The sequence below is a fragment of the Pantoea sp. USMM079 genome (assembly GCF_037153115.1).
GTDB classification, from domain to species: Bacteria; Pseudomonadota; Gammaproteobacteria; order Enterobacterales; family Enterobacteriaceae; genus Pantoea; species Pantoea communis.
In genome coordinates, this window is the sequence record NZ_JBBCKX010000033.1 from 1 (window position 1) to 50,453 (window position 50,453).

At 48.3% G+C, this 50,453-nt stretch carries 45 protein-coding genes and 1 pseudogene; 11 read left to right on the forward strand and 35 right to left on the reverse strand.

Features of this window, described 5'->3' with window-relative positions; translation table 11 throughout:
- Together WFP70_RS24905 and WFP70_RS24910 are read left to right on the forward strand one after the other, a co-directional pair.
- Positions 1 to 216, forward strand: a 216-nt coding sequence (locus WFP70_RS24905) for a MipA/OmpV family protein (protein WP_337024758.1), incomplete at its 5' end; no start/stop codon positions are given.
- Positions 217 to 574: 358 nt separating this feature from the next.
- The gene (locus WFP70_RS24910) at positions 575 to 1,603 is read left to right on the forward strand and encodes a tyrosine-type recombinase/integrase (RefSeq protein WP_337024757.1); all 1,029 of its coding nucleotides are present in this window, start codon (positions 575 to 577) and stop codon (positions 1,601 to 1,603) included.
- Positions 1,604 to 1,948: 345 nt separating this feature from the next.
- Here the strand turns inward: WFP70_RS24910 and WFP70_RS24915 are convergent, their stop codons facing one another.
- The 4 genes from WFP70_RS24915 to WFP70_RS24930 all read right to left on the reverse strand — a co-directional run bounded on the left by WFP70_RS24915 (position 1,949) and on the right by WFP70_RS24930 (position 4,033).
- Positions 1,949 to 2,428: a hypothetical protein gene (locus WFP70_RS24915; RefSeq protein WP_337024756.1), complete on the reverse strand. Its 480-nt coding sequence runs from the start codon at positions 2,426 to 2,428 to the stop codon at positions 1,949 to 1,951.
- 56 nt (positions 2,429 to 2,484) lie between these two features.
- Positions 2,485 to 2,997 carry a hypothetical protein gene (locus WFP70_RS24920; RefSeq protein ID WP_337024755.1) on the reverse strand — a complete coding sequence of 171 codons (513 nt, stop codon included), beginning with the start codon at positions 2,995 to 2,997 and terminating at the stop codon, positions 2,485 to 2,487.
- Positions 2,998 to 3,087: 90 nt separating this feature from the next.
- Positions 3,088 to 3,519: a type II toxin-antitoxin system YafO family toxin gene (locus WFP70_RS24925; RefSeq protein ID WP_337024754.1), complete on the reverse strand. Its 432-nt coding sequence runs from the start codon at positions 3,517 to 3,519 to the stop codon at positions 3,088 to 3,090.
- Between the two features lie 10 nt (positions 3,520 to 3,529).
- Positions 3,530 to 4,033 carry a hypothetical protein gene (locus WFP70_RS24930; RefSeq protein WP_337024753.1) on the reverse strand — a complete coding sequence of 168 codons (504 nt, stop codon included), beginning with the start codon at positions 4,031 to 4,033 and terminating at the stop codon, positions 3,530 to 3,532.
- Between the two features lie 258 nt (positions 4,034 to 4,291).
- Between WFP70_RS24930 and WFP70_RS24935 the strand changes: the two genes are divergently transcribed.
- The 3 genes from WFP70_RS24935 (at position 4,292) to WFP70_RS24945 (ending at position 8,287) form a co-directional block, all read left to right on the forward strand.
- Positions 4,292 to 5,065 (forward strand): nucleotidyltransferase domain-containing protein, encoded by a 774-nt coding sequence (locus WFP70_RS24935; protein WP_337024752.1) that lies wholly within the window; start codon positions 4,292 to 4,294, stop codon positions 5,063 to 5,065.
- Positions 5,066 to 5,144: 79 nt separating this feature from the next.
- The gene (locus WFP70_RS24940) at positions 5,145 to 6,047 is read left to right on the forward strand and encodes an Rpn family recombination-promoting nuclease/putative transposase (RefSeq protein WP_337024751.1); all 903 of its coding nucleotides are present in this window, start codon (positions 5,145 to 5,147) and stop codon (positions 6,045 to 6,047) included.
- A gap of 1,001 nt (positions 6,048 to 7,048) precedes the next feature.
- Positions 7,049 to 8,287, forward strand: a complete 1,239-nt coding sequence (locus WFP70_RS24945) for a diguanylate cyclase domain-containing protein (protein ID WP_337024750.1) — start codon at positions 7,049 to 7,051, stop codon at positions 8,285 to 8,287.
- Positions 8,288 to 8,547: 260 nt separating this feature from the next.
- Here the strand turns inward: WFP70_RS24945 and WFP70_RS24950 are convergent, their stop codons facing one another.
- The gene (locus WFP70_RS24950) at positions 8,548 to 9,132 is read right to left on the reverse strand and encodes a DUF2913 family protein (protein ID WP_337024749.1); all 585 of its coding nucleotides are present in this window, start codon (positions 9,130 to 9,132) and stop codon (positions 8,548 to 8,550) included.
- Positions 9,133 to 9,846: 714 nt separating this feature from the next.
- Positions 9,847 to 10,056 (reverse strand): CsbD family protein, encoded by a 210-nt coding sequence (locus WFP70_RS24955; RefSeq protein ID WP_337024748.1) that lies wholly within the window; start codon positions 10,054 to 10,056, stop codon positions 9,847 to 9,849.
- Between the two features lie 422 nt (positions 10,057 to 10,478).
- Here WFP70_RS24955 and WFP70_RS24960 point away from each other — a divergent pair, with 422 nt between their 5' ends.
- Positions 10,479 to 12,473: a BCCT family transporter gene (locus tag WFP70_RS24960; RefSeq protein WP_337024747.1), complete on the forward strand. Its 1,995-nt coding sequence runs from the start codon at positions 10,479 to 10,481 to the stop codon at positions 12,471 to 12,473.
- A gap of 224 nt (positions 12,474 to 12,697) precedes the next feature.
- Here WFP70_RS24960 and WFP70_RS24965 read toward each other — a convergent pair whose 3' ends face one another.
- Complete coding sequence (locus WFP70_RS24965; protein ID WP_337024746.1) at positions 12,698 to 13,450, reverse strand: MauE/DoxX family redox-associated membrane protein; 753 nt, start codon at positions 13,448 to 13,450, stop codon at positions 12,698 to 12,700.
- 136 nt (positions 13,451 to 13,586) lie between these two features.
- On the opposite strand from WFP70_RS24965, the gene WFP70_RS24970 reads away from it, so the two are divergent.
- A complete protein-coding gene (locus tag WFP70_RS24970; RefSeq protein ID WP_337024745.1) occupies positions 13,587 to 14,570 on the forward strand; it encodes an amidohydrolase family protein in 984 nt (327 codons plus the stop codon).
- Positions 14,571 to 15,297: 727 nt separating this feature from the next.
- Here the strand turns inward: WFP70_RS24970 and WFP70_RS24975 are convergent.
- From WFP70_RS24975 to WFP70_RS24990, 4 genes are all read right to left on the reverse strand, one after another.
- Complete coding sequence (locus WFP70_RS24975) at positions 15,298 to 15,528, reverse strand: hypothetical protein (protein WP_337024744.1); 231 nt, start codon at positions 15,526 to 15,528, stop codon at positions 15,298 to 15,300.
- Between the two features lie 257 nt (positions 15,529 to 15,785).
- The gene (locus tag WFP70_RS24980; protein WP_337024743.1) at positions 15,786 to 16,157 is read right to left on the reverse strand and encodes a hypothetical protein; all 372 of its coding nucleotides are present in this window, start codon (positions 16,155 to 16,157) and stop codon (positions 15,786 to 15,788) included.
- Positions 16,158 to 16,296: 139 nt separating this feature from the next.
- A complete protein-coding gene (locus WFP70_RS24985; protein ID WP_337024742.1) occupies positions 16,297 to 16,554 on the reverse strand; it encodes a hypothetical protein in 258 nt (85 codons plus the stop codon).
- A gap of 109 nt (positions 16,555 to 16,663) precedes the next feature.
- Complete coding sequence (locus WFP70_RS24990) at positions 16,664 to 18,250, reverse strand: methyl-accepting chemotaxis protein (RefSeq protein ID WP_337024741.1); 1,587 nt, start codon at positions 18,248 to 18,250, stop codon at positions 16,664 to 16,666.
- Positions 18,251 to 18,860: 610 nt separating this feature from the next.
- On the opposite strand from WFP70_RS24990, the gene WFP70_RS24995 reads away from it, so the two are divergent.
- On the forward strand, positions 18,861 to 19,268 hold the full coding sequence (locus WFP70_RS24995) for a DUF3742 family protein (protein WP_337024740.1): 408 nt from the start codon (positions 18,861 to 18,863) through the stop codon (positions 19,266 to 19,268).
- A gap of 27 nt (positions 19,269 to 19,295) precedes the next feature.
- Here the strand turns inward: WFP70_RS24995 and WFP70_RS25000 are convergent, their stop codons facing one another.
- From WFP70_RS25000 to WFP70_RS25065, 14 genes are all read right to left on the reverse strand, one after another.
- A complete protein-coding gene (locus WFP70_RS25000; protein ID WP_337024761.1) occupies positions 19,296 to 20,810 on the reverse strand; it encodes a conjugal transfer protein TraG N-terminal domain-containing protein in 1,515 nt (504 codons plus the stop codon).
- On the reverse strand, positions 20,810 to 21,175 hold the full coding sequence (locus WFP70_RS25005; RefSeq protein WP_442956370.1) for a hypothetical protein: 366 nt from the start codon (positions 21,173 to 21,175) through the stop codon (positions 20,810 to 20,812). The genes WFP70_RS25000 and WFP70_RS25005 overlap by 1 nt, the downstream gene beginning before the upstream one ends.
- 14 nt (positions 21,176 to 21,189) lie before the next feature.
- Complete coding sequence (locus WFP70_RS25010; RefSeq protein WP_337024738.1) at positions 21,190 to 22,644, reverse strand: integrating conjugative element protein; 1,455 nt, start codon at positions 22,642 to 22,644, stop codon at positions 21,190 to 21,192.
- An 8-nt stretch (positions 22,645 to 22,652) separates the two neighbouring features.
- Positions 22,653 to 23,630, reverse strand: a complete 978-nt coding sequence (locus tag WFP70_RS25015) for a TIGR03756 family integrating conjugative element protein (RefSeq protein WP_337024737.1) — start codon at positions 23,628 to 23,630, stop codon at positions 22,653 to 22,655.
- Positions 23,631 to 24,023, reverse strand: coding sequence for a TIGR03757 family integrating conjugative element protein (locus WFP70_RS25020; RefSeq protein WP_337024736.1), 393 nt, complete (start codon positions 24,021 to 24,023; stop codon positions 23,631 to 23,633). It abuts the gene before it with no gap.
- Positions 24,024 to 24,078: 55 nt separating this feature from the next.
- Positions 24,079 to 24,360: a hypothetical protein gene (locus tag WFP70_RS25025; protein ID WP_337024735.1), complete on the reverse strand. Its 282-nt coding sequence runs from the start codon at positions 24,358 to 24,360 to the stop codon at positions 24,079 to 24,081.
- 996 nt (positions 24,361 to 25,356) lie between these two features.
- Positions 25,357 to 26,709, reverse strand: a complete 1,353-nt coding sequence (locus WFP70_RS25030; RefSeq protein WP_337024734.1) for an LLM class flavin-dependent oxidoreductase — start codon at positions 26,707 to 26,709, stop codon at positions 25,357 to 25,359.
- Between the two features lie 40 nt (positions 26,710 to 26,749).
- The gene (locus WFP70_RS25035; RefSeq protein WP_337024733.1) at positions 26,750 to 28,072 is read right to left on the reverse strand and encodes a KamA family radical SAM protein; all 1,323 of its coding nucleotides are present in this window, start codon (positions 28,070 to 28,072) and stop codon (positions 26,750 to 26,752) included.
- Between the two features lie 46 nt (positions 28,073 to 28,118).
- Positions 28,119 to 30,125, reverse strand: a complete 2,007-nt coding sequence (locus WFP70_RS25040; RefSeq protein WP_337024732.1) for a class I tRNA ligase family protein — start codon at positions 30,123 to 30,125, stop codon at positions 28,119 to 28,121.
- A complete protein-coding gene (locus WFP70_RS25045; protein ID WP_337024731.1) occupies positions 30,112 to 31,455 on the reverse strand; it encodes a SidA/IucD/PvdA family monooxygenase in 1,344 nt (447 codons plus the stop codon). The genes WFP70_RS25040 and WFP70_RS25045 overlap by 14 nt, the downstream gene beginning before the upstream one ends.
- On the reverse strand, positions 31,452 to 32,618 hold the full coding sequence (locus WFP70_RS25050; RefSeq protein WP_337024730.1) for a saccharopine dehydrogenase C-terminal domain-containing protein: 1,167 nt from the start codon (positions 32,616 to 32,618) through the stop codon (positions 31,452 to 31,454). Before WFP70_RS25050 ends, WFP70_RS25045 begins: the two co-directional genes overlap by 4 nt.
- 109 nt (positions 32,619 to 32,727) lie before the next feature.
- Entirely contained in the window at positions 32,728 to 33,975 is a 1,248-nt protein-coding gene (locus tag WFP70_RS25055; RefSeq protein WP_337024729.1) for an ATP-grasp domain-containing protein, read from the reverse strand.
- A gap of 902 nt (positions 33,976 to 34,877) precedes the next feature.
- Positions 34,878 to 36,035 (reverse strand): MFS transporter, encoded by a 1,158-nt coding sequence (locus tag WFP70_RS25060; RefSeq protein WP_337024728.1) that lies wholly within the window; start codon positions 36,033 to 36,035, stop codon positions 34,878 to 34,880.
- Complete coding sequence (locus WFP70_RS25065; RefSeq protein WP_337024727.1) at positions 36,001 to 37,134, reverse strand: ATP-grasp domain-containing protein; 1,134 nt, start codon at positions 37,132 to 37,134, stop codon at positions 36,001 to 36,003. Before WFP70_RS25065 ends, WFP70_RS25060 begins: the two co-directional genes overlap by 35 nt.
- An 859-nt stretch (positions 37,135 to 37,993) precedes the next feature.
- Here WFP70_RS25065 and WFP70_RS25075 point away from each other — a divergent pair.
- The 3 genes from WFP70_RS25075 (at position 37,994) to WFP70_RS25085 (ending at position 41,657) form a co-directional block, all read left to right on the forward strand.
- Positions 37,994 to 38,185, forward strand: coding sequence for a hypothetical protein (locus WFP70_RS25075; protein WP_337024726.1), 192 nt, complete (start codon positions 37,994 to 37,996; stop codon positions 38,183 to 38,185).
- A gap of 688 nt (positions 38,186 to 38,873) precedes the next feature.
- Complete coding sequence (locus WFP70_RS25080) at positions 38,874 to 40,340, forward strand: DUF1254 domain-containing protein (protein WP_337024759.1); 1,467 nt, start codon at positions 38,874 to 38,876, stop codon at positions 40,338 to 40,340.
- A 297-nt stretch (positions 40,341 to 40,637) separates the two neighbouring features.
- Entirely contained in the window at positions 40,638 to 41,657 is a 1,020-nt protein-coding gene (locus WFP70_RS25085; protein WP_337024725.1) for an IS110 family transposase, read from the forward strand.
- A gap of 246 nt (positions 41,658 to 41,903) precedes the next feature.
- Here WFP70_RS25085 and WFP70_RS25090 read toward each other — a convergent pair whose 3' ends face one another.
- From WFP70_RS25090 to WFP70_RS25135, 10 genes and pseudogenes are all read right to left on the reverse strand, one after another.
- Complete coding sequence (locus tag WFP70_RS25090; protein ID WP_337024724.1) at positions 41,904 to 42,677, reverse strand: TIGR03747 family integrating conjugative element membrane protein; 774 nt, start codon at positions 42,675 to 42,677, stop codon at positions 41,904 to 41,906.
- Positions 42,670 to 43,359 (reverse strand): annotated as a pseudogene (locus tag WFP70_RS25095) (TraM recognition domain-containing protein); the annotation flags it as partial. The gene WFP70_RS25090 and the pseudogene WFP70_RS25095, both read right to left, overlap by 8 nt.
- Before the next feature lie 121 nt (positions 43,360 to 43,480).
- Positions 43,481 to 44,467 carry an ArdC family protein gene (locus tag WFP70_RS25100; protein ID WP_337024723.1) on the reverse strand — a complete coding sequence of 329 codons (987 nt, stop codon included), beginning with the start codon at positions 44,465 to 44,467 and terminating at the stop codon, positions 43,481 to 43,483.
- Between the two features lie 74 nt (positions 44,468 to 44,541).
- Positions 44,542 to 45,138, reverse strand: a complete 597-nt coding sequence (locus WFP70_RS25105; RefSeq protein WP_337024722.1) for a hypothetical protein — start codon at positions 45,136 to 45,138, stop codon at positions 44,542 to 44,544.
- A gap of 71 nt (positions 45,139 to 45,209) precedes the next feature.
- Positions 45,210 to 45,821 (reverse strand): hypothetical protein, encoded by a 612-nt coding sequence (locus WFP70_RS25110; protein WP_337024721.1) that lies wholly within the window; start codon positions 45,819 to 45,821, stop codon positions 45,210 to 45,212.
- Between the two features lie 80 nt (positions 45,822 to 45,901).
- Entirely contained in the window at positions 45,902 to 46,510 is a 609-nt protein-coding gene (locus WFP70_RS25115; protein WP_337024720.1) for a hypothetical protein, read from the reverse strand.
- Between the two features lie 68 nt (positions 46,511 to 46,578).
- Complete coding sequence (locus tag WFP70_RS25120; protein WP_337024719.1) at positions 46,579 to 46,923, reverse strand: hypothetical protein; 345 nt, start codon at positions 46,921 to 46,923, stop codon at positions 46,579 to 46,581.
- A gap of 13 nt (positions 46,924 to 46,936) precedes the next feature.
- Complete coding sequence (locus WFP70_RS25125) at positions 46,937 to 47,278, reverse strand: hypothetical protein (protein ID WP_337024718.1); 342 nt, start codon at positions 47,276 to 47,278, stop codon at positions 46,937 to 46,939.
- 98 nt (positions 47,279 to 47,376) lie between these two features.
- A complete protein-coding gene (locus WFP70_RS25130) occupies positions 47,377 to 47,724 on the reverse strand; it encodes a hypothetical protein (RefSeq protein ID WP_337024717.1) in 348 nt (115 codons plus the stop codon).
- 298 nt (positions 47,725 to 48,022) lie between these two features.
- Positions 48,023 to 48,919 carry an integrase domain-containing protein gene (locus WFP70_RS25135; protein WP_337024716.1) on the reverse strand — a complete coding sequence of 299 codons (897 nt, stop codon included), beginning with the start codon at positions 48,917 to 48,919 and terminating at the stop codon, positions 48,023 to 48,025.
- Positions 48,920 to 50,453 lie beyond the last annotated feature (1,534 nt).

Consider the following 50,453-nt stretch of genomic DNA (forward strand, 5'->3'; position numbering starts at 1 on the left):
TCTTCATCTGAATCATCATCAGACCGAAATAGCTGGGATACCGGTACTACTATTTCGCCGATGGCTTCAGTCGTAACCAGTTACCGATTCAGTTCCCACTGGATTGGAATGCTTGCAGCCAATTATGAGTATTACGATAAAGGGATCGCGGACAGTCCACTGGTGCAACATAATGGAGAGTGGTTCTTTATTACCGGGATTGGTTACTCCTGGTAGTTAAAAATTCAGTATTACCCCTTATTCCTCCATAAATTTTATTGAATTCAGTCCATCCCATCTCTCATCATATAGACATCAGTCAACTTTGTAATTTCTGGCCTTATATAATAAGTGTTATATAAGGCCAGACAAACGCCAGAAACCCCTGTATCATGCGGATCCGGGCCGGATCCTGGTCTTTCCGACTATTTATACGCAACTGCGGGACCTGGACGCCGTACTGCCAACTGGATTCTGTACGAAGGCGGTTAAAACTCCGGCAGCGCTACGTAAAATCTGACGGGCATCTGCCCTGCTCTTTCTGCAGAATTCACGTAGCGATGCTGTCAGCTAAACGGGCAAATACTGAGCAAATATGAACGACATCTCCGGTTTTACCGGTGTGGCCCTCAGCGGCAGCGCCGATGACGATCTCACCGCGAAACTGGCCGCGTTCGTCCGGCACCGCGAGGCCTTCTCGCCTAACACGTGGCGCCAGCTGCTGAGCGTGATGCGGATCTGCTGGCGCTGGTCGCAGGAAAACCGGCGGTCATTTCTGCCGATGTCGCCCGAGGACATGCAGGACTATCTGTTTCACCTGCAGGCGATTGGCCGATCAACCTCGACCATCTCGGTGCACGGTGCTCTTCTGGCAATGTTACACCGTAACGCCGGCCTGGTGCCTCCGACGGTTTCACCGGACGTTATCCGTGCTAAAAAGAAAATTAACCGTACGGCCGTCGTCTCGGGCGAGCGCACCGGGCAGGCGGTACCCTTCTGCCGGCCGGACCTGAACCGTCTCGATGCCGCCTGGAAGCATTCGCTCCGGCTTCAGCACCTGCGGGACCTGGCATTCATACACGTGGCTTACGGCACCCTGCTGCGTATGAGCGAGTTGTCACGCCTCAGGGTGCGGGACATTTCACGGGCGGCCGACGGTCGCATTATCCTCGACGTGGGCTGGACAAAAACCATTCTGCAGTCGGGGGGTATCGTTAAGGCGCTCAGCGCGCGCTCATCCGAACGGCTGATGGAATGGATTAACGCGGCCGGTCTGGCGGGTGAACCTGATGCGGTACTGTTCTGCCCCATACACCGGTCAAACAAAGTTACCACAGTCTCAACCGTGCCCATGAGCGCCCCGTGTCTGGAAGATATCTGGCGCCGCGCAAGGCATCACGCTGGAGCGAAAACTCCCCTTAAAACCAACAAGGGACGCTATTCCAGCTGGAGTGGACACAGCGCGCGCGTTGGTGCCGCGCAGGATATGGCAAGAAAGGGTATATCGATCGCACAAATTATGCAGGAGGGCACCTGGACACAGACCCAGACGGTAATGCGGTATATCAGAATGGTTGAGGCACATAAAGGGGCCATGATTGGGCTGATGGAAGAGGATAGCTGATACCCCCGATCCTGCTTAATCAGTATCGGGATGAGTGCGAGTGTTTTCGAAGAAGTTAAACATGCCGTCTGTATTCGTAGCTCCGGTGACGGGATCTTCCGAACATTTCAACCAACACCCCTGCCTCTACGAGGCTTTTCACTGCGGTGTTCGCTGTCGGGTAAGTCACATCCAGCAACTCAACGGCACGGTCAACGTTCAGCTTTGGTATTGTTGGTAAAAACTCGAACAGATGAATACTGTGCACAGATGTCGACTTCAGAGACACCATCCGACAAGGAGGGGCGCTAAGCTGATAACGGCCTTTTGCGCTTCCTCGACTGAATAACAGACTGTTTCCTAAAATCATTTTTCTCTGGTTACAGGTACGCCAACAAAGGTATGAGTGCAGCAGCGGCAGGCCACGTTTACGTCTTTCTCTGTGACTGCAGTATTCACTTGCTGCAGCAGACCCTCTTCATCGATAAACAATCCAGGGTAATAGCTGCTTTCTCCAATGCGGACTAAATCCTGTTGCTGGTATTCATGAAGCGCAACCAGCCAGAATATAGGTTCGGTAGTATCCAATCGACCACAGGCTTCGCTGAACGTGGTATCCCAAGGCTGGCCAATCCGGTTTATCAAAAAGTGAAATAAAGGCGTGTAGTCCCGGCCTCGTTTCTGCCTGCTATGCATTGAACCAAGCTTTGGTAGCAGGTTGTCCTCCATTTTTTTGCGATTACGTTCCCATCGGTATTCAGCGCCTGGGTTATTAGAATCATGACGTGTTGTAGTATTGACTCTGCGATAGAGTTTACGGGGCCTGGTCTGTTGATGATTGCGCATAGCCTGATCCTCTTTATCCTCTTCCTTAATAGCCGGGAAGCTTTATAAGCTCTGATTCAGTATTCAGTGGTCGCATAAACGACAGTCATTCCCAGCACATTGCTCCGTTTAGTCACACGGATATTACCGCGATAGTAATAATTACCTGCAGGTTCGCACACTTTTATCTGCCTTTTCAGGTCGGGATCATCAACGTCCACCCCGGAACAACTGTTACGTGAACGAGCCGAATACTCATAGCTGGAAGTGTAAGTGCTCATTTTGCCAGGAAGCATCCATGTGAGGGTGATCAGTAATGCATAGATAATGAAGTAAGCAACCAGAACAGTACCTGCAACTAGCTTAATATTGTCAGTAACCCCATGAATCTGTTTTCCTTTACCCCACTTTTTTATACTTCCTGAAAGACATAAACCGAGGACCAGACTGGCTACAAACAGCGCCCGCACAGTTTGTTTTGCCAGAAATGTAGTCTGATGTACTTCGTCCCGCCATATGAAAAAGGCAAAAACGCAGCCCAGCAACACCGTGGTCGCTAAAAGTAATGTGGTGTATGAACATGACTTCATCTGACGCTCTCTCCATGAGCCAAGGTTATAAGGGAGGGACCACCGTAAATCGTTCAGACTGATGATGGCTGGGCGTGTGCAAAACAGATATCAGTTCTGATTGCGGAAGGTGTCAGCATAGTGCTGAAAAGTGCGCATGAGTGCATTGTTGCCTGCTGAAGCCATGGTGTGCGCGGGCTCCAGGACGGCCAGGATGCTGTAAGCGTCTTCATTAAAAAATCCCCGGGTGTAGACCAGTGCAGTATCACTCACCTGCCGGAACTGCACCCGCTGCCCGTTGAAGGGAACTGTTGAAACAAGGTCCAAATGGATGTGGTAGATCTCAGAACTGATAATGGATTCAGGGCGATCGTAGCGGCAGTCACGGCCAAAATAGTCTGGCTTACGTCCGTAACGTTTATACAGCTCAAAATCACGCAGTAAATCATCTGCGAGTTGTGGAGACACATCCGGATGAGACGCAAAAAACGCGCGAAAATAACGGTCGCAGGAGTCCGGATTAAGACTGACGCTGAAGCTCACCAGCCGTTACTCAGTGACGCGTGCCTGCGATACGGGTTCCGTGCTCTGCAAGCCTGCGAAGGTGCATCAGGTTGATATTGCTTTCCTGGCGCTCAGCTTCACCGGTCATCTGCTGCAGTAAATCCTGTAGATCGCGCGCGGCTTCCCTTGCAAGTGAAACGGGTCGCAGATAGGCCTGTTGTGTAGTATCCGTCCTACCCGCCTTCTTTACGATAGACTCGAGTGCGCGCAACTCGAGAAGCAGGATTGAGACTGACTCATGGATACTGTCACCAATCCGGGTCGCTTCATCAAAATCTGACATGCTGACGAGGACATGGTAGGTGGTGCGAAGATCTTCGCGGACGCGCGCCAGATCTTCCAGAGCCTGTGACAGCGGATAGGCCTGACCAATTACATCACTTATGCCTGCTGAACGTGTTCCCTGAGGCCATGCGCTTGATTTGCGGAAGTGCGCGTTGAACGCGGCCGCAATGTAAGGCATGTCACAGGCAAAGTTATTCAGGTTAATCATATCAGCTCCGGCTCCTCGGCGAGGTTTGTCATCATTTTACACCAACTGCACCGGACTGTCTCAGGGTTAAATAGACCGGAAGGTCTGACAGGCTCATTGAGTGGAACACTCTCCTGTGAGTGTGTCTTCAAATATCGTGTGGGGTATGAGTGCTGATCATCTGAACTGAAGTCTGTCCAGGCTGCTGGTAATATAGATTTTATGTACTGGCGCCTGGCATTATCCGGCGGCCTCACGTATGAAATGAAGGAAAACGTAATGGCAGTAGATAAAAACGGATTCATCACCCAGCCCGGATTCGGGGGATTTCAGTCTGCCTTCTCGCAGCTTGTCACTGACAGCGTGCATCAGCTTACCGCAGCGGTGCCAGGCCTGATCCACAGCATCTACGTTTATGGCAGCCTGGCTGAAGGCAGGGCTATTGAAATGTTCTCTGATGCCGATCTTACCGTGATTTTCTTTCAGCAGCCGGACGCGGACGCCTTTGAAAAAATAGCCGCGGCTAAATCTGTTCTTGAGAGTCATTATCCGGTGATCAGTAAAATCGATATCGACCCGGGCGTACTCGATGACGTTCTGCTGCCTGAGAACAGAGAGCGATGGGGATACTGGCTCAGACATCACTGCGTCTGCGTTTATGGCGAGGACTTGCGTGAACGCTTTGAGCCTTTCAGACCCTCCAGAAAAATTGCGATTGCCGTCAACGGGGATTTTTTTACTGTACTGAATGATTACATATCCCGGATGAAACCCACATTAGAGCCTTTACAACGGCATGCGCTGCAGCGGGCGGCAGCACGTAAGGCCATTCGTTCAACGAGTATTCTGAGAGACGATAATGACCCGGACTGGCCGGCAACGCTAGAAGAGCATTGCGCAAAATTTAATGACCGGTATCCAGCTCTTGCGGAAGAAATGGACTACCTGCTGAGTATCAGCCAGCGGCCGCGAGGCGATATCATGACTTTTGCCAGCAGGATTTCGACATTCGCTTACTGGCTGAATGCTGAGTACAGCACGCGATGTCAGTAATCATCAGTCGCTGGCTCCCTTTTTAGCGCACACTTTCCTTCCAACGCGGAAGAACGTCTGGCTGACGGACTACAGGAACATGAGTAAAAAAGTAACACCGACACCGCACGATGCAACATTTAAGGCATTTCTTACGCACCCGGATACCGCGCGCGACTTTATTGAACTACACGTACCTGAAGAATTTCGCGCCATCTGCGACCTCAACACGCTACGGCTTGAATCCGGCAGTTTTGTGGAAGAAAACCTTCGCGCTTATTACAGCGACGTGCTTTACAGCGTTAAAACCACCCGTGGTGACGGCTATATACACGTGCTGATCGAGCATCAGTCTACGCCCGATCGGCATATGGCGTTTCGTCTTATGCGTTACGCTATAGCGGCAATGCAGCGGCACCTTGATGCGGGGCATAAGCAGCTTCCACTGGTGATCCCTGTTCTGTTTTATACCGGTCAACGTAGCCCTTACCCCTATTCGACAGACTGGCTTCAGGAGTTCAGCGATCCCGATATGGCTGCCAGTTTATACGGCACGGCATTTCCACTTGTAGACGTTACTGCTATACCCGATGATGAGATTATGAATCACCGCAGCATGGCAGCGCTGACATTGCTCCAGAAGCACATCCATCGCCGGGATCTGGCGGAACTTCTTGATCGACTGACGACAACGCTCCTGACCGGACATCTGACGGGACAGCAACTCGTATCACTGATAAACTATCTTGTACAGGCAGGCGAAACTGAAGACGCTGAAGCCTTTGTACGTAATCTGGCACAAAGAGTGCCGCAGCATGAGGAGGCTCTGATGACCATCGCACAGCAGCTGGAGCAAAAAGGTATCGAGAAAGGCATGCAACTGGGAGAGCATAAAAGCAGAGTCGATATAGCTGAAAAACTCCTCAAAAGTGGCATGACTTTGAAATCCGTTAAAGAAATGACGGGTCTGTCAGAAGAAGAGCTTTCTAAAATCCGTCACTAAGGCGTTTTTTTCCCTTTCAGGATGTTATGTCTTTGAACATTGAGCAACCCTCTGACGGGCCATAATAATAGCCTGATATTGGCTGAAGTGAACCCCAGCTAATCTCAGGGCTGTACTTTGATTATCTATCTTATAAACTTAATACGGCTTTGCCGGCTTCATTGAATTTCAGTAACCAGAAGATGTAATAAGGGATACCCTTCATCTGCAGTGCGTTTCCAGCCGGCACGTCACAGCATCACATCCACCGCAAAGAGTGAGGCGGAAATACGGGGGCCCAGCTGTTTTATCAGACTTCCGTTTTCATCAGAACCCGTTTCCAGATCGCTTTTTCGGAAAAACCGCCGGGATTCTCGGTTTATTTTTATTGTCTGGCGCCCTTCCCAGTTGGATTCCATGAGAATGCCATAATTTATACCCTTCAGCGTGACAGCGTGCAAAACGTGCTGAAAACGAAACAGGTCATTCTGCGCCAGTAAATCGCGGATGCTTGACCGCCAGAACCGCCCTGACTCCCTATTCCCTTCTTTGTTCAGAAGTCGGCGTATATCAGTAGCCAACCCACGTCTGAACAGCCGTTTCACTTCAGCCGACGCCAACCATCTGCATAATAAGAGGTTTTACTGCCCAGCGGAACTGACGGTTACAGCCTGACGCTCCCTGTTCAGCGCGATAAGCCCGCACACGAGACACCATACATTTAGTGATAACAGCCGTCATTTAGGCTGTGTATGACACTTAAGTTAGCAGGCTGATCAGCCGATAATATTGACATCGAAATTGCCGATAGTGTCTGACTGGCCCCACTGCTCCAGAAATAATCCGCAGGTTGATTTCTGCAGGTTTATCTTCAACGCTAAACATGGTTTCCATACCCATATTGAAACGCTTTGATCTCTTAAATGATGAACTCCTGGCACGGCAGTGACAGATAAAAGGTATCTGTCACGATCATTATTGAGGTTAATCAGTATCGACAGTTTAAAACGGAGTTCAAAGTAATGAGCAATGCGGTCAAACCTACCCTTTCCGCCGTTTGGTCCACTGACGCCCGCGGCATCTGTATTGCCAGTCAGGAAAGCCCTCAGGGCCTGCTCCCCGCACTGAAAGGCGTCACGCTGAGTGCATGGCTGAAGTTCGCACAGGCTGATGATGACGCAACGATTGCGCAACAACTTACTGCAGCGCTGGAAATGCTGACCCCATTCAACATAGAAGTGCCTATCAACTGCCTTGACGGGACCAGACGCCGGGTGATTTTGTATGGTTTACCGGAATGCACCATCAGTAACTCTCTCAGCCATTTCAATGGATTTATCCTTGATATAACCGGTCAGCGTAAAGCACTTGAAGATGCTCTGCGCACGGCGGCCGAATACAGGCTGTTGATTGAAAACAGCACCGACTTAATCGCGCATTGTGACAAGGACGGCAGGTATGTATCGATTTCGCCGTCATACAGCGAAATGATTGGATGGTCGGTGGACGAGATAGTCGGCCAGCGCGTGGTGGATTTCCTCCACCCTGACGATCGCATATCCGCCGGGGAGGCATTAGCACATATATTTGAGGGGGGTGTGCTGCCAGACGTTGTAGAGGTTCGCAAAAGGCACCGGGACGGGCATTACATTACGCTTGGTACAAAGGCCTGTGGCGTTAGCGATCCCTCTTCCGGCGATAACATCGGAGCTGTGCTTGTCTCACGCGACATCACCCGTGATAAGGAAAAAATGAGAAGGCTTGAGAAACTTGCTACCCGGGACATGTTGACCGGATTGCCCAACCGGGCCTGGGTTTACGATAAAGTCAAAGGGATGCTGTCTCAGGGAGAAGATCTCACTTTCACAACCGTTCTTTTTATCGATCTTAATGGATTCAAACCCGTTAACGATACCTTGGGGCACGCGGCGGGTGACGTATTGCTGCAGCAGGTGAGTGAGCGATTAAAAAACTGCATGCGCCCGGGGGACTCAGTGGCGCGCCTTGGGGGAGATGAGTTCGTCATAGCCGCTAAATGCCACAATCGCGAGGCGGCTTCTGCCATCGCACAGCGTCTTATTGACAGCCTCCAGGAGCCATTCGTTATTCATAAAATGGAAGTGCGTATCGGGGCCTCCATAGGAATCAGCCTTGCAGGCTTTGGATCAGTATCCGTCGATCAGTTATTTGATAACGCTGACAGAGCGATGTATCAGGCGAAAGCAAAACGAACGGGTTCTTATCAGTTTTATGGTGGCTGAACAAAGGATTCTGAAGAGAGTAAAAAAACCCGACAGATTGAGTGTCGGGTAAAAATTCAAGTTTCCAAGAGATTGGGTTAAACCCGGCGATAACTATAGACTATCCCAGAAAAAAATCCCTATTTTGAGTTTAAAGTGGCTTCTGGCAGGGCAGTTTTCAGATTCGCCCTTTGAAGTTACAGTCTTTAAGGTGAAGTAGATTTACGGCACGAAGGCAATTTTCAATAAAATTCGTCTCTAATCACTGTGCTAACCTCTCTTTAGCATGCACTTAGCTGATGAAGAAAGGGAATAGTAGCGTCTGATTCGCGTCGCCAGCCAGCCCGGATGAGCAGCGCATCAACTGCTGAGGTATCAGCGGTAATACGAACGGCAAGCGTTTTAACCTGTCGCCCGTCATCACCAAACCCCGTATCCAGATCGCTTTTTCTGATAAACAGCCCGGGTACATTGGGTCTGAGTTTTACCGCATGACGCCCTTCCCACTCGCTTTCAGTGAGCACGCCATAGCTAATACCTGTCAGGGTAATCGCATGCATAACGTGCTGAAGGCGAAACAGGTCATTCTGTGCCAGTAAATCGCCACGGCTTGCCCGCCACAGATATTCAAGTTTGCCCGGAAGATCCGCCCTGAGCCCCTTTTCCCTGCCTTCTTTCAGAAGCCAGCGTATGTCATTGGCCAGCTCCCGCCGGAACAGTCGTTTCTTTTCCGCTGTCGCCAGCCATCTGCATAAGAAGAGGTTTTCCTGCGCAGCTGAACTGACGGTTCCAGCGTGACGTGCCATGTTCAGTGCGATAAGCCCGCACCAGGCAAGATGATCGACGTAGAGGTTTGAGGTATCCATTATTAAAATTATGCGGTTATTTGAAGTTGCCACTGAGTCATCGACGGGCGGCAGTAGAAAAGGTAATTGCTGATCGTACCCCGTACAGGATTTAATTTCACCCTGGTTATCTGTTAGTTGAAGGTATGGTGTTGCTGGCCCTGCTGATGTCAGAGACAGGTCAATTCTGACAGAAAGGGTGAATATAAAAACTGATCATTGGAAACTCATATGACCAGTAACAAAAGGTAAATATGATTTCGGGTTGAGGAATAGTAACATTGATGTGTATACACAGCTACGCTGTTGCATGCGAGATTTCCATTACTGATTTATTTGACCCGCCAGGTCTGGCGGGTATTTGTTTTCTGTAACGAATCATCAGAGGCACTTAAGTTGTAAACCTCACTAAGGCGCCTGGCTTGACGGCAATCGTATTTCCGCGCATCGCGACAGGATGAGTTCATTCACGGTTCTTTATCACGTGCAACAATGTTGGCCTCTTAATTTTTTCTGTGAGAACAGAGCCAGCAATACGCTCTAAATAAAGGCGTAGCCTGCCTGCATTAAGCCAACGCATAAGGAAATCTGAGTATCAATAGGGAGAGATGTGTCTGAACGGCCTGCCATACAGCCCATGAAAAATCAGCGGCCTGATGCTGAATAGTCCCTCTGGCAGGCTCATAAATTTATCAAAACCGGCATAATTACTGATTTAATGTTTCATCTCGGTTGTTACCAGCGAAAGTGATTAGAGTCCTCCCAGTCCTTCAGCTCTTTTTCGGCCTGTTCTTTACCGTAACCGTATCGTTCCTGTATACGGCCGACCAATTGATCGCGCTTCCCTTCCGCCACATCCATATCATCATCTGTGAGCTTGCCCCATTGTTCTTTTACTTTGCCTTTGAACTGCTTCCAGTTTCCGCTGATGCGATCTTCGTTCATATCAATCTCCTCAACTGAATTAAAACCCTCAGGCGGCACATTTCATGATGCCCCGTGCCTTAAATTATGGTTCACAGTGAGCATTCCACCCGGTTCAGGATCACACTTCCGGATTTGCGCGGAGTTCGGCCATGCAGTTTTACAGCCTCAATTTCAGCGGCGTCCGTTACGTCAGACCGGCGTGCTGACGCTAACCATCTGCAATTTTGTGCAGATGTGGAAGCACTTTTTGACTGAACTGTCCGCCGCTGTCAGGACGCAATCCCGCTTTAGTAAGCAGTTTTTTTCTGGTTGAAGTACCGGAAATATCGTCATGACACAAAGAATTAATGGTGGATCTTTCGCCAATTAATGCAGGAGTGGTTTTACTGTTCAATACTCATTGTTACATTTGGACTTCATTTAATCTGTACAGGACTGTTATGACCTCTTCCGAATCTGATGTTAAAGGGAAACGCAGCCACATCAATCCCCCCGTATTTTTCACTTCCGCGGCGCTGATTTTCGTACTGGTGGCCTTTGCGGCTATTTTTCCCGAACAGGCTGACTCACAGCTGAATGCGCTACAGAGCGCGCTCTTCGCGAATGCCAGCTGGTTTTATATTCTCGCTGTAGCCCTGATCCTCCTGACGGTGGCTTATCTGGGACTGTCCCGCTATGGAGATATTAAGCTTGGCCCCGATCATGCGGAACCGGACTTCAGCTATCACTCCTGGTTCGCCATGCTGTTTTCTGCTGGTATGGGTATCGGCCTCATGTTCTTTGGCGTGGCCGAGCCGGTGATGCACTATATGTCTCCCCCGGCGGGCGATCCGGAAACCGTACAGGCGGCAAAAGAAGCGCTGCGTATCACTTTCTTCCACTGGGGGCTGCATGCCTGGGCTATCTACGCGATAGTCGCGCTTATACTTGCCTTTTTCAGTTACCGCCATGGCTTGCCCCTGACGCTCAGGTCGGCTCTCTACCCCATTATTGGGGACAGAATTTACGGCTGGATGGGGCACGCTGTTGATATTTTTGCCGTTATCGGCACGGTTCTCGGGGTGGCAACATCCCTCGGGTATGGTGTTCTGCAGGTGAATGCCGGACTCAACTATCTTTTTGGACTGCCGGTCAATGAAACTATGCAGGTCATCCTGATTGTTGTGATCACTGCGCTTGCGACTCTTTCCGTGGTCTCCGGGCTGGATAAAGGGATCCGCATTCTTTCCGAAATAAACCTCAGCCTGGCCGTTCTGCTGCTGATCCTGGTCGGTGCGCTCGGGCCGACGGTCCTGCTGCTGAAGTCCTTCGTTGAGAATACCGGGGGATACCTGTCGGAACTGGTCACCAAAACGTTCAATCTTTACGCTTATGAGCCAAAGTCCAGCAAATGGTTGGGCGGCTGGACATTATTCTACTGGGGATGGTGGCTGGCGTGGTCTCCGTTCGTCGGTATGTTTATCGCTCGTGTGTCACGTGGGCGCACCATACGGGAATTCGTTACCGGCGTTCTGTTTGTGCCGGCCGGGTTCACACTGCTGTGGATGACGTTCTTTGGAAATAGCGCCATCTGGCTCATCATGCAGGAAGGTGCGCGCGATCTTGCCCAGACGGTGCAGTCAGACCAGACGCTGGCTCTCTTTAATTTTCTTGAGCATTTCCCGTTCAGCTCGGTGTTGTCCTTTATTGCGATGGCCATGGTGGTCGTGTTCTTTGTGACATCAGCTGACTCCGGCGCCATGGTCGTGGATACGCTTGCCTCAGGAGGTACGGATAAAACGCCGGTCTGGCAACGCATATTCTGGGCTGCGCTGATGGGCGTGGTAGCCGTGACGCTTTTACTGGCCGGCGGAATGAAAGCGCTTCAGACGGTGACCATCGCCAGCGCTTTGCCTTTCGCGGTTATACTGCTGATGTCAATTTACGGTCTGATGAAGGCGCTGCGCGTGGATGCATGGAAGCGGGACAGTAAGCAGATCGCCACTATTGCCCCCACCGCTGCCCGTAATCCTATACCCTGGCAGCGACGTCTGCGTAACATCGCCTACTTCCCCAAACGATCGCACGTGAAGCGATTTATGAGCGAAGTGATTTACCCGGCCATGCAGCTCGTTGAACAGGAACTGGCAAAACAGAACACCACATCGCACACCAGTGCGGATGCCGAAGATCGTATCCACTTTGAAGTTGATTTGGGTAACGAACTGAATTTCGTTTATCAGGTCCGGCTGCGGTCATACATGCAGCCTGCGTTTGCCCTGGCGGGCATGAGCGAAAGCGACAGGGATGAAGCTCACCGGTACTATCGTGCCGAAGTTTATCTAAAAGAAGGTGGACAGGATTATGATGTGATGGGCTGGACACAGGAACAAATCATTCATGACATTCTGGATCAGTATGAAAAACACCTTCACTTCCTGCATATCGTCCGCTGACGTTTAAGCTTTTGGGTCAGAGAGGCGATGATGCCTCTCTGACCTGGAACTCCCGGAGCGGAATTCATTCGCCCTAAAAGAGCCGAACATCTCGCACCCACATCATTCCCTTCCAGCAGGCAGTCAGCATGAACATCCCATTAAGGTAATATGGAACCGTGCCTCCTGCCATGACGGGTTATTTACATGCGTAAACGTTGCGCAAGGCCGTCAGGGGACATAAATCAGAACCACGCACCGAGCGCCGTCCATGCCCCCATCAGAATCATCATCAGATTTTCGGTCAGAGAAATAAAGCCCAGCGGGACATTGCTGTCTCCTCCCATACAGGCGCAGCGCAGTTCCCGTTTATCAATGTAAACCGCTTTGATAACAGAAATCGCGCCCACCACTCCGATAAACAATGCCACCGGCGCGGAGAACCAGGGCATTATCCCCGCAATCATCAGTAATGCCGCCAGCGCCTCGCCAAAGGGATAAAGATAGGCATAGGGGACCCATCGCCGGGCGAGTAAATCATATCCCAGAAACATCGTCGAAAAACTCTCGACGTCACGCAGTTTCAGCAATGCCAGGACGGCCATGCTGAATGCAATAAACCTTGCGACAATGTCTATCATCACTGGCTTGTCTGTCGGGGATAATGTGACGGCCAGCGACATCAGCGCCGCCATAGTAAAGACCGTAATAACGGGCCGGTATGACTTCTCATCTGAGGCATGAAGAGGTTTGCACAGATATTCGCGCAGGTCATCATATCCTCCCACTCTTACCCCATCAATAAAGGTCTGAGGCGTGGTTTTGACCCCTTGCTCTGCCCTGAACTCATCCGTTTCCTGGCGGGTAGTAAGCCAGCGGTCTTCAACGTTATAACCCTCGTGCCGTAGCAGCCAGAGAGATTTCAGGCCGTATGGGCAGACATGCTCTATCATCACCATGCGAAAGATAATTGCTGTTTTCTGTCCTGCAGAATGCATTTTGCCTCCTCTTTTTCGGGCTAAAGCACCTTTGAGCCCCGGCCCTGTCAGGAGCTAAGGCACAACGACTGTTTTGCCTGTCACTCTGAAACAGAACTAAGGTTTAACGTTAAGTCATAGCCGAAAAGGAGAAGATGTGAAAATTATTGCGATTGAAGAGCATTACATGACCACAGAGATTCAGCTCGCGTGGGAGGCCATGAACCTGGCGGCATCTGATCCGAGCGTGGCAATTCACGCCGGGGAGCTGCAGCGTCGTCTTCTGGACCTGTCGGATGAACGCCTTGGCCTGATGGACGAAACCGGCATTGATGTGCAGGTTTTATCCCTGACAACACCGGCATTACATGATTTGGGATCTGAAAGCATCGATTTGGCTTTAAGGGCCAATGATGCCGTTGCGGAAGCGATAGCTTCTCACCCCGCACGCTACCAGGGAATGGCTGCCCTTCCCGTGGCGGCCCCTGACGCAGCCGCCAGAGAACTCGAACGTTGCGTCAGCACGATGGGGTTTACGGGCACAATGCTGTGCGGTCGGGCTGATCATCATAATCTGGATCACGCGTCTTTTTATCCGATATTTGAGGCTGCAGCCAGGCTTGGCGTGCCGGTTTTGCTGCATCCCCGTACACCTGCCAGGGCTGTCAGGGATACCTATTACTCAGGCTTTACGCCCGACGTTAATGCAGCGCTCTCCATGTACGCCCTGGGCTGGCATTATGATGCGGGCATGCAATTTGTGAGGCTGGTGCTTTCCGGGATCTTTGACCGACTGCCTGATTTGCAGGTTATCCTGGGACACTGGGGAGAGGTCGTGCTTTTTTACGCCGAACGCCTGGCTGCCCTGGACCGCATATCCGGACTAAAGCATTCCTTTTCGCATTATCTTTCGCAAAACCTGTACGTCACGGCAAGTGGCATGTTCAGTAAAGAGTATCTCGCGCGCGCCAAAAATATCGTGGGCGCAGACCGCCTTCTATTTTCGTCTGACTATCCCTATCAGTATCGCCCGGGCGGCGATGCCAGACGATTTATTGAGGATAGTGACCTGACACATGAGGAAAGAATGAAGTTTTCACACAGCAACTGGACGCGGTTAACAAATAAAAAAAGCGCCTGAATTATAAATGGTCAAACTTTGTGAGCAAAGAGTGTTACCTCACTCGTGATTACTGGTTAATAAGCGAAGCCCTGAATGTATTAATGGTTTGGACTGCTAAGTATTAGTTCATGAGGTAATTATGAGTAGGCGTACTGTTTAGCTAAGTTTTTAGCAAAGAGATTAAAGCATTTATAATCAGAGAATTATGAATTAATTTTAATATGTAAGTAATGTTACTGGCGGCAGGGATGATTTAATGTTAATTTTTCATGCAGGAACAATGCTGGTTCCGTATTAATGGTGCAGTTTATACCGCCCGGCCTATAGCCGGGTTTTTTATTACTTCAATTTTTAGTGTGATGACGGTTAAGATTATAGGGTCGCTTCCGGTTGAGTAATGGCATTTTCCATTGTCGAGGAACGGCGTTACAGGTATGACAAGTGTACCTGTATTTTCTTATGTCACTGAGAAATATTGCAATTATTAAGGCTCACCAGCCGGTTAATATATGCGAGTGATTTGTTAGTTCAACATCACCTGCCGGTGACTTTCTGACTAAAAGTCAAAGGGGTTCTGACTTCACTCTTCTGGCACTGCACCGGTTACGCGGATAAGACTGACAACGGTTCATGCCTTAAGTTTTTAGTAGCCTGTTTATATATCTGCCCAGCGCTGACCGGGGGTTTCCTGCGAAATTTAAAATGTCACTTACTGCTGTGGCTTTAAAAATTTCGCAGTAATGATTTAGCTGATGTAATCAGTTTTACCGTCGGACATCAGAAAGATAGCGGAGGAATACAACGCTTTCATGCCATCAACAGCATACTGTTCAGAATGCCGAAGCTGAACGAGAATGCTTTCCCGGTCAATCGATTTTCCTGAAGCCATCAGCAAAAAACACAGCGCGGCTGCCAGCAGCAAAGCTTCAATGGGATTAAATCGGATCGTATCCCCCGATAAGGATGTGCCATACATGCGCCAGTCAGTGCCCTGCCCGGGAAAAGTGAAACCGCCGAATGGGTATCAGAACCTCTTTATATTTGAAGTGCATGTCTGATGCAACTTAATTAAAAGCGGAGCGTTTCACAGGCTTGATCGCGTCCTCAGCCGGTCGAAACGGCGATGACAGTTTTTACAGATTACGTGCACACCTGACAGGTCTATGACAGACCGAGTAATTAAGTAGGGTTGGATATCATAAAGTGTGCAGCGCACCCTTTATGAATAAAACGCTATACCGGGAGAGACCTGAGCTGCTCCACGCCGATACCCTCACTGGCTTTATGAGTTGCATCGAGACGGAATACTCTGACGCGGTCACTAATAATGGTTGCATGCTCTGCCATCAGCTGTGCTGCAGTGGAAGACTCTTCCACAAGCGCTGCATTCTGCTGGGTCGTTGTGTCAATCTGCTCCATCGCGATATTGATTTGAGCAATGCCGTCATTCTGTTCATTGGCGGCCTGCTCTTCCGTCCGGGATGACAGCTCCCGGTTATTGAGCGCAATCTCGCCGGCGGCAGAGGAGAAACTGTCAGGACCATTCCGCACTTTCATCACGGTAATCCGCAGGCTCTCCGTCATCTCACCCAGTGCCTCAATCAACTGGCCGACCTGATCCCTGGCGTTCCCCTCAACATCAATCGTCAGATTTCTGGAGGCTACCGCGCAGGAGACCGCGACCGCTGAGCGCAGAGGGATGCGGGTAACAACATTTTTTCAGAAATGCTGGCGGTGCCCCTGATCAGGCAGGCTGCATGACCTTTTTCTGACGGATGAGTCTGTTATATTTTTCAGTAGCCAGATCGAGTTCGTTCTGCAGCTGCAGGTGCTCCCTCCGGGCTGCGCTCAGCCGCTTCTCGTGCAGCAACGTTTCTCTTACCGTGGTTGTCTGTTCTTCCAGCGCACGCAGAATAATTTCTGACTCGCGCAGGTAGCACCGGAGCATTTCGATGCGCGCTTCTGAATGACTTATTGAGCTTTCTGCTTTAAGACGGGCCATAGTGCACTCCAGATATTCCCTATTCCTGAAGCAGAAAGCGTAATCACAAAAATCCAATCCCGCCACCCGCCTCAGTCCACCTGGCCCGACTCTTTTATGTCAGTAAACGCTATACCGGGAGAGGGCTGAGCTGCGGCACGTCGCCATATGCATTGACTTCGTGCGTTGCATCAAGCCGGAAAACACTGACGCGTTCACTCATAATGGCTGCATGCTCTGCCATCAGCTGTGCTGCAGTGGAAGACTCCTCCACAAGCGCCGCATTCTGCTGGGTCGTTGTGTCAATCTGCTCCATCGCGATATTGATTTGAGCAATGCCGTCATTCTGTTCACTGGCGGCCTGAGCGATTTCGTTAATGAGCTGTTCGATGCTACTGACGTTACTGACAATACCTTCCATACCTTTATGAGCCTTATCGACCAGTACGTTACCTGCATCAATTCTGGAAACGGAGTCATCAATCAGCGTTTTGATCTCGCGTGCCGCAGAGGCACTTCGCTGTGCGAGTGTGCGCACCTCACCGGCCACCACCGCAAACCCCCTGCCCGATTCACCTGCCCGGGCCGCCTCAACTGCGGCGTTGAGGGCCAGAATGTTAGTCTGGAAGGCAATGCCATCAATAACTGAAATGATGCCCGACATCCTGGATGAGGACTCTGAAATGGCTTTCATTCCGGTGGACACGTCGCTCATCAACGAGCCGTTACTCTTCACAAGCGCGGTCGTTTCCGACGCAAACTCGCGCGCGCTGGCCGTGTGGCCGGCGGTGTTATTCAGGGTGGCGGTGAGCTGCTCCAGCGTGGCGGCAGTCTGTTCCACGCTGGCGGCCTGCTCTTCCGTCCGGGATGACAGTTCCCGGTTACCGAGCGCAATCTCGCCGGCGGCAGAGGAGATACTGTCAGAGCCATTCCGCACTTTCATCACGGTATTACGCAGGCTTTCCGTCATCTCACGCAGTGCTTCCATCAACTGGCCCACCTGGTCCCTTGAGTGAACCTCAACATCAATCGTCAGATTGCCGGAGGCCACCGCGCGGGAGACCGCGACCGCTGAGCGCAGAGGGATGACAATGCTGCGGGTAATGAATAACGCCAGAATTGCACTCAGTATTAAAGCAGCCAGACCGACACCGTACAGCGTCCAGACGGCTGTGGCGCCTCCTTGCTGGATATGTAAAGCACTGTCATCGATAGCGCTCTGCTGATTTTTAACGACCGCTTGCACGGCCACAGAGTAAGCCTTCATTGACGGCAGCAGGCGGTTTCGTATTGCTGCGCTGGTTTCAGCTGCATTTCCCGCAGCGCTAATCTGAAGCACTTCTTTACGGGTTACGGTGTATGCCTCACGCGCATCCGACACCGCCTTCATCAGTCTTTCCCCTTCGCCGGAGATAACCAGGCTGACCAGCTCTTTCTGGACGACGCTGGCCCGGGCGGAATTTTTCTTCATCTCATCCGCAGCGTATTGTTTTACGCCCTCGTCTCCGGAAGTCATTACCGCCAGACCCAGCGCGGCATTGGTATCAATAATGGACAGCCATTCAGTCGAGAGCCGTTCACGCACAAGGTAATTGCTCGTGGTGGCGCGGGTATCCGCCATCATGCCGCGGAGGTGAAAAACGCCGATCACCACCATGGCCACCATAAGCAGCATAACCAGTGCAAATCCCCCACCAAGCCGGGTGCCTACGCCCATATCCTTAATTTTCATGTCAGTGTCTCGTCTCTGTAAATCCCTGGGATAAATGAACTATCAGGGTCAGCTTCTGGACAGGTTGCATAGCTTCCAGTAACGCTTAGCCCGGATATAATTAGTTAACAAATTGTTCGGATTCGTTATCGGCTTGTTTTCTGCAAAGTTTAAAGAATGTACAGGTCCCCGAAGAGGAATGTGTGTCACCGCGCAGAAACTGGCATGGGATGTGCAATTTTATCCCTGCTTGACCGCCGTTTAAGCAGCGGCCTTTCAGGCGCACTGAAGCCAGACGGTCGCAGACGAAAGAAAGAACCCGCGGTAACACGAACACCCACGAAGAACCCAGTAGTTACAGCATTCAATCCAAAGCCTTAAACGACTTACCGGCCCTGCGAGCCGGGCGGCGGCGGCTGTCCAGTGGGGGCAACCGGGGTTCAGGCACGGCGCGGGTCAGGGTTGAGAGGGGCAAGAGGTTTCAGATTCGGCTAGGTGTGGGTGTTAATAGGAGTATTTATGTGTGTTGTAACTACCAATTGGCGGTTTTACTCAATGTGCAATTCTGGTTAACTTTCGGTATCGTCAGGTTAAGGTAAATTTAATTGAGGCGCGTATGAGTTCAACCGCATATGCTCGCGGAACAAAAGCTGCGTCTGTCTGGAAGCGCTTATCTCGTGTTTACTATGATGCCGATGATCGCTTTGCAGCCTGGGCAGACAGGAAAAAGATACCTGCATCGATAGGAAAATCTGTTGTGCCCTTTTCAGTTCTTATACTCCTGACTCTGGTTTTAGTTGCGGGATTTGCACTCGGCACAGTAATCATCATTGTTGCTGCTTTCGTTTATATGGTTCGCCACATTCAGCTAAGTGCATTAGATGATTTGGATACTACGTCATCTAACAGCTCCGGTGCTGCAGGTGGGCAATTCAGAAGCGGGAATGACGGAGATGGATTCTACAGTGGTCCTGACGATATTACGGTAACTGCTTCGAGGTTAGACAGAGAAGACGACGATTAGCCGATGCTAAACTAATCGTCGGTTTGATTACATTTTCACTGCCCCTTTTGCCTTCTCAACGGCTTCTCCCCCACTCTTCTGAACCTGAGAGGTTCCACTTTTGAATGCACCGTCTAAAGTGCTACCTATTCTAATGCCCGCCCATGACAGAGCCCCCATCCAAACTGCAGGCAGCACCAGAAACATCGTCGCCATAACAAAATTCATAATCAGATCATCTGAACTGTTCTGAAAACCCACCATGTTAAAGCTACTGTGTGTGTCAGAACTGTATAGCGCTGTCATCAGCCAGCTGTCGAGCCATCGAGCCAGCTCCCACCAGAATGTCAGGAAGTTCAGTGCAAAAAGCACAAACGTGAGTGTAATGACGGTCTTAATTTCATAGGCTGAGAACGCCAGGATAAGCGGCAGAATCACCACCACCGCCATGAGTAACACAGCCTGCACCATTGGTAGCGCCTGACGCATGGCATCGAATGCCGGGTATGCCGCTAGACTGCCTAAAGCAGTGCCGCCGATCGCAGCTACGCGGGCAACGGAGTTATCAAGCGTAAAATCGGCATTGCCTCCGTAGCCGGCATAGACATGCCCACCCTGCGATACGGTCAAACTCTCAGGGCTGACCAGACGGCGGATAATGGCCTCCTTATAGTCTGCTGAGTTGCCCCCGATCATCGTCATAGCAGCGGATAATCGCGTCCATAACCCAGGGTCAGCCTGATCAACAACGCGGGCCTGCAGTCCGGTTTCCGTTTTATTCCACCACTCGCTGCAGGTTGGGTAGCCACCCCGGCCGGTATCCGGCCTTCCGCTATCGCGGCCTTCGTTCCAGGCAAATTCCGCCCGGGGCGTTTTCGATTGCAGGCTGCCGTAATAATTACTGAGGAAGGTTTTGCTGCCTATCCACTCAATATCACGCAGCGTCGCTTTGTCTTTTGTCTGCCCCTGATCCTGATCCTGACGTTTCCACATATACAGCGCGAGTGAATAGCAGTCGTTGGTAAAGTCCTGCAGCTCTTCCGCAAGAGATTTGTTGTTAATCCGCGTGTGCTGAACCTCAAAGCGGAGCTGACGCATGTCCGGACGGCACGGGATTGTGGCAACAGACGCCTGCGTAATGCCCTTTGCTAGCTTGTGAATCAAATACCACCATACCGGCGCGGCAGCCGTCTGATCGTTAATGCTCGATATGACCGGTGAATATCCCGTGTCATCGGGCGCTTTTGGCGTCCACGTACCGCAGCTCTGCGCACGCGACGTGTCATATTTTATCGTGCTCATATCGACGTTCATCAGCGGCATACAGCAGGCAATCATCACCAGAAAAGATGTGTAAATCGCATGTTCCATGCGGGGTATGGACAGAGCACCTTTATTACCCTCATCTTCACCCTCCTCGCGAACTTTCAGCCAGATGCCGATAAGCCGGAAAGCGACAGGCGCGGCAAACAGGCCGGTTGTGATGAGAATATTCCAGAGTCCGTTGTTCACAACCCAGCCAAGCAGGGTAAGGAAATATTCCAGGTAGCTGTTAGTCAGCATCATGACGCTCCCGTGCCGCCGAGCAGCACAAGTTCACAGACGACGGCAAAAATGACGCTGACAGCCGCAATGCGGATAAGAGGCTGGCGGTGTTGCGGGCCGAAGCCCGGCGCACGAAATACTTTCACAAAACCCCACGCCAGCGCACCATAAACCGCCAGGCGCCATATCAGCCAGCCATAGCGGGCATGCTCCATCCAGTCACGAAATGCAGCGGCCTGAGCAGGATCTTTGATAGCCCGGTCCGCGACGATGAGCCCGGCCAGGAGGAATGCCAGCAGAGCGCCGGCAGTAGACAGCACACGAAACAGCGCGGGGTGCCGGCGGAAAAATGAGGCGCGTTGCGCCCCGTTTTCAGTTTTCATAGGCAGCGCTCTCATCAGTTGTTTTCCGTCTCAGGAACGGCCAGACGGTTAATACGGTTGTCGGTGCTGTCATCGCTCTGAGTCTGCGGGTTACTGTTAACGCGCCCGTTTTCCCGCTCGATAATGGTGAGCACGGAGTTGCGGGACAGCTCGCGCTTGAGCTCCATTTCGTTTCTCAGGGCGGTGATCTCGCGATCAATGGCCGCAACGCGACGATCTCCTTCCTCTATGGCCGCATTCTGCGCTGCAGCGTTAGGCTCTGACATGCCGGTAACAATCATGCGGCGCATTATCAGCGCGGTTTCAACCGTATCAGCCATCGCCAGCTCGCCGGCGAGGCGGGCGGTCAGGGCCGCGTTATCGGGATCTCTCTGCAGTGCTCTGATGACACCTGCCGTGATGGGTAAACTGCCGGTTTTTAGTTTTGCCAGGTTCGTCGCGTTGGGCTGCTCGGTGCCGTTTACAAGTTTTACCAGCTGTTCGGTATTCTCTTTGGTTGTCTCTTCCAGGATCGGCGCAAAGCCGGTGCCTGCCTGAGTGGCACCCGGCTGCTGTTCGTCATCGCCACTGGTACATTGAGATGCGTCGCTGCAGGTGCGCAGGGAGCTGTCCCCTACTACCTGCACCACGGCTTTGGCCGCTTCTTCAGCGGTGGCATATTTTCCGCAGGCCCCCCCGTTGCAGCTGTTGCTGCTGACTGAGTCAGAACTCAGCACCGGCAGGCTGTTCATCATGTTGAACCCCGCAGCCGTTAAGTCATGGGTAGGCCGGATTGCCTGCTGCCCCTGCCCTCCTCGTTTCTGTCCGCCAATCCAGTTCTGTCCTGAGTTACCCTGCAGCTTGTCAGCAGAGTTGTTCACGCGGACAGCATCAGCGTCTCCGCTGTTAACAAGCGATCGGTACTCATCCATCACCGCGCCCTGCGTCCATTTGTTGTTGCCGGCAAAATCTATCATGCGTTTGGACATGTTCTGGCAGTTGAGCTGTGCTTTATCAAAAGAGACGTTAGCCTGCAGCACGCCATTTGTGAGCATGTCGTACAGACCGGGATTGGCACGCTGAATAATCATTGCCGGCAGGCTGGCGACAGCACCGGTGGCATTCTGCACCACGTTGCCCATGAGGTTTTTGAAGCCGTTAGTTACGCCGTTGAGTTGATTACCAACCGTCGTTTTCAGGTCGAAGTTGCCGCACATCAGGTCGCTGCTCCAGCCTGCGCTCATACCAATTTTACGCATGCTGCTGCGCGTTGCCGGCTGCGAAATAACAGAGCCGCCGCCGAGCGTATAGTAGAGCTTGTCAGAAACCGCGCCGCTGATGTCCTTGCCGTAGCCTATGGCGCTGTTATTCACGGAGGGCAATGAAATACCGAATGCGCCGGACTGGTTATCATCAGCCGCCTGCGCAGATGCCGCTGCGGACGCGATGCACAGCGCAAGCGCGGCCGATTTAAATTGAACTGGTGACATTGTGCCTCTCAGAAGTCAGTTGAATAGAGGAAGGTCTGGCCGCGTCGCTTGCAGCAGCTGTAAGGCTGCCAGAGCGCATAGACTTCGTTACCGTCCTGAGCAATGGGATACGCGCCGTCAGGAAAGACGGCGCAGGAAGCGGAAAGCGTGGGCGAAAGGCGCTGCCATTTATGATTCGCCGTGCCCGTGTTTTCTTTCACCTCTCCTGGTGGCCAGTAGCCGGCCTTGTGCGTGCCCTTCAGTACCTGATAAACGTGAGGCTGCCCGGAGCGGGTGATAATGTCGGCGACACGCTGCGCGACCACGGCGGAGGCTTTGTCATTGTCGGTCTGGCTGACGAAACCGGAGCGGGGATAAATGTTGCCCCACATGTTGGCGCTGACCTGGCTGCCCAGTTCGCGCTGGCCGGGAACCAGCGCCTCGGGATACAGCGATTCAGGCAGTCCCGATCGCCAGACAAGTGAATCCAGCGTGCTCAGAAAGTAGGGATTGAATGGCGTGGCGGCGGTATCGCACGAGTAACCGGCAATGCTGCCGCCAATGACGGAGGTGGCAGGGTGGCCTATCGCATCGGCGTACTTGAATTTGATGTTCGATTTGCGCTGCCCGGGAGTTTTGATATCGGCGGCGTTACCGCCACCGGCTGGCGCACCGCTGGTCAGTGCGTTATCGATCGTACCGGACGCGCCGCTCATAAACGCCATTTCTGTCCAGGGATTCCCGCCCGGGCCAGTGTAGGTGGACACCACCACTTCAGGAATGAAGTGCGTCACCTTAACGGAGGTTTTCACCGAACAGCCAAAGGGCGTACACATCAGCCAGTAACAGATGCCGCTGACGCGCCAGCTGATGCAGTCCTGGGTGATGGCGCTGGCAATGATGCCTGCAGTATTGATGGCAGAAACCGTGGACGGAGCCGCAGCTACTACCAGCACGGTGGTAAAACCGGCGGCGTTGAAGTGTGTTCGGGGGGAGATGCGTATCATTTAACCCCCCTGACTGCGAAGCATGGCAGCACGGGCAACGTCGGACGTGCCATAAACCACATCCCGATCATCGAAAACAACGGCGGGGAACTTATGTAGCCCGATTTCCCAGGCATGCACAACCTGCCGGTATGCCTGAGCAATCTGCTCCTGTTGTCCGGGCCATTGCGGCGACTGAATAATTTCGCGGGCCTGCTGAGCGGCCAGCTGAGGATCTGCAGGTAGTTTGCCGAAAATGGAGTCTTGCAGCCGGTCGGGGCCATCAAGGCAGACAACCGAGCTTTCATCAGTCAGATTCTGAGGGGGATGTTCGGCATCGGTATACACAACGGTGCCGGCCATCAACTGAAACGGTATAAATAGGAAAAGTGAGTGTAATAGCCTGAGTCGCATATCGGATCTCCATCACGGTAACAGGCCGTCAGAGTGGCAGCGCGTGGTCAGGCTTTCAGCAGTAAACTCTTTTTCCGATTTTGAAAATTTTGATGAGGAGGGATATAGGGGGTGACGACCTAATGAGCTTTAATGGTTTTTTAATTAACCTGTAAAAATTCACAGGAAGAGTGGAAACCCGCGCCCGTTCCAGCGAAGCCTGAACCTGGACGATCATTCGCTGAGCGGATGTCAGCTCGTCTTTCTCAGATGCAGACGCCGGAGAGGACGCGAGAAAGGTCAGGCCCAGCACACCGCCGCATAACAGAAGTTGTGTTGCCGGACGAAGAGATTTCATATGCACCTCCAGTGGTTGTTGAGTGCGGTAAGCATGCGAAATCTGGCAGCCGGGTTCAGCCATTAACTCTTTTTGGGAAAATAAAAATTTAGAAAACGGCGCGAATGCTGGCTGAAGTTGAGCAGAGTTAGATAATTTAGATATAACCTGACGCGCCGCTATGCGGCTTGCCGGCTGACGGAGACACCTAAAAACAAGTTTCAGGTACCTCCGTGCAGCGCATATTTAGAGAAAAGCGGTAGTTACGATAATATTGATTTCATGTATAGAAAATATTTTTCTGTTCAACTTTTAATCCCTGGCAAATCAGATTCAGACATTCTGGCAGGTGCTCGGCACGAAGAATTAGATGACGGCCCACTACAGACAAAGGTCGCACTGTGTTCAGGTGCACAGCTACTCTGTATGAGGTTGTTCTACTCGGAAACCATTGACTCAAAACCCAATGAATGAAATTTAAGCGAAGACCGTTGGCATTCTAGCCATATAACACCCTCTCACCCTACCATCGCGCAAACCCCACCTGAAATGCTCCGATGCCCCGGCCAAAAAGGCCGGAACATAGTCGCTTTATAAATGGATGTAATAATTATAGTCTGAGGTGGTGGTATGACTGAGGCCCGAGGTTCGTATCTTTAGTCTGCGGCCGTCCATTTTATGCGCTCATGAAAGCCCGCTACTTAAACAACGTCAGACGGAAAGGTGGGGGGCTTGAACGAGCATAACACTCTGTAACCAGCTCTACCGGGTTAATGGCGCCCGGTGGAATAAGATCTCCGTCCTTAACGGTTTCTTGCGCCTAAATGCCGCTGACGCGGCATTTAGGCGTAGGCTGCGCACTACTAGCCCGCCTTTATTAAGAAAAAATCTTAACCTTATAAACTTTTCAAAAGCTACATTACGGCGCGATAACTACAATCCTGACTCAGCCAGCCCTGTTCTAATAACATTCAGTGTGAACGGAACCGACGAACAGATTAACCTTAAGATGATGTATCAATCAGAGACCTTATCCATGAAAAAAACGTTTTTCGGATGTTTAATTCCTAAATTTTGTCTTAATGTATTCCCTTCATATTCTTCACGGAATAATCTGCGTCTCTGAAGTTCCGGGATCACGAATTCAATAAAGTCATTCACGGCATTAACAGTATCTGGCGGTTGGATGTTAAATCCATCGGCTGCGCCAGCATCGATCCATTCCTCCATTTTATCGACAACTTCCTTAGCGGTGCCTGCGATGGTGATATGCCAGTCATCTCCCCGGGCAATTGCTCGATACATGTCTTTGACAGTGTATTTAGCTCTTGCTGCCTTCTCAAGCAGAAGTTTGCTGAAGTGGCTGTTAATCCACTCCAGCTTAAGGGCTTCCACATCAAGCGGAAATGGTGCGTTAATATCCAGATGAGACATATCGCCAAAGAACGGTTTTATCATTGCATAGCCGACATCGGGTGTTATAAGATCTTGGACTCTATCCAATTTCGCTTGGGCTTCTTCACGGGTATGACCTACATAAACCATCATTCCAGGCATGACAATGACATCATCTTCACGGCCATATTCTCGGGCCTTGCTTTTTATTCTCTGATAAAAAACGCGCGCACCTTCCAAGTCTGGTTGACCAGCGTAAACAATGTTCGCGTATCTACCTGCCATTTCAATAGTATTTTCAGAGTCTCCGGCAGTGACAAGAACAGGCTGACCTTGAGGTGATCTTACTATGTCAAGCGGGCCTCGAACTTTGAAATGCTTACCCTCGTGAGCGAGGACATGCATTTTACTGCGATCTACATATAAACCCGCCTCTTTATCGACAGGAAACGCGTCATCGCCCCAGCTATCCCATAAACCTTTTGTGACGTCTATAAACTCCTGCGCGCGCTCATAGCGAATGGCAGGTTCAGGCCTTTTTTCAAGACCAAAATTTCGCGCTTCTTCAATATTATGTGAAGTAACAATATTCCAACCTGAACGCCCGCCACTAATTTGATCTAAAGTTGCAAAAGCGCGAGCAGTTTTATAGGGATGGCCATATGTAGTAGATACTGTTGCTACCAACCCGATATGTTGAGTATGTACAGCAATAGCAGAAAGTATTTGCAGGGGATCATTTTTATGAACCGCATGACCTTTCGTTTTCGTTCTTGAATCATTCTCTATATAGTGCGAACCGAGTACATCGGCAAGGAAAACCAAGTCAAATTTTCCTCGTTCTGCAGCTTTAGCTACCTCGATAAAACGCCATATATTCATCATACTGTCCCGTGGCACCTCAGGTAGGCGCCAGGATGCTACGTGATAACCATGACGCCAAATCGAAAGGCCTAGTTTAATTTTTTTCTTCATTACAGTTCCTAAAAAAAAATTTTAAAAAAGTGTTATAGGCTTAAATAATTTCGACCGAACGAATTCTATTATGAAAAACCTTTTTTTTCTGTAACCCATCGTCATGTGGGAGTGTCAAACATTCTAGCTGGTCAAACCAGACAGCATTTGGATCGTATATTGCTAGAAAAGGTTTTCTGCACAGTGAAGGATTTCTGGCCTGAAGATATTGAAGAGAAATGTATTTTTGATCATTAATTTCAATAATTCCATCTATGCACACTTTGCCTTCAGTTGCAGACATTATCGGACCTCTAACTGAACGAGCTAATCCAGATACTTTTGAATAAGCTTTCTGGAATATGTCATAACATTCTACGAGTGGAACTTCAAAATATTGTTTTGGTCCAGTGTCTCGCTCGACGAACATGTAATATGGAATACAACCTAATTGAACCTGTTGAGTCCATAAATCAATCCAATCTTCAGGCTTGTCATTGACATGTTTTAATAAAGGCGCCTGAGTTCGAATAACGGCACCGGTTGCTAGTATTCGTTTTATTGCGTGCCGAGTTTCTTTCGGAGCAAGTTCTCGGGGATGATTGATATGTGCCATAAATGCTAAATGTTTACCACTAGCAGTTATTTTTTCAAATAATCGCATCAAATCATCGGCATCTTCATCCTTGGTAAAGCGTTGTGGCCAGTATGTCAGAGCCTTAGAGCCTAAACGGATAGTTGTAATATGAGTTTCATCCAGTAACGGTTGGATATATCGCTCTAGTATTCGGGTTGGCATAATCATAGAATCGCCACCCGTTATCAAGATGTCAGTAATTTCCGGATGGATTTTAAGGTAGTCGATTAATTGACGGACATCACGCGACTGGAAACGGTCCTCTGTATCTCCAACAAACTGAGCCCATCTAAAGCAGAAGCTGCAATATGCATGACATGACTGACCTGCGCTAGGAAAGAACAACGCCGTCTCGCTATATTTATGTTGAATACCCGAAATTTTTTGGTCATTAATGGTCGGTATGTTAAACGCTTGACCTGAAGGGTGAGGATTGAGCTCAGTTCGTACGTCTCTAACTACATTGAGTAATTCAGTACGGCTCCCACTCAGAGCTTGACTTATGCGACTAAATTGTGAGTCCGCTAACATACCTGCTTGTGGGAATACTAGTTGAAAAAGTGGATCATCAATGCCAGCATCCCAATCGATTAGATTTTCCAGATAAAAAGAGTTAACACGAAAAGGCAAAACCTCAGATATCACATTGAATGTTTTCTTGTAGTCTGAAGGCAATTTACCCCAATAAACTGACTCTCTAAATTTCTTTGCGTTAATAGGGAGATATTTATTGCTAACGTTTGACATAGCTAATCCTGCCATTTAAATATAAAGACTCATGTGTAAGTTTAGATTAAATAGAATGTGATTTCATGAATTTCTGTACACTTATATCAACCGTCATCCAGTCCACTGTGAACAAATTAAACGATCGGATCTCTATATCTAGGCTATCTAATATACCTTGCGTAAATCTTGGTGTTATGGGGTGTAATGCTGTCGCCAGCGAAATAATAGCCCGCAGTGCTAATCTGGCTCTAGTTCTATTCAATGCCGAATTTATAAATTGGGTTTTTCTTTCCAAAGCTGAGTCGAGACAAAATGTTGTAATTTCATCTATAAACGTTTCAATATCCCGAGTTATTTTACGCAGGTCAGGCATGTTGAAAGAGTAGCGATTTTCCATTCCGGTTATGAATAGAGATGTTGATGCAAAGAAAGAATGGCAATCGGCGCACCATTGTCCGGGGCCAGGCAGGAATTTTTCATCTGAAAAAGGCAAAAATACCTTTTTAAGTGCATTGTGCATCGCGGGAAGTTTGCCTGACCAAAACTCAGTCTTGAAGTGATCAAATTCATGGCGATTAAAATCCACTTCTATACGATGAGTTCGGTTTTTACATAGATAGAAACGAAGCGCCTCTGCATTTTCATCGGTTACATATTCATCAACCCAGATAGCATGATTGCGTGAGGTGGAAAACTTCTTACCCTCAAGTTGCATCATATGGTTTGGAATAACGTAACTTGGCATGAACTCTCTCATTCCAAGAGCTGCAAGAACAGCTGGAATGACAAGCAAGCGACCAAAAGCATTGTCAATCCCGAATAGTATTGCCAACTCCGGCAATTCATCGCCGGCGAGTTCATGCCAAAGCCTGGTTTCTCCTTTTAATGCATACATTTGTTCAATAGCGAGTAAATGACGGGGGACATACTCCATAGGGACAGTGAACTTCAAATTTTCTAGGCCAGGAATATTCACGGGTACTCCTGCGCTAATGGGGTTCGTCAGACAAACCTCAGGCAATCCACGGTCCAGCCAACTTTCAACGAACAATTTAGAGAATGCCGAAAGACTTGTGCTGGCAGCAAAACATTCCAATTCATTTTCGAGAGCTTTAAGCTGCAAAAAAAGCCTTTTAAGAGGACGATGGCTAAGACCGGTACCACACAGATTGACAGGGTTAATGAGATCGGCGTCAAGCACCAGAGCTCCGCATCCCTCACATTCAGTACCTGAGGATTCGCCACCACAATGGGGGCATTCGCCATGAACAAAGGCATCAACGCAGAATTCATTTTTCTCAGAGTCATATGGAACATTGTGTATTCTTTCAACAATCAGACCCTTTTCCATCAACTTTTCAAGAACTTCATACACAATTTCATCTGAGCGCAGCGTTGGTCGCGTTTCAAGAAATATGTCCTGCTCAACACCGAGTAAGTGCAAGGAGCGTTTTAATCTGCGTGTATTTGTTTCAGCTAGGGTGTAGTAATCAGTTCCTGAGTTAACGGCGGCGATCTGAATGTGTTCAAGATGTCCATGTGTCCCCTGAACCTGATATGTTTCTTTACCCGCCATTCTTGCCGCCCTTGTAACGACATCTGCTACCATAAAAGGCCCAGCGGCATGTCCTAAATGCATGCCTCCATTAGGTGTCAGCATGGCAGGTATGATCAATAATGGTTTTGTAGAATTTTCTTTAATGTTGCTGCTTTCGGTTGCGTTCTGTTCGAATATTTCTCGATTGTGCCACCATACCGTTTGCATTACTGCATTTTGTTCTAATGCTTCAATACGATGACGGCAAAGTGGTTCTACTCTTATACAATCGCCTTCGTTAAGAATCATATCTTTTCCGTCAAGGTATACACGTACACTTCCGCGGATAATCGTCCAGAATTCAACTTCAGTATGATTATGGCGTTCCGTGCTACTTCCTGGAGTCAATTTTAAAATTCGAATCGAAATGTCTGATTTCTCAGGCACAGGATTGATACGATAGATGCCATTCTCAAATGAAGCATTAGATAATGCATTTTTATTCGTAACGTTGATAACCTTAAATCGTTCCAATTTTCAACTCCTTATTTTGAAATGCGATAGGGTGATTTTGTTTTGTATGAATTTCTTTTTCCCAATAACTGATGTTTTTAATTATTGCATCTCCAATGACCTTTCCTCTCTCAGAAACTCCTGCAAGAGTGTGTTCGGTGGGCCCATGCTGAGCACGCGAATGATTAAGGATAAAAACATCTGGAGATGATGGGGTGCAAAATTGCACAGAAAAATCACCATTTACGATTAAATCCTCATTATACTTTTTGGGATTTAAAGAGTTAAGCAATGATTTATGTAAAGTATTCTCAAAGCCTGTAGCACAAATAATCAAGTCAGCCGTAATATTAATAAGGTTTTTTTTAGGCTCACATTGTTCTATGTTGATGGTAACTTTATTATTCTTCTCTTCTAGATTATTCACTGAAGAATAGGGATAAAGATATAAACGCTGCCTTTTATCAATACGATCTGAAAATGTTTGTTCATATATCGCAGATAAAACATCATCAGTGACAGTAGCATAATTGGTGTTGCATAAACCTGATAACATATTCTGGCGCAAAGAATTATCACAGTTAAAGAAATCTACTGCCCGAGGATAAGTATAAATGTCATTCACGAAAGGATTAGCGTCTGTTGATTTGAATATAAAATCACGAGAAATCACACTAACCTTACCGACTTTAGTCCTTTCTAATAGAAAGCGAATTATTTCTCCAGAGCTCTGGCCACGACCAACTATTACGATATGGCTATCATCAGACAGTGTATCAAGCGGGACTTTATTCAAAAATTCATTGGAGTGTAGTACATGTTTATTTTTTGATGACAACACTTCTGGGATAAAAGCTTTATGCCCCTGAGATAAAACCAATTGTCTCGCTTTTATTGTTTCAATTTCGCCCAAACTGTTTTTTAAGGTTATCTCCAGAATATCCTTACCATTAGCTACGGGTAATCTTTTTAACTTGCAAACCTCATAATTGTAATGGATAAACTTATTTAATTTTGACGCTATCCACTCAAGATAATTAGAAAATAAGTTTCGGGAAGGATAATACGTATTCAAATGCATAAATTGATATAGTAAGCCTTCTTCTTTAAGGAAATTAAAAAATGTATAAGGGCTCGTTGGGTTTCTTAAAAAAGCCAAGTCCTTTAATAAAGAAACCTGTAAAGTTGAAGTTGGTAATGACAGACCAGGGTGCCAACTTGCATTCTCTCTTTTCTCGACTAAACGTATGTTATATCCTTTATTAAGAATACCAGCTTCATCCATGTAACTTAAGACTGAAAGATTAGCGGGACCGGCACCAACTAGTAATACATCTAATATCGAATTCACATTGCCTCCTCAATAACTGACGTTAATGTTCCAGATGATTTAAATTCAACGAAGTGATGTTTTTTTAAGCTTCTCAAAAAAACCAGCCCTATCTGAATAGCAGGCTCTTCATGGGGATATATAATTCCGGAATGAACGGTTTCAAATAGATACTGAATCGCTATAATAGTAAAGGCGCATGTCATAAATGCCATGGCTGATATGTCATTTTCATTTTGCGACACGTTAATAACTAAATCCCCCTCATCTCCTGAGTGATTAATGTGTTTCCATTTGCATAATACAAAATCTTTAATCTTAATCTCGTCAGTTTGGCTAGCAGTGTTAAGCAAAGTATTTGTCAACTCTCTGATGCTTACATTTAATTCGCCAATATTAACCTTCCGTGTTGAAAGCAAACCTAATGACTCACACCACCGCGAAGCGGCAGAAAATCCTGGCCACCTCAAGGTATTTTGTGAGAAATTATCTACTTGGTCTTTGAAGTGTTCTGCAGAAGTTGCAAGCATTGCATCATCAAACGCTTCAAGATGGCCAATAGAAGGAAAATATTCATGCTTAACTTCGATGAACCGCGGGATAGAATGTAGTTTTCGATGCTTAATTTTTAAGGCCATGCGTGGTTCGATAGGCAACCTTTTTCCAAAGGTTAACGTGTAACCAAAAGGCCCTTTTGGAGTTACCGGCAGCCCCCCACAGTAGCTTTCAAGAGTTTTACTTTGCGGATTTTTTTTTAGAATATGGGAAGATATCGACTCCATTAAGCCCGGTTCCAAACCTGTTCCTAGCAGAATAGGATGCTTAATATTGCTAATTTTTTGGATAAGTGAATCGTCTAAATCTGGTCGACCCAAAACAATAACCGGGCAGATATCTAACGAAGCCAGAGTGCTGATAAGGTCTCGTGCCTCATACCATGATATAGCAACAATTATGGTATCAGTTCCCGCCGGAATACTGATACTTGTTCTTTCATGAGGGGAGGATACTGTTAGCTTTCCTGATTCGATATATTTTTTTTGCCGTTTGGCAACAGAGTTTAATATATCACGGTCTATATCAAAAAGGGTAACATATGCGCCTTTCTCTAAAGCCATTTTCACCAATACAGACCCCATGTTACCGGCACCTATAATTGAAATTCTTTTTCCTGTAAAACACATATATTGAATTCCTGTATTGGATATTTTAAAAATTCAAATAAAAAAGAAGCCGAAACATAGTTAAGCTAATACTCATTTCGGCATAAAGTTGAATTCTTGATGGTTTTCTTTACTCTATTTTGATGCTTAAGGAAGATGTTACCTCATCGAGAGTTTTCAAAAGCATTTCGTAAGTAGGGGCATGAGCGACAACAGATATAACCCTATGGGTTGTGTAACTTCTAGGAGGCAAAATTATTGAACTTCCCAATGGAATTTCAGTCATAACATTATCCAGTCCTCCTGTATCCAGAATAGCCTCATCATAACCAGATAAACCTAGGAAGCGGCCCTCTTTTTCTGCGAAAATATACCTTATTCCTGCATATGACATGTCACGCTGAGATTTCAGGTCAGGCACTCCCCCTGTTGCAACCTTGATTATGTTTGCAACATGATCAACGCCTGTGCTTCTTGGTACTAAATGAGTCGTGATATAACCACCACCCGGGCGTCCATTGATTTCGATGAGAGTAAATTTATTGTTTTCGATTTTCCCTTCTATATGCAAAGTACAGTTGTCACAGCCTGTAGCTTGGATAATTGCAACGATCTTACGTTGCACATCGAGTTTTGCTTGGTCAGAAGCTGCTGATGGGAATACATGCTGCGACTCAAATGGGAAAGGAGACGTGGTTGATTTATCTGTAATTCCAATAATATCAACGATTCCTCGATGAACCAAGACCTCTACACTAACTTCTTGACCTTGAATATATTCTTCAACTATAAACTCATCACCGTGCTTATTGAAGATAGGATCATTGCCTGCAGACACAAGGGAATGGAGATTACTGATAGCTAATGCCAAATCTTGTTCGCTTTTAAGAATGAATATTCCTTTAGAGCCATTTCCTCCTGTTGGTTTTACAACCGCGGGATAGCCTAATTTATCCATTGCCGTATGGAGTTCGTCAAGAGTTGAGATTTTATGAAAGCGAGGTGACACACCTTCAATACTTGACACGGCTTGACGAGTAAGAAATTTACTTCTGATTGTTCGAACTGATTCGGGCGTTAGTCCGGGTAATTCTAGAGCTTGATTGACTCTTGCAATAAAACCAAGTTCCAAATCGGTCCAGCTAAAGGCACCTATAACGTTATATCGCGAAGCTACATTTCTAGCGACCTCTAACCCTACTTCATAGTCAGATGTATCACATTCATGCCATTCCAAAAGATGTGGTTTAGCCATTTCAGGTATAGATCTGCCTATTAGTACAACTGAAAGGCCTAGTCTCTTGGCCGCTGAGAGAGCTTCGAACCTTTCGTTATTTGTTCTTCTTAAACCTGCAAAAATCACGACTGAATTTTTCACATGAACTCCATTGTAAAAGTGGGAAGAATTTTTCATTAACATATCTAATTCATCAGCATCTTATTGTCTCGTTCAAATGAAGTAAACCATTAGGCTTCTTTAATGAGTTATCAGCTATTTAATTGAGAAAAATTCATGATGATTTTTTTGTTCATTATTTTATCTTTAAAAACAACATGTTGTGATAATTATTTTGATTTATTCGTAATTTACAAAAAATGCAATGATTTCCCCTCTTGTTTAACAATAAACACATTGAATGTTTATTACCTGAGTGGTATGTCTCTCCCTTTATGGTTGTGTAAGTTATTAATAAAATTAATTGATATTTAAGCTGTTATGTGATTACATATATTTAACAACTTTGATGCATGTTCACCCCAACTGGAGACAGTAAGGGAGCTTGCCTATTCTTTTTTTTTAGTCTGCTCTGAATCACTTTTTTAGCTCTAATTTAAATCGGAGTAACGTTTTAAACTCACAATGAAATTAAGTGTTTCATTCTATTTCTATGGAATATAAGTGATTTGAAGTTCCATAATTGTAACGGACAGCTTTGTTACAATTTTTCTAACACGAAGATTCTTAATATCCACTTTCGTACAAATAAAATAATTTGTTTGTCTTGTTTTTTATACAAATAATGGAGTTAAATTCTAAATAGTCATGTGATATAGGTTGTTATTTTGCGAATAAAGTGAAGGTTTTCCTGCAAACGGTGTTTAGTCGTAACTTTCAATAACAACGGCTCATATCAATCGATTTTGATATCTTCACAAAGCTCTCTAAATACAGCTACAGGCAGCTCCAGGCTGATAGTTTGAGTTGTGTTACGAATTTTTGTTATGCCACGCAGGCCGGGAGGGACCCGGGCAGAGATTTGTTGCCCAGGCCTTTAGAGATTACGCGAGAGAGGTAGTATTACGCCTGCAAAATAGGCTAATTAAAATTGTGGCTACGAATACAAAAACAAAAATAATATGGAAAAGTGAATTATGTTCATTTGTCCACACAGCAAAAACGGCCCCCAAACTCTCGCCAATTCCTACTGATATAATTGAAAGGGAAAATATGGCTGTTCTTTCAGATGCTTCAGTATTTGAAGACATAATGCTTTGATACGCAGGGATGGCAATTATTTCGGCTGCACTTATTAATAGCAGGAATAGGTAAAGCATCCCCATTGAGTTTCGCAGTGATAATAATAAAAAGGCTGATCCGAAGAGCAAAAAAGAAATGATAAGTTTCGTATTATCGGAAAGTTTGACTATAAGACGATTTACCGGATAGGCAAGAATTAGAACAGCTAAACCGTTCAAAGCAGTAACTGTCCATACCAAGTCGGATCTATGTAAACGGTCGATCACGAACAGCGGCATGGTTGTTAACGCAAGAGAATATATAAACCATACCAAAACAATAATTAGTAACGTCCATGAAACCACTTTCTTCCTGACCAGGCTTAACAGCAATTTAAAGAAATGTCCTTGTTGTGGAAGCGTGATTTTTCTTGTCGCCCAAAAGGTATATGCGCAAGTAAGTGAAAAAAATGCAGACATCACTTCGAACATATAAACCGGTCCGAGGTGTTTATAAAGCAACCCCAAAAATATTGCTCCACCACTTGATGCCAGGTTTGTAACGGTACTGAGTAACGAGTAGTTTAATGTAAGAGACTGATTTTTTAAAAAGGAAGTGGCAATGCGAATAACAATTGAATTATTACCGTAGAAAAGACCAATGAGAAATGCCCCTAAATAGAGGTCAATTATTCCTCCTCGTGATAAGAGGTAGAAGCCTAAACCTCCAAGCAATTGCAAAATTGTGAGCAATAAAGGGAAATTTATCTTATTAAGATAGGGAGAAAACGCTAAACGACCAATTCTTGAAAAAAATATTAAAGTAAATAATATTCCACTCGTGTCTTCTGAAGACAGTTGCATGTTTTCATGAAGATAAGCGATTAATAACGCTTGTGGTGCAAAGAATGCAAATGCACCGATGAAATCCTGGATGAGAATAATTTTAAATATTGAAGAGTTTCGAAATGCTTTTTGCATTGTATAGCGCCTCCTCATAGCTTGAACCTTCAGCACAAATCAAATTGCGCTCGCCGAGATATGCATGTCCTATAAATCCCTGCTTATCAGTCAGGCCCGGAGGTAGCAAAGAGGGGCGACTCACTCCTTTAGACTCAGACCATACTGCCATATGTTTCTTTTTCTCTGGCTTATAGCAGAGTGAGTCAGTGAGTTGACTTTGCCATATATTTATTCCGGCTGTATCTGCAGCCATAACGGAGATAAAGTCCCCGCCTACGCGATTATGAATTTCCCCTAAAGTAATCCCATCATCCGTATCCCAAAATTCAGCATGTATTAAGCCGTATTCGATGCCTATTACGCGGCAAGCATAATCAACTAAATCTTCCGCTTGTTTTATTTTCACCTCTTCAAGGCTGTTTCCCACAGGGTTCACATGTCCTTGTTCGAAAAAAGTGTCTTTGAATAAGAATTTTTCGGTTATACTCAACATATGAAATTTCTTTTTAATTAAAATAGCTTCAAGACTATATTCTTTTCCTTCAACTTTTTGTTCAAGTATAAAAGGGTAACCTTCTTCTGGAAGGGTATGGATAATCTCATCTGCGGTTCTTGAACAAATAGAATAGACCCCGCGACTTCCTGCATCGGTTACAGGCTTGAGAATAGCTTCTTGATTTGAGAATGTCGTTCTTAATTTTTCTTTAATATCGTTTGCAGAATAGCTCAGCAAAGCACGAGGCTGGTTTATTCCGCAGTTTCTCAAAAGTTCACGGCAAAGAAACTTGTTCTGTATCAGCATTATGGTTGCAGGACGCGTCCATGAGCAACCTAATATTATATTTATCTTGCTGTTCACAAACTGAAGTTTCTCACGGAAAGCGTAACTTCTTTGAAGTTTTGGATAAGTGGCTAACAAATCACGAATTGACTCTTCATCATATCGATTAGTAACCACGACTTGGTCGGCCTTTAGAGCCCTTTCGCCAAAAATTTTGAGGTTCTCCTCTGTATCAGTTAGCAGGATTTTATATCCTGCTTGTCTGGCTTCTTCTATCAACGATGGCCCCTGTACAACACTTGCCCCGCCCAGTAATAACAGCCATTTATTTTGCACCTGTCACCTCTCAAATTATAACGCTAGAACGAAGTATGCATGCAACATGATTCACTAAATTGATAACAAACCCTTAACCTCCCTGAGGTAAAATACCCCATAACCAGAATTAAACAATAGGATGAAAAAAATTTATATATTAAACAATATCATGAAATCTTTTCTTGCAGAATTTTGAGCCATCACATTTGTTTTTTCTCACATTTTATGTTGTTAACTCTGCCTCTCTACATAGAAAAAACCGTTGTTTAGTGAATGTTTGGTCTTCTATTTTATTCTCTGAAGATTCAGTCCGTATGGCTCTGGCTTGTTAGTTGCTCTCACTGCTTTTTATCTTTTTCAGCGCATTCAACATAGGCATTTCTCACAAATGACCTATGTAATCATGCTGCTCCCGTATTGCATTGAACATATGTTTTTTTTTGAATATCAACCTGCCCTCTGTTTACCATTTCTCAAATACAAGGGGGAATTGGCCTGTACAAACATAACGCTCTATAACCGGCTCTGCTGGGTTAACGGCGTCAGATGGCTAAGAGCCGTCCTTAACGGTTAATGGGACCTCCATGCCGCTGTTCACACGGCCCGTCGCGCCGGGCTGGCCGATTTAGCGGCGCTGGACAACCTGTTTCTGGTTAGGTTGCTGGCGCAGGCGGAAAAGCAGCACAGCTTTTACAGGGAGCAGACCTGTGATATCAACTTTCTGCTGAAGGAGGGGCGTGGAAAAGGCCTGCAGGCCCACCTCCCCGGCAAGCTGTACTACATCTGGCACGCAGGAAACGGCAATCTGGAAGCACAGAACGACCTTCACCGGCTACAGCACGCGCTGCATGCGGTCAGGATTACAGGCTGAATTTATATGGTATTGGCGCATAGCGAGTGGAGCGGCCGGCGGCTGAGTCAGGCGGCATCAGGCATTTATCTCAACCGCAGCGAGCTCAATGCCGGTTTTGACGGACATGCCCAGCAGCGCATCACCAGCGAACTGCCGGCACTGGATGCTTTACTGAACCGTTCAGTCTGGCAGGTGGCCTGTGTCATAAGTGATTAGACCACTACTCCTCCTTGTTCCCGGAGAGCAGCTCAACCTTAACCTTTATCCTTAGTGGGCATTTTTCTAAGGCCCTTTAACCCTCAGGGCCCTATTTTTTGAGTGTAGCCAATACGCAATATGGCGGGGCGGTTCTCCTTCGCCCCCCGGACACGCCACACCTGTAATTTGTCCCACGTATGCTTCCGCAAGGCCGGTGCAGAATATGCGTAAGTAAGGATGATTGCCGTTTTTTGAAATTTAAGCTCAGATTATAATTTTTAAGGTCATATATAATGGTATGAGCACCTCCCACCACAGGGAGCAGGCGACATTTTACTCTGCGATAGCCATTAAGCCGACAGCGAACTGGAGAGCGTAGGATTCCGTGACGATTTCAAACTTTTAGCAGATGAGAATTTCCCTTTTCCTTGCCCTAAACTATGTTTAAACCGAAATGTTCAGGGAACACCCATTTCGCCATGCAATACCCACCTCGGGGTGTAAACCCCGAGGTGTAAGTCTTCAATAAAATCTATAAGTCACAGATGGGCTCAGTCACACGTGGGCCTGCTTGCTTCAGTTCGCATTTCATTTCACAGCGATTATTACGTTTCAGGCGGCTCGTGCGCTGCTTTTTATGGCCCGAAAAACTGATGCGTACAGCTTCTCATTGAGCTTCATCAAGCTACCTCAAAAGGACTAAATGATGAAATTACAGCCCATTGCGTTGATTATTGCTTCGCTGTCACTCAGCACAGTTGCGCTAGCCCAGACAGCCCCATTAACTATTCCGCATCCTGATAACTTTGAAAAACTGAGCCAGCCATCGCCAGACGTTACGATGCCTGAAGCCTACGTAAAGGCCGTAGCCCAGCAGGCATACATCTGGGGTTATGCCATGGTAAACCAGTTTAACCGCCGGGCTACCATTACTCAGGCACCCTATCCGGCACTGAATGGCGGGATGGTACCGGTAGCCCCGATGGGCAAGCTCAGCATGCTCACAGACTACATTAAACCCGAAGAAACCTTTGTCACCTGTCCGAATCAGGACGTGGCTTACGGGCTCGGTTTCTATGCGCTGGACAGCGGCCCCATCGTTCTGCAGGTTCCTGATTTTGGAGATCGGTTCTGGGTATACGCCATTTACGATGCGCGCACAGATCAGATTGGCAATGTAGGTAAACCGTACGGCACCAAGCCGGGCTTTTATTTACTGGCTGGCCCGGACTGGAAGGGAAAAACGCCAGCGGGGATTAACGGGGTGATTCGCTCATCGACCGAAATGGCCAATGTTATCCCGCGTATCCAGATGGATGACACCAAAGAGGACCGTGCCGCCATTCAGGCTCCCATCCGACAAGTAATGTCCTATCCGTTGAGTGAATTCGACGGCAAGATGAAATCATTCGACTATTCGAAGATCCCCGCCATCGGCGATAAGCCAGACCCCAGCGCCGGAGAGGTTCACTGGGTCGTCCCCGATAAGTTCTTCGACCAGCTTGAAAACGTGCTCAAAAAAGTCCCGCCTCTGCCAGGTGAAGAAGCTTATTACGCTCAGTTCCGTCATCTCGTCGCCGCAGGGAAAAAAGATCCCAAGATTCGCCAGTGGATGAACGAATCCGCAGAGCAGACGGATAAGACCGTCATTGCGGACTTCTTTAAATGGCGTAATAACGGTGTGCCGGCAGGCAATGGCTGGAACCGTTCTAAAAATAATGCCCAGTTCGGCGTGGACTATTACAACCGGACCGGTACGTCAAAATCGAACATGTTCGATAACAAGCCGGACGAAACTCAGTATTTTTACACGGATAACGATGCATCCGGCGCGCAGCTTAGCGGCAAGGACAGCTATACCGTAACGTTTGCTAAAGGGCAGTTACCGCCGGTGAAAGGATTCTGGTCACTGACTCTCTATAACGACCGACACCTTTTCAGCCCGAATGATCTTAACCGCTTCTCTCTGGGCACAAAGAACAAGGATCTGAAATACAACGCTGATGGCTCGCTCACGCTGTATGTCAGCCATGCCTCACCGGGTGGGGATAAGGCGAATAACTGGCTACCCGCGCCGGAAGGCAATATTTCTCTCTACATTCGCGCCTACTGGGGAGAAAAAGCCATTCTGGATGGCACCTGGCAGCCTCCTCGTATAGAGAAGGTCCAGTAACAGTTCGCCCATTTCACCCTTGTGCAATCGTTCCGCAGAAAACCTTCTGCGGAACACTTTGATATATCATCAGAGACAGCTTCTGCTTTTCGTTCATGGCAATCATCCAGTAACTCTGCATTAGCAAACCACCTTAATGCTGTTTGATAAATGCTTTATTTAACAGATAGTTACCTTTCTTATTTTGTCTTCTTCTTTACCTCTTTAGATAACTTCCAGCCTTGTAGCCCGTGTCGCAATCCATTCGACCTTACACGCCCATAATTTCATTAATCGTCTGTAAGTGAGTAACTGAACATGAACGGCATGGTCGTTGGCGCTGACATCGCCAAAAACGTTATTCAGCTTCACTATGTTGATACTGAAACCGGAGAAGTGATTAACAGGGCGGTTAAACGCACCTTGTTTCTGAGCTTCTTTCAGAACCGGAAACCCTGTTTAGTCGGTATGGAGGCCAGCGGAGGCGCACACCACTGGGCCCGGCAACTGAGTCTTCTGGGACATCAGGTCAAGCTGATGCCCGGCGCCTATGTGAAAGCATTCAATATACGAAACAAAAATGATATGGCAGACGCTGAAGCAATCTGGCGCGCTGCTCAGCAGCCGGGTAAAGCCGTGGCGGTGAAAACGGAAGCGCAGCAGGCGATGCTGGCACTTCACCGGGTGCGATTTCTTCTCGTTAAATCAAGGCAGATGCAGGTCAATGAACTGCACGGATTGTTGGCTGAGTATGGTGAAGTGATGCGCAAAGGCAGAGCGAGCCTTTTCAGCAGTATGCCTGACATTCTGGCGCGTCTGGAGGAGAGATTGCCTGCTGAGCTCATTGAAACCCTGCGTGAACAGCTCGCGGAAATTGACCGCCTTGAGCATCGAATCTCTGCACTGGAGCGGCGAATCAAATCGCTGAGCAAAGATGATCCCGGCGTAAGAGCGATCAGCGATATTCCCGGCGTTGGTTTTCTGACAGCAACGGCGGCCATTGCAGCAATGGGAAGCGCCGGTGCATTTCGTTCCGGCCGGGAGTTTGCGGCCTGGATAGGTCTGGTTCCAAGGCAAACAGGGACAGGCGGCAAAGTGGTACTGAAGGGCATCAGCAAGCGAGGTGATAAATACCTGCGTAAACTACTGATTAACGGTGCGCACAGCGTTATTCAAAATGCTAACGAACCGGGGGCGTGGGTAACCAATCTTCTCAAGAGACGGACAGTAAACGTTGCCTCCGTCGCACTGGCCAACAAAATGGCCAGAACAATATGGGCAGTTCTGGCACACAATAAGCCGTATATCAAAGCACCGCCGGAAACGGTGCAGCATTGAAGAATTCAAGATCAGTTAGTCCCCTGCGATTGCGCGGGTAGTTGTAAGTAATGACATGACAGGTCAGACCGGGGCGCACTAAACCTGAAAAAAGTATCGAACTACGGGTTCGTAAAGGTAATGAGGCGTGCGCCAGCGGAATTCATTAGGGCCCGCGACAGCCCAGGCTGACGCAGCAAGGCCGGATATATAACTGCAATCGCCTTAATGTCATCACCCCACAACTGCCTGGCATACGGGAGGTGCTCATATATATTTCTTGAACAATGCAGTTGTCACTGTGAGGGTAAGTCCCAGCATTAACGCTGCGGGCAGTAGCATAAGGTTTGGATAGACCGCTGAAGGCCATGAGAGGTAGGCCATCACCGGAAGATACACAGCCGGTTTAATCAGCCTTTTCGCGCGATGGTACAGAAAAGATGATTCATAACCGGCACCAAATCGCCGTAAATCACGTCGGCCAAGCCCTTCGACCACGGCGACACATATGACCAGGACGAACAGCGGTACAGAAAGGGTTATGATAGTGACGCGAATCAAAGTCACTACAGAGACGTATACCGTTGCCAGCATGTACTGCTGCAGATAACTTCCCAGCCAGCTGCTGGCCCCCTTAAGATTGCGCGATACCTCATTGCCGCTATTCATCTCTGCCTGATATTTTGCCTGTATCCAGCCGATGATCCCACTGTCCACAAACGCCCACTGATAGGCATCCGTTATCCAGCGCGTCACCGTTGCAGCCGGCTCGGAAAGCAGCAGGCTGCGGGTAAAATCAGAAGACAGATAGCCAAACTCGGTATTCATCACCGCCTGGCTATGCGCGGCACCCATTTCAGGCCAGAAAAACGCAATTCCAACATATTCAATGACAAGGCTCACCATTAGAGAAGCCAGGATCACGCCAACGAGTTTCCACGGCCAGCCCCAGACCAGGTTATAGAGCAGCCCGTGCTCACGTGGTTGCGCAGGGTGCGGTTGCGGATATTGCTGCGGTGCGGTACGACGTGCCTCAGCCATTGTTATCTCCCTTCACTGGCGCAGCTGCTGAACTGCGGCTGTCCCACCACCCTTCACTGCTGTGGTAATTCCGGCGCATCTCTTCTGCAAGACGCGCGATGTTCTCAGGCATATGCACGTCACCTGCATCGCCCGCCGGCAGCGGCATGCGAATTTTCCAGAGCTGGCCGCCCTCAAGCAGCGCAAACGCCTGACCTTTAGGCAGTGTGACAATGTCGGCAGGCTCAAGCAGTGGCACCTTAATAGTGCCGACGCGATCTTGGGTGCTAGAGGTAAAGTCGTGATTGACGGTGACGTCAGCTGAATCCTGATGACCTGAGACCAGCGTTTTGCTGTAGATTTCAACCTGCGGCAGCTGTGAGGTCAGCAGTTCTGCCGTCCGGTTTTCTCTCACGCGCAGCATGATCAGGTTGTTGAAGTTACCCTGAACCTGAGAGGTTTTGGCCGCGCTCCCGATACGGGCTTCAATATCAGATGAAGTCTGCGTATAGGCCGTCACCTGCATGCCCGCACCGCCGCCTTTATTGATGAGCGGGATAAACTCATTGCCCATCAGTTCGTTGAATTCATCGCAGTGCAGGTTAATGGGGTCCTTGCCCTCTTTTGAACCCGGCAGGCCGCCGTTGATACCGTGCTTGTAGATGTGACCGGCCACGCTAACCAGATCGGCAAACATGCTGTTATGGCACCAGTCTGACATGGTTATTTCCTCTTTTTTCAAAAAACAAGAGGGCACTGTCCCGTGAGGAACAATGCCCTCACGGGACGGCAACGTGTTTACTTAACGATGCCGGGTTGGTGTGTTATGCAGCTTCAGCCGCACGTTGATCTAACTGCAGTAAAAACTCTGACGCTTCTCTCGCGTGCCGGCAGGCACGAAAGAGTGCTTTTTTGTCCGACTTCAGTACCTCAAGCCACGATTTTATGTAGCTGTCGTGCTGAACATCGCCAAACACGCCGAGCTGGGCGCAGAGAAACGCGCTGCCCATCTCCGCTATCAGCTCCTCAAACGCATACACCGGATCGCCGAACTTTTTCGACGGTTTGGTTATGCCTTCGCGGTTCAGTCGTGACTCATGGCCGGTGGCGTGTACAACTTCATGCAGCAGCGTGCTGAAGTAGTCGGCGTGGGTAAAAAACTGTTCAGCCTTCGGCATCAGTATGGAATCAGTGTGTCTGGCGTAACAGGCCCTGTTCTGTAATCTGAACTCAACCTTAACGCCCGCCATATGCACAATCTCACATATCCGTTTTTCCGTCGGCCAGTCGATCGTGCCGGGGTATTCAGCTACGGGAGACTCATGCGGTGCAGCCGCAACACTGTCCGGTAAACCGTCACACTGCTCGACGTTAAACAGGAAGTTAGGCTTTATCATGGCCCGCGATTCCATCAGCGGCTTACCGTCGGAATCAAACAGCTTGTTTCCGCTGGCATCCTCAGCCTGCTTTTCAAACGGTCTGAAGATAATGGCCTCTGATGACGTTTCACCTTTGCGAACCTGCCCGCCCAGCTCCTGCGCCTGACGATAAGTTACCCAGCGATCGGTGCTGTACCCTTTTTCCTCTGCGGCCAGCCATAACAGCAGCACGTTAACGCCGCTGTAAGGCTTACCGGTTAAGGCATTAACCGGTAACGGACCCGCTGCGGCGTAGCGGCCAGCAGTGCGCCACGGTTTTTTCCATGGCGCCACGCCGTTCTCCAGTGCCTCTACGATACGGTCAGTGACCTTCTGGTACAGATCGACGCTCTCAGTTTTCTTCGTGCGACGGGTTTTAGTTGGTTTGGCCATGAGATGCTCCTTAAATGAAAAAAGGGCGCATCCCTCCCCTTACGGGCGAGAAATACGCCCGTAAGGGGAAGTGGTTAACGCACCGGAGAAATGATCTTTCCGTCGGCGGTTATGCTGTTCAGCCGCAACCGGAGTTGCCGCCTGGAATGATTGAAAGCGTGGCGGTCATGCCGCTTACTGTCAGTAAACATTGCTTCTTCAAGCATTGAAGCTGCCGAACAGAACCACCGGGCCCGCTCTTCGTCGCAGCTGCAGTCACAAAAATCCGAAGTCCTCATCAGGTCGATCCGTTCTCGGAACAGCCCGAGTTTACGTTGGCTGAGCCAGCTGATGGTTTTGCGCTTCAGCTGATAAGGTGAACGGACAGACAGAACAACCACCTTGTCTGTCGGCGTTATTGGACTGAAAAAGGACGGGTCATCTACAGTGAGATCGTACGTCTCAGAGATCTGACCAAAATTCAGTTCTACCTGCACGCCCGGGTCGGTACTCCCGCCGCTGTATTCAAGCGCGTAAATGCGCTCTTTGCGATAGAAAAGCTGACCGGGTAATCCGTTCCTGAATTCCAGGAACAAACCTTCCTGCGAACAGATAACAAGCCTGACTGACATAGCCTGATGGTAAGTTTCATGAAATAGCTGCGCGAGCGCGCCACTGTTGAAAGTAAACATAGGATCACCTGCTGTAATAGCGGGATCTGTCTCCTTCCGGAGAGCAAATCCCGGAAGGATGGGTAGACAGGTCAGCTGTTGTGCTGCTGAGCAAGCCAGAACTCAATGCCTGATATGGCTTCCCACTCTTCAGTGGTGACCTGCTTGCCGGGACCGGAGGTTATTACCAGCAGCAGGTGTTCAATTGCGCCAGGTATAACAAACGATGCCGGTATTTTTTCAGGTGCTTTAGTAAACATATCCATATTCCATGCCAGCCATCGCTGCGCGAAATGCCAGCTTTGAGGACAGGAACTGGTTATGTAATAGCTTTCGGGGCATAGGTTATGCAGAAGAACCAGCACGATGCGTACGAATAAATCCTGCTTGCATCGCTGGCTCTCCACTTTACGGTATGGCCGAAAATTATCCGATAGTGTCTGCCTGAGGTAGAACGGATTGAGGCAGTAGCCTTCGACGTCCTTATGGTTGAACGTGACCGAACCCTCTTCGTCAAAAAGTTCTGACGCGCGGTTCATGTCAAAACCCAGCTGCTTATAAGGCCGGAGCTGAGCGGGAAGAAGCCAGAAGGCTTCTTTAACTGCGTCGGTAAATCTGAACCACTGTTCATCATTTATGGACGCTCCCTGCTCAAACTGGTAAACGCCCGGAAGGACCAGAGGCTCGGTTGGTGTATGTGTCATGATAAATCTCCATTAAAAAGGGGATTTACCGCCCATAGGGAGGTAAATCCCCGTTGGGTTAAGTTAGATTGATTGCCAGATCAGCGTTTGCCTGTTTTCAGTTCTTCGAGCGTGAACTCAAGTTCTGAAATCAGCCCCCAGTCAGCCGTCGTAAACGGACGTTCACCCCCGGAAACGCAGCTGATGAGCAGTTCATCAGCTGCGCCGGTAATGAAACCTTCCGTGCTGAAAGGCTGAGGAGCATCACTGTCCGCAATCAGTTGGTGCCGTATTGCCCAGCGAACCGGAAGCGCCCAGCTGACGCCGCCGGCTGATGACGTTATCTCAAAGCAGTCTGAGCAATGGTGATACAGCATCAGCAGCGCAATCCGCGTGAAGAAGTCGATGGGCTGACCTTCCGTTTCAATACGCAAATCCGGGCTCATATCCAGGGTAAACATCACGCTTCTGGAAATGTAATTCCCTTCGTCTTTTCCACCGAATTCAAAAGCCTCGGGTTGAGTAAACATCATGGACGCGCGTTCCAGACGTTTACCTTCAGTTGGCGAGCACGGACGGAGATGTACCGGTAACAGCCAGAATGCTTCAGTGACTGCCAGGGTAAAACTGTGCCACTGGCTCGGGGATATCCATCCGCTCTGCTTCAAGGTATAGGTAACGTGTTGGGGCGGTACGGAGATTGGTGTCATGATAAATCCTCAAAAAAAGGGGATTTATCCCCCTGATGGGGAATAAATCCCCACAGGGTTACGTCAGATTAGAGAGATTCTAATCTGGCAATTTCCAGGTCTCCCAGACCGTCATTATGACCATCTGAAGAAATCCGTTCATGCAAAGTGCGGTCGAGCCTGATGCTCATTGCACGGATGGAGTCAACCAGGTCAGCACAGACAGGACTGAGAAAGCGGTCCTGAACCATACCGAACTCAAGGTTGTAAATAACGTTGATCTGAACGGACATAGTGACGGGCAGTTCACCGTAGAGGTGCACCTGCTCGTCAAGGTCGTCCAGACCAAATCGTTGATAGGCTAATGCAGTAAGCATGTCGCACTCGTAGTTAGCTAACTGCAGCATATCTGCCAGGTTTGTTGAAATAGTCATATTCCACTATCCCTTACTGATAGGCATAACGCAGATTAGCCATCTGATCTGCCAGCTTCAGTGCAAAACGACGAGCCTGACGGTAAGAGCGGAATACCTCATCCGGCTTTTTCAAAGATCCAAACCGGTGATTACCGTAAAACGTGCCGGAACGTGTAAGTATGCCGGCCGTCCATTTTCCTGAAGGTAACTGATGAACCTGAACCTTAAAGCTGAGTGAGCCAGCCCGGTTCGTTATCCACTCTTCTTTTCTTTTACCGGCAGCGGCGCGATCCCGCAGGGATGACGCTGCAGCAGAGGCTGCTGAAAAGATGCCTTTTATGGAAAAGGTGGTTGGTAATAAAAGGGTATGCATGGTGTTTCTCCTGTTGAGCGGGAAACACCTGCCCTGTCGGGAAGATGTTTCCCGATGGACATTCGCATAGCGAATGTATGGTTCAGACGACTGCGCTGTTATTTCTGAGCGGTGAACACCCTGAAAGTTGCAGCATCAGACGCGGCATGCTGAGCGGCTTTCGCTGCAGCTTTATGTGTAAAATGCTCACCGTGCCGGCTGAAAATGAACTCATCGCTTGGCCGGCCTGCAATCAACGTTCTTGCCATAACAATGGCGTGATAACGTTGATCGTCAAACCAGACGCGGGAACGAAATTCATAATGACCGGAAAGTGAAGCAAGCCACGATGTTCCCCTGAGTGCAGCCTTAAGATCAGGACATTCAGATGCAACGCGGGTTGCAACGGAAAGGACCAGATCGAATGGCGTACGCAACTCATTCAGAAACGAGCGGGTTATGGACATAGTTTCTCCAGAAAACAGAGAAACATTTGCCCTGTCGGGAATGTTTCCCCGAAGGACGAAGCCGGATGGTTGAATGTACCTTCATCGCCAGGCAGTAGGAGCCGTGATTGACGATATCTGCTTCCAAAGGCGAGCAGATGTACCACACTGATGTGTTCTCCCTTTCAGGCTACAGGAGTGTTGTTTGCAGCTACCCGAAGGCGGTCATCTCAAGCTACAGACCATTGGTGGTTGTCCGAAGACAACGTAAGAAGCGTTTTAATAATAGCGTCTGCTTAAGGCAAATTACAAGAGCCCGTTATTCATCAGACTCATCAAGCCGGTTATAAACCCGTGCAACATAAGCCCCTCGCCCGTCACCATGTCCAAGATCCATTGAAACTAAAGCCTCAGCCTCTTTGCGACTCATGCCATTTTCTAAATGATGATTTACTGCATCCTTAGAATAGGCATACCTGAGACTATGTGGCGCATGGATTCCGGTCATACCACTTTCACGTAATACGTTATGATAACGATCAAGCGCCTGATGAAGCGTTGGCTTATCGATTAACTTGCCGTTATTTTTTTCTATGTACTGAATAGATTCATTTAACAGGTTAACAACCTTATTTCTCTCAAAAACGGTGGCATCACGTGGACGACCACCTTTAGAGCCAAACACAACGCGTACATTATTATTTCCGGCTTCCAGACTTTTTCGCCATGTATTTAATGACTTTGCCGACTGAACCGTTTCCTCCGCGCGCAACCCGATATATCTGGCAAGCTGCACACCTAAAGCAATCCCCCTGTCTTTCTCTGAAACCGTCAGGACAATTTCTTTCAGACGCTCGTCAGAAATGGCAACTTTAGTGCCTTCGCGGCTGGCCCCGGAAATATTCAGCGCCTGATTACTCAATTTATCATGCGCGGGATTAGCTAGCACGTTACGCCCCCCCTGAGAAAGGATTGAACGTAATGCGGCCATTTCATTTTGCAGCGTCCGGGACGAAATATTTTCACCCTGACGACTACGAATATAGTTTTCGATATGTTTGGTTTTAATATGGCTTACGTCCCGAATCTGAATATTAAGGGTTGCCAGTCGCTCCGAAAAGCGACTGGCAATCTTTGAACGATCAGAAACCGTTTTAAAACTTCCTCCGCCCTGACGTGCGAGCGTGACGAGCTGCTTACCTAATTTTCCGGACATTGCTTTTCTCCATCAGAACCCACAGCTGTTGACCCGCTAACCCACAGCTGTATGACTCTGAATCGTTACATCTCTTCCCCGACGACACGGTTGCTTTTGCGCTTCCTGCGTCTCGACTGGTATCTGTGCATCGGGGCGGCGAAATGTTGAGTTCTTGCGAGGCTCCCCAGGTCTCTGACCTGTTTGCGGCTTGCGCCGTGCTGACGTTAGTCAGTCTGCCTCCGTACACCAGTTTCCTGATGTCGCCATCGATACCGAGTCGATCATTCTCCTTCTAGTAAAACGCCCTTAACGGGTTGTTCGTTAACGTCGCGTCATGGTTGATAAATAGCCAGTTGAGCATCTGAAAACACGTAATACGTGCACGTCAGATTGTACCGGCATGATGAAAACCGCACTGTACGTGGGTTTGACCGTTATGCGCTGCGCGCGTCACTTTGTTCTCGTCTCACTCGAACCAAAGTGACGCGCGCAGCTTCATGCTCCTAATGCGTCTTCCGCAAGCACCCAATTGCTCCAAATGGGCTTATGCGTCATAGCAAAAGTCGTATGCAGCTCAGGGCGTATCCCTGAAAATCTCATAACGTAAGTGAAGAAAAGCATCATTGAGGATGCATTGTCTGCGGGCGTAGGCGTATGTAAAAGCCAAGCTTTGGTGTGATTAATGTACCCCCATCGTCGCGTCGTAGGTGCGCATGTTTTGACGATATCTGCTTCCAGGAGCGAGCAGATGTACCACACTGATATGTTCTCCCTTTCAGGCTACAGGAGTGTTTTCATAGCTACCCGAAGGCGATCCTCTCAAGCTACCGGACCATTGGTGGCCGCTTACGCGGTTGTCTTACACAACGAATATTGAAGCAGGTTTTGCCAAATGTCAAAACCTGCAGTTCAGTCCAAGAACGATTAGCTATTTTAGAGAGCAATCTTTTTTGTAATTGTTCAGTAAAAGAAGGTAGTTCAGGATAAATAAATTCTTTACTAACCCATACATCGCTAACTCGTGACGAATAACGGATATACTAGAGGAGGTAATGCGTATTTTTAGAAACCCTTCGTGGAGTATATTACTTAAAGTAACATCACTAATATCATTAACATTAACTACTTCGCATATTTTCTGTACATCATTCGCAGGATAAACATCGCCTTCCAAAAGACTACTAAACATAAGCACGCCTTGCTGATTCTTAAGCCTCTGATTTAATGATGCAGGTGTAACAATTGTATTGAACGGATTGTATAGCTCAATGGAACTTAGATCTCCATAATAATTGTTATCACGGCCTTGCATATAAAAAACACAAGAGTTTACATACTCTGACCTGCTCCCCGTTGATTAATACACCGCGATGTTAGTAGTGTCTTCATAATGACCCTGACCCCGAATATGATCCAGGCATAATCAGGAATAACCGGCTTCTGACCCTGACCCCGAATATGATCCAGGCATAATCAGGAATAACCGGCTTCAGGTTGGTTGCTAATTCTGGCAACCGGCAGATTTTTCGGCGAATTCGGATGGGGTCATCCA

What these genes read in the sequence shown, in the direction of transcription:
- WFP70_RS24910 (WP_337024757.1), top strand. Translation starts at nt 575, where the DNA reads ATGAACGACATCTCCGGTTTTACCGGTGTGGCCCTCAGCGGCAGCGCC.
- WFP70_RS24915 (WP_337024756.1), bottom strand. Translation starts at nt 2,428, where the DNA reads ATGCGCAATCATCAACAGACCAGGCCCCGTAAACTCTATCGCAGAGTC.
- WFP70_RS24920 (WP_337024755.1), bottom strand. Translation starts at nt 2,997, where the DNA reads ATGAAGTCATGTTCATACACCACATTACTTTTAGCGACCACGGTGTTG.
- WFP70_RS24930 (WP_337024753.1), bottom strand. Translation starts at nt 4,033, where the DNA reads ATGATTAACCTGAATAACTTTGCCTGTGACATGCCTTACATTGCGGCC.
- WFP70_RS24935 (WP_337024752.1), top strand. Translation starts at nt 4,292, where the DNA reads ATGGCAGTAGATAAAAACGGATTCATCACCCAGCCCGGATTCGGGGGA.
- WFP70_RS24940 (WP_337024751.1), top strand. Translation starts at nt 5,145, where the DNA reads ATGAGTAAAAAAGTAACACCGACACCGCACGATGCAACATTTAAGGCA.
- WFP70_RS24945 (WP_337024750.1), top strand. Translation starts at nt 7,049, where the DNA reads ATGAGCAATGCGGTCAAACCTACCCTTTCCGCCGTTTGGTCCACTGAC.
- WFP70_RS24950 (WP_337024749.1), bottom strand. Translation starts at nt 9,132, where the DNA reads ATGGATACCTCAAACCTCTACGTCGATCATCTTGCCTGGTGCGGGCTT.
- WFP70_RS24955 (WP_337024748.1), bottom strand. Translation starts at nt 10,056, where the DNA reads ATGAACGAAGATCGCATCAGCGGAAACTGGAAGCAGTTCAAAGGCAAA.
- WFP70_RS24960 (WP_337024747.1), top strand. Translation starts at nt 10,479, where the DNA reads ATGACCTCTTCCGAATCTGATGTTAAAGGGAAACGCAGCCACATCAAT.
- WFP70_RS24965 (WP_337024746.1), bottom strand. Translation starts at nt 13,450, where the DNA reads ATGCATTCTGCAGGACAGAAAACAGCAATTATCTTTCGCATGGTGATG.
- WFP70_RS24975 (WP_337024744.1), bottom strand. Translation starts at nt 15,528, where the DNA reads ATGTATGGCACATCCTTATCGGGGGATACGATCCGATTTAATCCCATT.
- WFP70_RS24985 (WP_337024742.1), bottom strand. Translation starts at nt 16,554, where the DNA reads ATGGCCCGTCTTAAAGCAGAAAGCTCAATAAGTCATTCAGAAGCGCGC.
- WFP70_RS24990 (WP_337024741.1), bottom strand. Translation starts at nt 18,250, where the DNA reads ATGGGCGTAGGCACCCGGCTTGGTGGGGGATTTGCACTGGTTATGCTG.
- WFP70_RS24995 (WP_337024740.1), top strand. Translation starts at nt 18,861, where the DNA reads ATGAGTTCAACCGCATATGCTCGCGGAACAAAAGCTGCGTCTGTCTGG.
- WFP70_RS25000 (WP_337024761.1), bottom strand. Translation starts at nt 20,810, where the DNA reads ATGCTGACTAACAGCTACCTGGAATATTTCCTTACCCTGCTTGGCTGG.
- WFP70_RS25005 (WP_442956370.1), bottom strand. Translation starts at nt 21,175, where the DNA reads ATGAAAACTGAAAACGGGGCGCAACGCGCCTCATTTTTCCGCCGGCAC.
- WFP70_RS25010 (WP_337024738.1), bottom strand. Translation starts at nt 22,644, where the DNA reads ATGTCACCAGTTCAATTTAAATCGGCCGCGCTTGCGCTGTGCATCGCG.
- WFP70_RS25015 (WP_337024737.1), bottom strand. Translation starts at nt 23,630, where the DNA reads ATGATACGCATCTCCCCCCGAACACACTTCAACGCCGCCGGTTTTACC.
- WFP70_RS25020 (WP_337024736.1), bottom strand. Translation starts at nt 24,023, where the DNA reads ATGCGACTCAGGCTATTACACTCACTTTTCCTATTTATACCGTTTCAG.
- WFP70_RS25025 (WP_337024735.1), bottom strand. Translation starts at nt 24,360, where the DNA reads ATGAAATCTCTTCGTCCGGCAACACAACTTCTGTTATGCGGCGGTGTG.
- WFP70_RS25030 (WP_337024734.1), bottom strand. Translation starts at nt 26,709, where the DNA reads ATGAAGAAAAAAATTAAACTAGGCCTTTCGATTTGGCGTCATGGTTAT.
- WFP70_RS25035 (WP_337024733.1), bottom strand. Translation starts at nt 28,072, where the DNA reads ATGTCAAACGTTAGCAATAAATATCTCCCTATTAACGCAAAGAAATTT.
- WFP70_RS25050 (WP_337024730.1), bottom strand. Translation starts at nt 32,618, where the DNA reads ATGTGTTTTACAGGAAAAAGAATTTCAATTATAGGTGCCGGTAACATG.
- WFP70_RS25060 (WP_337024728.1), bottom strand. Translation starts at nt 36,035, where the DNA reads ATGCAAAAAGCATTTCGAAACTCTTCAATATTTAAAATTATTCTCATC.
- WFP70_RS25075 (WP_337024726.1), top strand. Translation starts at nt 37,994, where the DNA reads ATGGTATTGGCGCATAGCGAGTGGAGCGGCCGGCGGCTGAGTCAGGCG.
- WFP70_RS25080 (WP_337024759.1), top strand. Translation starts at nt 38,874, where the DNA reads ATGAAATTACAGCCCATTGCGTTGATTATTGCTTCGCTGTCACTCAGC.
- WFP70_RS25085 (WP_337024725.1), top strand. Translation starts at nt 40,638, where the DNA reads ATGAACGGCATGGTCGTTGGCGCTGACATCGCCAAAAACGTTATTCAG.
- WFP70_RS25090 (WP_337024724.1), bottom strand. Translation starts at nt 42,677, where the DNA reads ATGGCTGAGGCACGTCGTACCGCACCGCAGCAATATCCGCAACCGCAC.
- WFP70_RS25100 (WP_337024723.1), bottom strand. Translation starts at nt 44,467, where the DNA reads ATGGCCAAACCAACTAAAACCCGTCGCACGAAGAAAACTGAGAGCGTC.
- WFP70_RS25105 (WP_337024722.1), bottom strand. Translation starts at nt 45,138, where the DNA reads ATGTTTACTTTCAACAGTGGCGCGCTCGCGCAGCTATTTCATGAAACT.
- WFP70_RS25110 (WP_337024721.1), bottom strand. Translation starts at nt 45,821, where the DNA reads ATGACACATACACCAACCGAGCCTCTGGTCCTTCCGGGCGTTTACCAG.
- WFP70_RS25115 (WP_337024720.1), bottom strand. Translation starts at nt 46,510, where the DNA reads ATGACACCAATCTCCGTACCGCCCCAACACGTTACCTATACCTTGAAG.
- WFP70_RS25120 (WP_337024719.1), bottom strand. Translation starts at nt 46,923, where the DNA reads ATGACTATTTCAACAAACCTGGCAGATATGCTGCAGTTAGCTAACTAC.
- WFP70_RS25125 (WP_337024718.1), bottom strand. Translation starts at nt 47,278, where the DNA reads ATGCATACCCTTTTATTACCAACCACCTTTTCCATAAAAGGCATCTTT.
- WFP70_RS25130 (WP_337024717.1), bottom strand. Translation starts at nt 47,724, where the DNA reads ATGTCCATAACCCGCTCGTTTCTGAATGAGTTGCGTACGCCATTCGAT.
- WFP70_RS25135 (WP_337024716.1), bottom strand. Translation starts at nt 48,919, where the DNA reads ATGTCCGGAAAATTAGGTAAGCAGCTCGTCACGCTCGCACGTCAGGGC.